The 56592-nt window shown below is 67.9% G+C and carries 50 protein-coding genes (1 of these 50 running past the window's edge); 19 read left to right on the top strand and 31 right to left on the bottom strand.

Annotated features, from left to right (window positions below; all coding sequences use genetic code 11):
• The first annotated feature begins 37 nt into the window (after positions 1–37).
• From MF270_RS06395 to MF270_RS06370, 6 genes are all read left to right on the top strand, one after another.
• Positions 38–1603: an ABC transporter substrate-binding protein gene (locus tag MF270_RS06395; protein ID WP_238365041.1), complete on the top strand. Its 1566-nt coding sequence runs from the start codon at positions 38–40 to the stop codon at positions 1601–1603.
• 72 nt (positions 1604–1675) lie between these two features.
• Positions 1676–2653 (top strand): ABC transporter permease, encoded by a 978-nt coding sequence (locus tag MF270_RS06390; RefSeq protein ID WP_238365040.1) that lies wholly within the window; start codon positions 1676–1678, stop codon positions 2651–2653.
• Positions 2650–3531, top strand: a complete 882-nt coding sequence (locus MF270_RS06385) for an ABC transporter permease (RefSeq protein ID WP_238365039.1) — start codon at positions 2650–2652, stop codon at positions 3529–3531. Before MF270_RS06390 ends, MF270_RS06385 begins: the two co-directional genes overlap by 4 nt.
• Positions 3531–4517 (top strand): ABC transporter ATP-binding protein, encoded by a 987-nt coding sequence (locus tag MF270_RS06380; RefSeq protein WP_238365038.1) that lies wholly within the window; start codon positions 3531–3533, stop codon positions 4515–4517. Before MF270_RS06385 ends, MF270_RS06380 begins: the two co-directional genes overlap by 1 nt.
• Positions 4517–5536 carry an ABC transporter ATP-binding protein gene (locus tag MF270_RS06375; RefSeq protein ID WP_238365037.1) on the top strand — a complete coding sequence of 340 codons (1020 nt, stop codon included), beginning with the start codon at positions 4517–4519 and terminating at the stop codon, positions 5534–5536. The genes MF270_RS06380 and MF270_RS06375 overlap by 1 nt, the downstream gene beginning before the upstream one ends.
• 35 nt (positions 5537–5571) lie before the next feature.
• A complete protein-coding gene (locus MF270_RS06370; protein WP_238365036.1) occupies positions 5572–6492 on the top strand; it encodes a DMT family transporter in 921 nt (306 codons plus the stop codon).
• 69 nt (positions 6493–6561) lie between these two features.
• Here the strand turns inward: MF270_RS06370 and MF270_RS06365 are convergent, their stop codons facing one another.
• On the bottom strand, positions 6562–7332 hold the full coding sequence (locus MF270_RS06365) for a sensor histidine kinase (protein WP_238365035.1): 771 nt from the start codon (positions 7330–7332) through the stop codon (positions 6562–6564).
• A 154-nt stretch (positions 7333–7486) separates the two neighbouring features.
• On the opposite strand from MF270_RS06365, the gene MF270_RS06360 reads away from it, so the two are divergent.
• The gene (locus MF270_RS06360) at positions 7487–8110 is read left to right on the top strand and encodes a response regulator (RefSeq protein WP_238365034.1); all 624 of its coding nucleotides are present in this window, start codon (positions 7487–7489) and stop codon (positions 8108–8110) included.
• Here MF270_RS06360 and MF270_RS06355 read toward each other — a convergent pair.
• The gene (locus MF270_RS06355) at positions 8086–9597 is read right to left on the bottom strand and encodes a malonate--CoA ligase (protein WP_238365033.1); all 1512 of its coding nucleotides are present in this window, start codon (positions 9595–9597) and stop codon (positions 8086–8088) included. The two genes, MF270_RS06360 and MF270_RS06355, sit on opposite strands and share 25 nt — an antisense overlap.
• 123 nt (positions 9598–9720) lie before the next feature.
• On the opposite strand from MF270_RS06355, the gene MF270_RS06350 reads away from it, so the two are divergent.
• Positions 9721–10629, top strand: a complete 909-nt coding sequence (locus MF270_RS06350) for a YihY/virulence factor BrkB family protein (RefSeq protein WP_238365032.1) — start codon at positions 9721–9723, stop codon at positions 10627–10629.
• Here the strand turns inward: MF270_RS06350 and MF270_RS06345 are convergent.
• Together MF270_RS06345 and MF270_RS06340 are read right to left on the bottom strand one after the other, a co-directional pair.
• The gene (locus MF270_RS06345; RefSeq protein WP_238365031.1) at positions 10605–11837 is read right to left on the bottom strand and encodes a glycerate kinase type-2 family protein; all 1233 of its coding nucleotides are present in this window, start codon (positions 11835–11837) and stop codon (positions 10605–10607) included. The two genes, MF270_RS06350 and MF270_RS06345, sit on opposite strands and share 25 nt — an antisense overlap.
• Positions 11834–12244: an acyl-CoA thioesterase gene (locus MF270_RS06340; RefSeq protein WP_238365030.1), complete on the bottom strand. Its 411-nt coding sequence runs from the start codon at positions 12242–12244 to the stop codon at positions 11834–11836. Before MF270_RS06340 ends, MF270_RS06345 begins: the two co-directional genes overlap by 4 nt.
• Before the next feature lie 166 nt (positions 12245–12410).
• Here MF270_RS06340 and MF270_RS06335 point away from each other — a divergent pair, with 166 nt between their 5' ends.
• Positions 12411–12659, top strand: a complete 249-nt coding sequence (locus MF270_RS06335) for a TFIIB-type zinc ribbon-containing protein (RefSeq protein WP_238365029.1) — start codon at positions 12411–12413, stop codon at positions 12657–12659.
• A gap of 62 nt (positions 12660–12721) precedes the next feature.
• Here MF270_RS06335 and MF270_RS06330 read toward each other — a convergent pair whose 3' ends face one another.
• Entirely contained in the window at positions 12722–13633 is a 912-nt protein-coding gene (locus tag MF270_RS06330; RefSeq protein WP_238365184.1) for a tyrosine recombinase XerC, read from the bottom strand.
• 17 nt (positions 13634–13650) lie between these two features.
• Positions 13651–14358 carry a DUF484 family protein gene (locus MF270_RS06325; protein WP_238365028.1) on the bottom strand — a complete coding sequence of 236 codons (708 nt, stop codon included), beginning with the start codon at positions 14356–14358 and terminating at the stop codon, positions 13651–13653.
• A 190-nt stretch (positions 14359–14548) separates the two neighbouring features.
• Here MF270_RS06325 and MF270_RS06320 point away from each other — a divergent pair, with 190 nt between their 5' ends.
• Positions 14549–16738: a primosomal protein N' gene (locus MF270_RS06320; protein ID WP_238365027.1), complete on the top strand. Its 2190-nt coding sequence runs from the start codon at positions 14549–14551 to the stop codon at positions 16736–16738.
• An 81-nt stretch (positions 16739–16819) separates the two neighbouring features.
• Here MF270_RS06320 and MF270_RS06315 read toward each other — a convergent pair whose 3' ends face one another.
• Both MF270_RS06315 and MF270_RS06310 read right to left on the bottom strand, forming a co-directional pair.
• Positions 16820–18259: a D-alanyl-D-alanine carboxypeptidase family protein gene (locus MF270_RS06315; protein ID WP_238365026.1), complete on the bottom strand. Its 1440-nt coding sequence runs from the start codon at positions 18257–18259 to the stop codon at positions 16820–16822.
• A gap of 359 nt (positions 18260–18618) precedes the next feature.
• Positions 18619–19314, bottom strand: coding sequence for an HAD family hydrolase (locus tag MF270_RS06310; RefSeq protein WP_238365025.1), 696 nt, complete (start codon positions 19312–19314; stop codon positions 18619–18621).
• Positions 19315–19430: 116 nt separating this feature from the next.
• Here MF270_RS06310 and clpS point away from each other — a divergent pair, with 116 nt between their 5' ends.
• The 4 genes from clpS (at position 19431) to MF270_RS06290 (ending at position 24503) form a co-directional block, all read left to right on the top strand.
• Entirely contained in the window at positions 19431–19739 is a 309-nt protein-coding gene (gene clpS / locus MF270_RS06305) for an ATP-dependent Clp protease adapter ClpS (RefSeq protein ID WP_418887864.1), read from the top strand.
• Between the two features lie 9 nt (positions 19740–19748).
• Positions 19749–20738: a class I SAM-dependent methyltransferase gene (locus MF270_RS06300; protein WP_238365023.1), complete on the top strand. Its 990-nt coding sequence runs from the start codon at positions 19749–19751 to the stop codon at positions 20736–20738.
• Positions 20739–20783: 45 nt separating this feature from the next.
• Entirely contained in the window at positions 20784–21581 is a 798-nt protein-coding gene (locus tag MF270_RS06295; protein ID WP_238365022.1) for an SDR family NAD(P)-dependent oxidoreductase, read from the top strand.
• A 66-nt stretch (positions 21582–21647) separates the two neighbouring features.
• A complete protein-coding gene (locus tag MF270_RS06290) occupies positions 21648–24503 on the top strand; it encodes a calcium-binding protein (RefSeq protein WP_238365021.1) in 2856 nt (951 codons plus the stop codon).
• A gap of 54 nt (positions 24504–24557) precedes the next feature.
• Here MF270_RS06290 and MF270_RS06285 read toward each other — a convergent pair whose 3' ends face one another.
• Positions 24558–26450 (bottom strand): PhoX family protein, encoded by a 1893-nt coding sequence (locus MF270_RS06285; protein ID WP_238365020.1) that lies wholly within the window; start codon positions 26448–26450, stop codon positions 24558–24560.
• An 80-nt stretch (positions 26451–26530) separates the two neighbouring features.
• Positions 26531–27751 (bottom strand): exopolysaccharide biosynthesis GT4 family glycosyltransferase EpsE, encoded by a 1221-nt coding sequence (epsE, locus tag MF270_RS06280; RefSeq protein ID WP_238365019.1) that lies wholly within the window; start codon positions 27749–27751, stop codon positions 26531–26533.
• A gap of 115 nt (positions 27752–27866) precedes the next feature.
• On the opposite strand from epsE, the gene MF270_RS06275 reads away from it, so the two are divergent.
• On the top strand, positions 27867–28748 hold the full coding sequence (locus MF270_RS06275) for a glycosyltransferase (protein WP_238365018.1): 882 nt from the start codon (positions 27867–27869) through the stop codon (positions 28746–28748).
• Between the two features lie 43 nt (positions 28749–28791).
• Here the strand turns inward: MF270_RS06275 and MF270_RS06270 are convergent, their stop codons facing one another.
• The 7 genes from MF270_RS06270 to hmgA form a co-directional block, all read right to left on the bottom strand.
• Positions 28792–28989: a DUF2783 domain-containing protein gene (locus MF270_RS06270; protein WP_238365017.1), complete on the bottom strand. Its 198-nt coding sequence runs from the start codon at positions 28987–28989 to the stop codon at positions 28792–28794.
• Positions 28986–30611 (bottom strand): FAD-dependent oxidoreductase, encoded by a 1626-nt coding sequence (locus MF270_RS06265; RefSeq protein ID WP_238365016.1) that lies wholly within the window; start codon positions 30609–30611, stop codon positions 28986–28988. The genes MF270_RS06270 and MF270_RS06265 overlap by 4 nt, the downstream gene beginning before the upstream one ends.
• A 69-nt stretch (positions 30612–30680) precedes the next feature.
• The gene (locus MF270_RS06260) at positions 30681–31202 is read right to left on the bottom strand and encodes a DinB family protein (RefSeq protein WP_238365015.1); all 522 of its coding nucleotides are present in this window, start codon (positions 31200–31202) and stop codon (positions 30681–30683) included.
• A gap of 2 nt (positions 31203–31204) precedes the next feature.
• On the bottom strand, positions 31205–32155 hold the full coding sequence (locus MF270_RS06255; RefSeq protein WP_238365014.1) for an MBL fold metallo-hydrolase: 951 nt from the start codon (positions 32153–32155) through the stop codon (positions 31205–31207).
• A gap of 147 nt (positions 32156–32302) precedes the next feature.
• The gene (fahA, locus tag MF270_RS06250; protein ID WP_238365013.1) at positions 32303–33556 is read right to left on the bottom strand and encodes a fumarylacetoacetase; all 1254 of its coding nucleotides are present in this window, start codon (positions 33554–33556) and stop codon (positions 32303–32305) included.
• A gap of 36 nt (positions 33557–33592) precedes the next feature.
• Positions 33593–34225, bottom strand: a complete 633-nt coding sequence (gene maiA, locus MF270_RS06245; protein ID WP_238365012.1) for a maleylacetoacetate isomerase — start codon at positions 34223–34225, stop codon at positions 33593–33595.
• A gap of 35 nt (positions 34226–34260) precedes the next feature.
• Complete coding sequence (gene hmgA, locus MF270_RS06240; RefSeq protein WP_238365011.1) at positions 34261–35616, bottom strand: homogentisate 1,2-dioxygenase; 1356 nt, start codon at positions 35614–35616, stop codon at positions 34261–34263.
• A 68-nt stretch (positions 35617–35684) separates the two neighbouring features.
• Here hmgA and MF270_RS06235 point away from each other — a divergent pair, with 68 nt between their 5' ends.
• Complete coding sequence (locus MF270_RS06235; RefSeq protein WP_238365010.1) at positions 35685–36122, top strand: MarR family winged helix-turn-helix transcriptional regulator; 438 nt, start codon at positions 35685–35687, stop codon at positions 36120–36122.
• Positions 36123–36326: 204 nt separating this feature from the next.
• On the opposite strand, the gene MF270_RS06230 is transcribed toward MF270_RS06235, so the two are convergent.
• The 8 genes from MF270_RS06230 to MF270_RS06195 all read right to left on the bottom strand — a co-directional run bounded on the left by MF270_RS06230 (position 36327) and on the right by MF270_RS06195 (position 45709).
• Entirely contained in the window at positions 36327–37136 is an 810-nt protein-coding gene (locus MF270_RS06230) for a division plane positioning ATPase MipZ (protein ID WP_238365009.1), read from the bottom strand.
• Between the two features lie 144 nt (positions 37137–37280).
• Entirely contained in the window at positions 37281–37934 is a 654-nt protein-coding gene (yihA, locus tag MF270_RS06225) for a ribosome biogenesis GTP-binding protein YihA/YsxC (protein WP_238365008.1), read from the bottom strand.
• Complete coding sequence (locus tag MF270_RS06220) at positions 37931–38671, bottom strand: MOSC domain-containing protein (protein ID WP_238365007.1); 741 nt, start codon at positions 38669–38671, stop codon at positions 37931–37933. Before MF270_RS06220 ends, yihA begins: the two co-directional genes overlap by 4 nt.
• Complete coding sequence (gene yidC / locus MF270_RS06215; RefSeq protein ID WP_238365006.1) at positions 38668–40491, bottom strand: membrane protein insertase YidC; 1824 nt, start codon at positions 40489–40491, stop codon at positions 38668–38670. The genes MF270_RS06220 and yidC overlap by 4 nt, the downstream gene beginning before the upstream one ends.
• 165 nt (positions 40492–40656) lie before the next feature.
• Positions 40657–42201 (bottom strand): putative bifunctional diguanylate cyclase/phosphodiesterase, encoded by a 1545-nt coding sequence (locus MF270_RS06210; protein ID WP_238365005.1) that lies wholly within the window; start codon positions 42199–42201, stop codon positions 40657–40659.
• Between the two features lie 65 nt (positions 42202–42266).
• Complete coding sequence (gene ttcA, locus MF270_RS06205) at positions 42267–43136, bottom strand: tRNA 2-thiocytidine(32) synthetase TtcA (protein WP_238365004.1); 870 nt, start codon at positions 43134–43136, stop codon at positions 42267–42269.
• A 10-nt stretch (positions 43137–43146) separates the two neighbouring features.
• Entirely contained in the window at positions 43147–43995 is an 849-nt protein-coding gene (locus MF270_RS06200) for a 4-(cytidine 5'-diphospho)-2-C-methyl-D-erythritol kinase (RefSeq protein WP_238365003.1), read from the bottom strand.
• Complete coding sequence (locus MF270_RS06195) at positions 43985–45709, bottom strand: tetratricopeptide repeat protein (protein ID WP_238365002.1); 1725 nt, start codon at positions 45707–45709, stop codon at positions 43985–43987. Before MF270_RS06195 ends, MF270_RS06200 begins: the two co-directional genes overlap by 11 nt.
• A gap of 285 nt (positions 45710–45994) precedes the next feature.
• Between MF270_RS06195 and MF270_RS06190 the strand changes: the two genes are divergently transcribed.
• Positions 45995–46801, top strand: coding sequence for a LytTR family DNA-binding domain-containing protein (locus MF270_RS06190; RefSeq protein WP_238365001.1), 807 nt, complete (start codon positions 45995–45997; stop codon positions 46799–46801).
• Between the two features lie 51 nt (positions 46802–46852).
• Here the strand turns inward: MF270_RS06190 and MF270_RS06185 are convergent, their stop codons facing one another.
• From MF270_RS06185 to MF270_RS06175, 3 genes are all read right to left on the bottom strand, one after another.
• The gene (locus MF270_RS06185) at positions 46853–48502 is read right to left on the bottom strand and encodes an electron transfer flavoprotein-ubiquinone oxidoreductase (protein WP_238365000.1); all 1650 of its coding nucleotides are present in this window, start codon (positions 48500–48502) and stop codon (positions 46853–46855) included.
• Positions 48503–48610: 108 nt separating this feature from the next.
• The gene (locus MF270_RS06180) at positions 48611–49126 is read right to left on the bottom strand and encodes an alkylphosphonate utilization protein (RefSeq protein WP_238364999.1); all 516 of its coding nucleotides are present in this window, start codon (positions 49124–49126) and stop codon (positions 48611–48613) included.
• Positions 49127–49154: 28 nt separating this feature from the next.
• A complete protein-coding gene (locus tag MF270_RS06175; protein ID WP_238364998.1) occupies positions 49155–50123 on the bottom strand; it encodes a phosphatase PAP2 family protein in 969 nt (322 codons plus the stop codon).
• Between the two features lie 134 nt (positions 50124–50257).
• Here MF270_RS06175 and greA point away from each other — a divergent pair, with 134 nt between their 5' ends.
• Positions 50258–50728 carry a transcription elongation factor GreA gene (gene greA, locus MF270_RS06170; protein WP_238364997.1) on the top strand — a complete coding sequence of 157 codons (471 nt, stop codon included), beginning with the start codon at positions 50258–50260 and terminating at the stop codon, positions 50726–50728.
• A 139-nt stretch (positions 50729–50867) separates the two neighbouring features.
• Positions 50868–51881, top strand: a complete 1014-nt coding sequence (locus MF270_RS06165; protein ID WP_238364996.1) for a hypothetical protein — start codon at positions 50868–50870, stop codon at positions 51879–51881.
• Positions 51882–52022: 141 nt separating this feature from the next.
• On the opposite strand, the gene murJ is transcribed toward MF270_RS06165, so the two are convergent.
• The 3 genes from murJ to MF270_RS06150 all read right to left on the bottom strand — a co-directional run.
• A complete protein-coding gene (gene murJ, locus MF270_RS06160; protein WP_238364995.1) occupies positions 52023–53567 on the bottom strand; it encodes a murein biosynthesis integral membrane protein MurJ in 1545 nt (514 codons plus the stop codon).
• Positions 53568–53723: 156 nt separating this feature from the next.
• Entirely contained in the window at positions 53724–56537 is a 2814-nt protein-coding gene (locus MF270_RS06155) for a [protein-PII] uridylyltransferase (protein ID WP_418887863.1), read from the bottom strand.
• Positions 56497–56592: the 3' portion of a penicillin-binding protein activator gene (locus MF270_RS06150; RefSeq protein WP_238364993.1), read on the bottom strand. Its footprint extends 1083 nt past the window's final position; only the last 96 of its 1179 coding nucleotides appear in the window; its start codon lies beyond the right edge, outside the window; it ends in the stop codon at positions 56497–56499. The genes MF270_RS06155 and MF270_RS06150 overlap by 41 nt, the downstream gene beginning before the upstream one ends.

Below are 56592 nucleotides of genomic sequence, written 5' to 3'. Positions count from 1 at the left end.
ACCTGAACCCACGGGGAGATTACAGATGATGAACGGGATGAAATCATTCCTCGCGGCGGCGGCGGTCTCGGCCCTGTCGCTGAGCGCGGCGACCGCGCAGGAGACGCCGCAGTCGGGTGGCACGCTGGTCGTGGTTGTGCCGGGCGGCACGCCGCGCGTGCTGAACCCGGCAGTGCAATCGGGCGTCGCGACCGGCCTGCCGGGCACGCAGCTATTCGCCTCGCCGCTGCGCTATGACGCGGACTGGACGCCGCAGCCCTACCTTGCCAAATCGTGGGAAGTGGCCGAGGACGGCCTTTCGGTCACCCTGCACCTGCAGGAAAACGCGACCTTCCACGATGGTGAACCCATCACCTCCGAAGATGTCGCCTTCAGCGTCGATGTGATCAAGGAATACCACCCCTTCAAGTCGATGTTCGCGCCTGTGACCAGCGTCGACACGCCGGATGAACACACCGCCGTGCTGAACCTCGCCCACCCGCACCCGGCGCTGATGCTGGCCATGTCCGGCCAGCTGATGGCGATCATCCCCAAGCATATCTACGGCGACGGCCAGGACCCCAAGAACCATCCCCGCAACAACGAGGACGTGGTGGGCTCGGGCCCGTTCAAGCTGGTCGAGTTCAAGCCGGGCGAGCACATCATCCTCGAGCGCTACGAGGGCTACTGGGAAGAGGGCCTGCCCTATCTCGACCGCATCGTCGGGCGCATCATCCTTGACAGTTCCGCCCGCGCCATCGCGCTGCAGAACGGCGAGGTGCACATGTCCACCTTCGAGAACGAGCCGACCGTGGTCAGCCGCCTGATGCAGGCCGAGGGCGTGAACGTGACGAGCCAGGGCTACGGCGGCATCGGCCCCATCGACTGGCTGGCGATGAACACGACACGCGGTCCCCTTCAGGACGTGAAGGTGCGCCAGGCGATCGCCTATGCGGTGGACAAGAACTTCATCCTCAAGGCCGTGATGCGCGGCACCGCGACCGAGGCCAAGACCGGCGTCCACCCGGACAGCCCGCTCTATAACCCCGACGTGCCGGCCTACGAGGTCGATCTGGACAAGGCCAACGCCCTGCTGGACGAGGCCGGCTACCCGATGGACGGCGGCAAGCGCTTTGCGCTGACGATGGAGCTGCCGGGCTTTCCGGGCTACAAGGCGCAGACCGAATACGTTCGCAACGCGCTGGGCAAGGTCGGGATCGAGGTGACGCTGCGCGCCCACCCGGATTTCCCGAGCTGGGCCAAGGCCATGGGCACGATGGATTTCGACATGTCCATGGACAGCGTCTACAACTGGGGTGACCCGGTGATCGGCGTGAACCGGACCTACATGTCCGACAACATCGGCAAGGGCGTCTGGTCGAACACCCAAGGCTACGCCAATGCCCGCGTGGACGCGCTGCTGGCCGAGGCCGCGCAGGAACAGGACGCCGACAAGCGCAAGGCGCTCTACGCCGAGTTCCAGGAGATCGTGGCCGAGGACGTCCCGATCTACTTCATTAACGCGGTGCCGATGCACACGATCTACTCGGACAAGGTGCAGAACCCGCCGATGGGCATCTGGGCGTCGTCCTCGCCGATGGACAAGGTCTGGCTCAAGGAATGAACCAGCCCGGGCCCGCGGCCGGACCGCCGCGGGCCCGACCACCAGTCACGACATAACGACGGGGACCCGACCTTGGACATCCTGCGCGTCACGGCGACCCGGATCTTCTACGCCATCCTGCTGCTGCTGGCGGTGCTGATCCTCAACTTCACGATGATGCACCTCGCCCCCGGCGACGTGGCCGACACCATCGCCCAGTCGATGGGCGGCGCGGACGAAGAGGTGCTGGCCCGCATCCGTGCCGATTACGGCCTCGACCAGCCCTTCCTGGTGCAACTCGGCACCTACATGGGCAAGATCCTGCGCTTCGACCTTGGCTATTCCTTCTACTATTCGCGCCCCGTGACGGACCTGATCCTGCAACGGCTGCCGGCGACGCTGCTGCTGGTCTTCACCGCGCAGATCCTCGCCATGATCGTCGGCGTCGTGCTGGGCGTCATCTCGGCCCGGCGTCCGAACGGCATCCTGTCGCATTTCGTGACCTTCTTCGCGCTCTTCGGCTACTCGGCCCCGGTGTTCTGGACGGGCATCCTGCTGCTCATCGCCTTCTCGCTCAAGATCCAGTGGTTCCCGGTCGCGGGCATGCGCGACGTGACCCTGACCGGCGGCTTCTGGGTGCAGGCGGTGGACATCGCGCGCCACATGGTGCTGCCCACGCTGACGCTGGCGTCGATCTTCCTTGCCCTCTACTCGCGCCTCTCCCGCGCCACGATGATGGAGGTGCTGGGCAGCGACTATGTCCGCACCGCCAAGGCCAAGGGGCTTTCCACGCGCGAGGTGGTCTACAAGCACGCGCTGAAGAACGCGCTCTCGCCGGTCATCACGCTGGCGGGCCTGCAATTTTCGGCCGTCGTGTCGGGTGCGGTGCTGGTCGAGACGGTCTTTGCCTGGCCCGGCCTTGGCACGCTGGCCTTCCAGTCGATCCTGGCCCGTGACACGCCGACCATCCTTGGCATCCTGTTCTTTTCGGCGCTCATGGTGATCGTCGGCAACCTGCTGACCGATTTCGTGCTGCGCCTTGTCGATCCGCGCATGAGGGGCCGCGCATGAGCGATCCATCCATCCCCCTGCCGCCTGTCGAAAAGGCCCGCTCGCCGCTTTCGGAAGCGTGGGAGATGTTCCGCCGCAACCACTCGGCCATGGCGGGCCTCGTCATCCTCACCTTCATCGTGCTGGGGGCGATCTTCGGCCCCATGCTCTACCCCACGGACCCGTTCGACATGGTCTGGGCACCGTTCTCGCCCCCGGGCGAGGAAGGCTACCTCTTGGGCACCGACTACCTGGGCCGGGACCTCATGGCGCAGATCATCCACGGCGCGCGCGTCACGCTGATCATCGGGCTTTCGGCCGCCATCGTGACCATCGTCATCGGCGTCACCATCGGCGCGCTGGCGGGCTTTTACCGCGGCTGGGTCGAAGAGGTTCTGATGCGCATCACCGAGTTCTTCCAGGTGCTGCCCACGCTGCTCTTCTCCATGGTCATCGTGGCGCTCTTCGGCGCGACCCTGCCGATGATCACCTTTGCCATCGGCATCGTCAGCTGGACCGCCGTCGCCCGCATCACCCGGGCCGAGTTCCTGCGCATCCGCGAGCTGGAATACGTGACCGCCAGCCGCGCGGCCGGGGCACCGTCGGGCAAGCTGATGTTCAAGGTCATCCTGCCCAACGCCGCCCCGCCGATCATCGTGCAATCGGCGCTCATGGTCGGCTCGGCGATCCTCTTCGAGGCGGGGCTCTCGTTCCTCGGCCTCACCGATCCGAACATCGTCAGCTGGGGGCAGATCATCGGCTCGAACCGTCAATACATCCTGGAATCGGGCTACACGGTCACGATCCCCGGCCTTGCGATCTTTGTCACCGTGCTCGCCATCTCGCTGGTCGGGGACGGGCTGAACGACGCGCTGAACCCCAAGCTGAGGCAACGCTGATGGCCCCGCTGCTCAAGGTCGAGAACCTGCGGATCGAGCTGACCACGCGCGCCGGCAAGGCCCCGGTGATCGACGACCTGTCGCTTGAGTTGAACGCGGGCGAGTCGATCTCGTTTGTCGGGGAATCGGGTTGCGGCAAGTCCATGACCGCCCTCGCCATCATGGGGCTCTTGCCCGAAGGGGTGGGCCGCGTGACCGGGGGCCGCATCCTCTTCGACGGCGAAGATCTGACCAAGGCCAGCGATTCCCGGCTGCGCCAGATCCGCGGCAACGAGATCTCGATGATCTTCCAGGAGCCGATGACCTCGCTCAACCCGGTCTACACGGTGGGCGAACAGATCGCCGAGGTGCTGCGCGCCCACCAGGGCCTCAGCCGCACTGCCGCCCATGGCATGGCGGTCGAGCTGCTGGACGCCGTGCGAATCCCCAACCCCAAGGGTCGGGTGAACGACTACCCGTTCCAGATGTCCGGCGGGCAGCGGCAGCGGGTGATGATCGCCATTGCGCTCGCCTGCAAGCCCAAGATCCTGATCGCGGATGAACCCACCACGGCGCTCGACGTGACCGTGCAGGCGCAGATCTTCGACCTCTTGCGCGACCTGCGGCGCCAGACCGGCACCTCGATCATCATGATCACGCACGACATGGGCGCCGTGGCCGAGATGGCCGAGCGGATGATCGTCATGTACGCCGGCCGCAAGGCCGAGGAAGGGCCGGTCGCCCAGGTGATCGAACGCGCGCGCCATCCCTATACCTCGGGCCTCATCTCCTGCGTGCCGCATATCATGGCCGAAATCACCGAAGAGCGGCACGAGCTGACCGAGATTCCCGGCATCGTGCCGGGGCTGGCTGAGTTCGGCCAGGACCTCTGCCTCTTCGCCTCGCGCTGCCCGCGCCGGACCGAACGCTGCGTGTCCAAACGCCCGCCCGAGGTGCCCTTCCCGAACGCCCAGTCCAGCGCCTGCTGGCACGCGGAGGAGATGTGATGTCCGACGCCCTGCTCGAGGCCCGCAACCTGTCCGTCCGGTTCCCCGTCCGCGCCAGGGGTTGGGGGAAGAAGGCTTACCTGACGGCCGTGGACGATGTGTCCTTCACCGTGAAAAAGGGTCAGACCCTCGCCATCGTCGGGGAATCCGGCTCGGGCAAGACCACCGCCGCCCTCGCCATCGCGCGGCTGGTGGCGGGCGAAACGACGGGCGAAGTGCTGCTGGACGGGCGCGACATCGTCCCGCTCACGGGCGAGCAACTCAAGGACATGCGCCGCCGGGTGCAGGTGATCTTCCAGGACCCCTATTCCTCGCTCAACCCCCGCGCCCGGGTCGAGGACATCGTGCGCGAACCGCTCGACAACCTGACCGACAAGCCCGAGGCCGAGAAGCGCCAGATCGTCGATCAGCTGTTCGAGGCGGTGGGTCTGCGCCCCGAGCAGAAGCGCCTGTTTCCACACCAGTTCTCGGGCGGGCAGCGGCAGCGCATCGGCATCGCGCGGGCCCTGTCCACGCGCCCCGAGGTGATCATCTGCGACGAGGCGGTCAGCGCGCTCGACGTCGCCGTGCAGGCACAGATCCTGAACCTGCTGCGGCGGCTGCAAAAGGACTTCGGGCTGACGTACCTGTTCATCAGCCACGACCTGGGCGTGGTGCAGCACATGTGTGACAGCGTGGCGGTCATGTACATGGGCAAGGTGGTCGAACACGCGGACCGGATGGACCTGTTCAACAATCCGCTGCACCCCTACACCACGGCGCTGCTGTCGGCCGTCCCCTCGGTCGATCCGACGCTGCGGGAAAACGCGCGCCGCATCTTGATCCCCGGCGACCCGCCGGACCCGTTCAACCTGCCGAAAGGGTGCCGTTTCGTGTCGCGCTGCCCGGTGGCGCAGGCCGGCTGCCACGACGCGGCGCCTCCGCTCGAGGACAAGGGCGGGCCGCACCGCGTCGCCTGCCACCTCGTCGGTGCAGAGGCGCAGAGCCCCCTTGGCGTTGACGCGGCCGCCCGGGCGTGATCCTAGAAGGGCGTCCCAGCTAGTCGAGGCCCCCCATGCAACCGATGCGCGGCATCCTTCTCAAGCTGATCGCGGTGCTCTGCTTCATCGTGATGAGCGCGCTGATCAAGTCCGTGTCGGACAGCGTGCCGCCGGGCGAGGCGGTGTTCTTCCGCTCGGCCTTCGCCTTCCCGGTGCTCTTTGCCTGGCTGGCCCTGCGGGGCGAGCTTTCCAGCGGCCTGCGCGTCGCGGATCCCATGAGCCACGTCTGGCGCGGCTTCATCGGGACCACGGCCATGGGCTGCGGCTTTGCCGCGGTCATGCTGCTGCCGCTGCCCGAGGTCACGGCCATCGGCTATGCCATGCCGATCCTGCTCACCATCTTCGCGGCCATGTTCCTGAATGAAAAGGTCGGCATCTTCCGCCTCTCGGCCATCGGCATCGGCCTGGTCGGGGTGCTGATCATCATCGCGCCGCGGCTCACCACGTTTTCCGGCCCCGAGATGCACACGGCCGAGGCCATCGGCGTCGTGCTCATGCTGGTCTCGGCCACCGCCGCCGCGCTGGCGCAGGTCTACATCCGCAAGATGGTCGCGACCGAGCGGACCTCGGCCATTGTCTTCTATTTCACGCTGACCTCGATGCTTCTGTCCCTGCTGACGCTGCCCTTCGGCTGGGTCATCCCCGACCTTGGGGCGGGGCTGCGGCTGGTGCTGGCCGGGTTGATCGGCGGGGTGGGGCAGATCGTCCTGACCTCCTGCTACCGCTACGCGCCGGCCTCGGTCGTGGCGCCGTTCGAATACGCCTCGATGATCTTCGCCATCGCCATCGGCTATGTCTGGTTCGCCGAGATCCCCACGCGGCAGACACTGGTGGGGGCCGCCATCGTCATCGCGGCCGGCGTGCTGATCATCTGGCGCGAGCGGCGGCTGGGCATCCAGCGCGAGAAATCCAAGCGGGCCCGGTCGCTGATCTGAGACGGGCCAGCTGAGCCCGTCCGCGTCCCGGCGATCGCCCCGGCGCCTGCGCCGGCCCTTCGTGCCCCGTCAGCCGTTCGGCAAGGTGCGCATGCGTTGGCCGGCAGCCGGGGCGAGGGGCAGGCGCAGTTCGACGCAGGTGCCGCGGCCCTTGAGGCCGTCGTCCAGCCGGATGCTGCCCCCGTAACGCCGCGCGATCTTGGCGGCATGTGCCAGGCCCATGCCGTTGCTGCGTCCGGGCTGGCGCGGGCCGAGCGTGGTCAGCGGGTCCAGCACCTTGCCGCGGAATTCCTCGGGGATGCCGGGGCCGTCGTCGAGCACCTGCAACACGGCCATGTCCGCGTCGCGATGGCAGCGGATGAACACGTTTCCGCTGGTCTTGTCATGGTGCTGGGCCGCGTTGCGCAACAGGGCCGCCAGCAGGACCATCAGGTCCCGTTCGCCGATGTCGATCCACGACTGGCGCAGGTCGTGGCGCAGCCGGAAGCCGCGCGGCAGCACGCCATCGGCCAGCACGTCGTCGATCGCGGTCTTCAGGTTCATCCGCCGCAGGGTCTGCATCCGCCCGATCCGCGAATGGATGATCACGTCGTTCATCAGCCGGTCAAGGCGCGCACCGTGGTCGGTCATCAACTGCAGGTGCTGGGCGACCGGCCCCATCGGCCGTTGCCCCAGCCGGGCCAGGTCATCCGCGATGATCAGCGGCAGTTCGACCAGGGCCCGCACCGATTCGCGGATCTCGTGGCTGACGAGGTGCAGCATCGTGTCGCCATCGCTGGCGTCGGCGCCGACCGTGTCCGGACGGTCGTCCAGGTCCATCCGTTTTGCCAGGTTCTCCATGGCTTTCCTCCGTTCTGGGTCGGGGGCATAGGGACACAGTTCCGCTAACAATCCGTGAATCTTTGACAATCCCCTCAACCCTCGGCGGTACACCACATCTTAAGCCTTTTGGCCGTTCTGTAGCCGCGCAGAATGCAACGGCAAGGAGTGCGACATGAAACATCTCGCCAGGGACAGGTCCGACAGGGGGGCCGGCGTACCGGCCGGGCTGGGGACCGCGACGGTGCTGATCCTCGACGGGTCAGAGCTGCGCCGTAGGCGCCTGACGCGGCTGTGCATGGCCACCGGCCTCAGCCTTCGGCTGCTGGAATGCCGATCGGCCCTCGAACTGGGTCAGATGATCGACGAGCGGCGGGGCTTCGATATCGCGCTGATCGGCGAAACGCGTGACCCGGAATGGCTCGGGGCGCTGCAATTGATGCGCGCGGAGCCCGCGCATGAACACACGCCGGCGCTGATGATCTGGCCCGAGGCAGACGACAGCGCGCGGATGACGGCCATGAGCTTTGGCGTTTCGCGCTACGTCAGCCAGGCCGACCTGACGGCCGCCGACCTGCACGACGCGATCTCCCACGCCCTGTCCGAGGCCGCGACCGCGCGCCTGAAAGAGGCGATCGGCCAGCGCGCCGGCGACGCGGAGCCCCGGTTCGGCGGCCATCTGCTGCTCGCACGCCTGCGGGCCAAGGGGATGATTCGCCGCCTCTCCACCCCCGCGCCCGCGGCCGAGGCGGGCCCGGCCGGGCCCGATGCGGGTCAGGCCGAAAAGCGGTCCCTGTAGGCGTCGCGCAGGGCGGCTTTCTGCACCTTGCCCATGGTGTTGCGCGGCAGGGCGTCGATCATCAGCAGCTCGCGCGGGTGCTTGAACCGGGCGAGCCTGGCGCGCAGGTCCTCCATGATCGTGTCCAGATCGGGTGCCGCGCCCGGCGTCGCCACGATCAGCCCCAGCGGCGTCTCGCCGAAATCGGGGTGCGGCACGCCGATTACCGCGCTTTCCAGCACGCCCGGCTGGTCGTCGAGCAGCAGCTCCAGCTCTTTCGGGTAGATGTTGAACCCGCCCGAGATGATCAGGTCCTTGCCGCGACCGACGATGGTGACATAGCCATCGGCATCCATGAAGGCGAGATCGCCGGTGATGAAGAACCCGTCGGCCCGCAGCTCTTTGGCTGTCTTCTCGGGCATTTGCCAATAGCCCTGGAAGACATTCGGCCCGCGCACCTCGAGCGTGCCGATCTCGCCCGCCGGCAGCTCGGCGCCCTCCGCGTCGCAGACCTTCACCTCGACTCCCGGCAGCGGAACGCCGACCGTCCCGGCGCGCCGGTCGCCGTCATAGGGGTTCGAGGTGTTCATGTTCGTCTCGGTCATCCCGTAGCGCTCGAGGATGCGGTGGCCGGTGCGGTCCTCGAACTGCCGATGCGTCTCGGCCAGCAGCGGGGCCGACCCCGACACGAACAGACGCATGCCCGCGACCAGATCGCGGTCAAAGCGCGGATCGTCCAGCAGGCGCGTGTAGAAGGTCGGCACGCCCATCATCGTCGTGGCCTGCGGCATCAGCCGAATCATCTCGGCCGCGTCGAACTTAGGGACAAAGATCATGGCCGCGCCGGTCAGCAGGATGACGTTGGTCGCCACGAACAGGCCATGGGTGTGGAAGATCGGCAGAGCGTGCAGCAGAACGTCATCCGCCGTGAAGCGCCAGTAGTCGGCCAGCACCTCGGCATTCGACAACAGGTTGTCATGGCTCAGCATCGCGCCCTTGGACCGCCCGGTGGTACCCGAGGTGTAGAGGAAGGCGGCGAGGTCATCGGCGCCGCGATCCACGGTCTCGAAGACCGCGGGCTGCCTTTCGGCCAGGTCGGCGAAACTGCCCTGACCATCACTGCCCAGCGTCACCAGCTGCGCCTCGCAGGCGGCCGCCACGGCGGTCAGCTTGTCCGCATCGCCCGGATCGCAGACCAGCACCCGGGCGCCGGAATTCTCGACGAAGTAGTGCACCTCGGCCGCGGTATAGGCCGTGTTCAGCGGCAGAAAGACCACGCCCGCCTGGATCGACGCCGCCACCAGAGCCAGCATTTCGGGCGATTTCGCCAGTTGCAGCGCGATGCGGTCGCCGGTCTCCAGCCCCAGCCCCTTCAGCGCATGGGCGTAGCGGGCCGTCAGGCCGAGGAAATCGGCATAGCTGATCCGCGCGCCGTCCGGCAGCACCAGGAAGGTGCGGTCGCTGCCCGCATGGGGGGCGAACAGGCGGTCGTAAAGGTGGTTCGGCATCGGCTTTCTCCCTGCTTGGGCCGGTTTTGCGCCATCGGGCCGGGCCCGTAAAGGCCCGCGTTGCTGGAACCTTCCGCCCATGCGCCCTAGGTTGCTGGGGCAAGGAACATGGGACGGACCGACATGAAAGCCATCTACGCGCGGATCATCGCCTTTCCGCCCGTGCGAGAGCTCCTCGCGCTGCTCGACCTGATCGACCGGGCCAACCTGGGCCTGATTGCCGCCGGGATCGGCTTTTTTGCCACGCTCGCGGTCTTTCCCGCGCTGGCGGTGCTGGTGCTGACCTGGAGCATCTTCTTCGACCCCGAACAGATCCAGACCACGCTCGAGCTGTCGCAGGAGGTGGTCCCGCCCGAGGTCTTCAAGGTCATCGCCGACACGCTGGGCCGGCTGATCACGGCCGGGTCCTACGAGACGCTGACCTATGCGACCATCGTCAGCTTCCTCTTCGCGCTCTGGTCGGCGCGGGCCGGGGTGTCGGCGCTGATCCGGGGGCTCAACGCGGCGCATTCGCTGCCGCACCGGGCCAACACGTTCATGCGCTACCTGCAGGCGATCCTGCTGACCCTGTCGATCTGCGGTACGGCCGTGGTCGCCATCGCGGCCATCATCGTGGTGCCGATCTTCCAGGCCTTCCTGCCGCAGGGCGCGGTGTCGTCCTGGCTGGTCGAGGCGCTGCGCTGGGGCGCGGCGCTGGGGTCGATCATCATGGCGCTGGGGCTGACCTACCGGCTCGGGCCGAACTTCGGCGACCGCGAGCGGCCGGGCTGGATCTCGCCCGGGGCGATCCTGGCGGCGGTCCTGTGGCTGGGGGTTTCGCTGCTGTTCAGCATCTACCTGCAGAACTTCGCCAATTACAACGAGGTCTACGGCTCGCTCGGGGCCGCCGTCGCCCTGCTGATGTGGTTCTACCTGTCGGCCTACGTGGTGCTGATCGGCGGGGCGCTGAACGCCCGCATCTTCCGCCGTCACCGGGACGAGGCGCGGGCCGCGCGCGCCGCCCGCCATCAGGCGCGGATGAGCAGGGCCTGAACATCCGCCACGTTGGTGCCCGTCGCGGGCACGCGCAAGAGGTCGCCTGCGGCCTCGAGCGCGGCGTGGCTGTCGTTGTTCGCCAGCAGCGCCTGCGGGTCCTGGCCCGCGTCCCTGATGCGCTGGAGGGTGCCCGCATCGACGATCCCGCCGGCCGCATCGGTCGGCCCGTCGCGCCCATCGGTGCCGCCCGAGAGGAACGTCCACGTGCCCGGCAGGTCCTCGAAGGCGATCCGCAGCGCCAGCTCCTGGTTGCGCCCGCCCGTGCCGGTGCCGGCGATCCGCACAGTGGTCTCGCCACCGAAGATCAGCAGGCAGGGGAGGGGGGCCGTTTTCGCGGCCGCCACGATCTCGGCGCAGGCCTCCGCGACGTCGCCGACCAGGTGATCCGAGACGATGCGGGTCTCGATCCCCTCCGGCGCGGCCTCGACCATGGCGGCCAGCGACTGGCGGTTGGAGCCGACGAGGATGTTGTCGGCCTCGGGCATCTCCACGGTCTCGTCGGGCGCCGACAGCAGGTCGCGCACGCGGGCGGGCAGCTTGTCCCAGGCGTCCGCGACTTCCAGCAGCGCCTTGGCCTCGGCGCGCGTCCCAAGGGGCGAGGCGGTCGGCCCCGAGGCGATGGCGCGCAGGTCGTCGCCGATCACGTCCGACAGGATGTAGGCATGGACCGAGGCGGGCGCGGCATGGCGCAGAAGGCCCCCGCCTTTCAGCTCCGAGAGCTGCTGGCGCACGAGGTTCATCGCCGTGATGTCCAGCCCCGCCTCGAGCAGGGCGCGGTTCACGGCCTGCTTGTCGGCAAGGCTCAAGCCCCCCGCTGGCGCCGGCACCAGTGCAGAGCCGCCGCCCGAGACCAGCACGACCACCCGGTCCCCCGGGCCGGTCTCGGCCAGCAGTTCCATGATCCGCTGGCCCGCGCGCAGCCCGTGTTCGTCGGGCACCGGGTGGCCCGCGCGGATGGTCTCGACGCCGGGCAGGGTCGTGCTGTTCTCATGATGCGTGACGACCAGCGCGGCGCGGGGCGTGGGCAGGCAAGCGAGGGCCGCGCGCATCATCGCCGGCGCGGCCTTGCCGAAGGCGATCACGGTCAGCGCGCCCGCCGTCTCGGGCACGGGGTGGTCGCGCATCGCGGATTTCACCGCCCGGTCCGGGTCCGCGGCTTCGACCGCGGCGGCGTACAGCCGTTCGAGGAGCGCGCGGTCACTCATGCCGTGTAGGGCGCGAGCATCTCGCGGATGGGCTCGGGCGCGCGGGCCGAGGCGATGCCGCCGTCCTTTTCCTTGACGAAGATCCGCAGCTCGTGCCCCGTCGCCACCAGCCGCTCGCCGATCGACAGCCGGTATGCGACCTTGAGAGACGACCGGGTGAATTCCGCGATCTCGGCCGAGATGGTCAATGTGTCGCCGGCCCTGGCCGGGCTGTGGAATTCCGCGCCCACGTCGCGCAGGGGCGTGCCCTTGATGCCATGCGCCGGCAGGTCGGTCTGCGAGAACCCGGCGGCCGCGCACATCATGTGGAAGGTGTTGTCCATCCAGCGGAAGTAGTTCGGGTAGAAGACGATCCCGAAGGGGTCGCAATCGCCGAACATGATCGGCATGTCGTGCTGAAAGGGCATGGGCTCTCCTGGTCTTTGGGCGGAGTGTGCGGCTTTCGCGCGGGGATGAAAAGCCCCGGCAGGCAAGGTCCGCGGCCCGGGCTGCAGGGATGCGCATCGGGGCGGCAGCTTGATCGCGGGCCGGGCCGTCCCCACATCGGTGGGGCACAAGCAACGGAGACGACGCATGAAATGCCCGCTGGACGGAAGCAACCTGGTGATGACCGAACGCGCGGGGGTCGAGATCGACTATTGCCCGACCTGTCGCGGCGTCTGGCTGGACCGGGGCGAGCTGGACAAGATCATCGAGCGCAGCGCGGCGCCCGTGCAGCCGGTGGCCCCGCCGTCTCAGGAGTACCGTGAGGAGTATCGCGATGAATACCGCAAGCCGAAAAAGAAGCGGGGATCGTTCCTTGAGGACCTGTTCGACTTCTGACGCAGGGGCCGCGCCCGTGGTGCTGACGGAATGAGTATTTGGAGAATAATGAAAGGGTGGGCTCAGGCCTTGGGGTGGGCCGCCTGGTAGACCTCGAGCAGGCGGGCGGTGTCGACCGCCGTGTAGGCCTGCGTGGTCGAGAGCGAGGCGTGGCCCAGCAGCTCCTGGATGGCGCGCAGGTCGCCGCCCTTGTTCAGCAAGTGGGTGGCAAAGCTGTGGCGCATGGCGTGGGGCGTGGCCGTGGCCGGCAGGCCCAGCTGCATCCGCGATTGCGCCACGACCTTCTGGATCAGCCGCGCGTTCAGCGCGCCGCCGCGGGCGCCGCGGAACAGCGGCGCGTCGGCTTCGGCCGGGTAGGGGCAAAGCTGCACGTAGTCCGCGACAGCGTCGCGGGCGGCGGCGATGACGGGCACGATCCGCTCTTTGCCGCCCTTGCCGGTGATGCGCAGCGGCTGGGGTAGCGGATAGTCGGCGCCGGTCAGCGACAGCGCCTCCGAGATCCGCAGCCCGCAGCCGTAAAGCAGCGTCACCACCGCCACGTCGCGCGCGGCGATCCAGCCGTCGCGGGCCTGCAGCTCGACCGTGTCGATCATCGCGCGGGCGGCGTCCTCGGCCAGGGGGCGGGGCAGCTTGCGGGTGTACTTGGGGCTGCGGGTCGACAGCACGGCCGTGGGTTCGAACCCCTCGCGCCGACTGAGCCAGCGGTAGAAGGTCTTGACCGCCGAGAGCTTGCGCGCGAGCGACCGGGCGCCGACCCCCGCGCCGCGCTCATGCGCCATCCAGGACCGCATGTCGGTCACCGAAATGCGCGCGATGGGGGCGAGGCCCAGCGTATCGCCCTGGTGCGTGGTCATGAACGACAGGAACCCGGCCACGTCGGCCCGGTAGGCGGTGATCGTGTTCTCGGCCGCGCCCTTCAGCGCGCGTTCGGTATCCAGCCAGTCGGCAAGCGCGGCGCTCAGCGCCGGGGACATGACGACGGCCGCGCCGCTCACGACAGCCAGCGCCGCATGGCGCGTTCGAAGACGCCGGCGAAGAAGGTCAAGAGGTCCGTGCCCTGCTGCGGGGTGAACTGGTGCGGGTCCTCGGCGCCAAGCACCAGCATGCCCGGCAGGCGGCCCGCGCCGAAATCGAGCCGCAGGCAGGCTTCGGAGCGGATGTAATCGGTGGCCTCGCCAAAGATCGCCGGGTCGCCATGCGCCAGCTGGCGCAGCACCACGGGGCGCGCCGGGGCATTGCGCCCGCCGGTGATGTAGCGGTCGATGAAACCCGGCTCGGCCACCGACAGCACGTCGCCCAGGCGGGTGACGGCGGGGTCGGTGTCGTTCTGCGTCGATTCCAGCACCAGCCGCACGGTATCGACGCGCAGGATCTCGGCCACTTCGCCGCCAAGGTCGCGCAGGAAGGGTTCGAACTCGGTCGGGTCGAGCATGCGCAGCACGGCGCGGTGGATCTGGTTGGTCCCGGCGAGGTTCTCGTAGGCCGCCGCGATGACCGAGCGGTGCGTGTCCTCGAGCCGGTCCAGCCGGGCCTCGAGCCGCTCCATCGCGATGCCGCGCAGGTCGACGATATTGCCGCCCATCGACTTTTCATTGGCCGCGATCAGCGCCCGCATCAGGTCCTGGTCGTCGAGTATCGACTCAGGCTTTGCGATGATCTTCTCGCGCAGGGTTTCGTCGATCATGGGGCTGCTGCTCATCCCGGGCCTCTTGGTGTCTTTTTTGTAAACCTTGTAGCAAGGCCGGGGGCGATTTGCCCACCTTAAAAGGCGGCCGGTGCCCGGAAACCCGGATCGGGTGTGACCCATCGGCCCGGGCTTCCCCGAAAAGCGGTTCCAATGGGCGCCCCGGGGCACTAGGTCTGGGGCGATCAAGCAAGGACCGGCGGCGGTGAAAAGCTACTTCGACGAAGGCGACCTGGTGGGCGTTCTGACCGCCCAGCCCCTCGACCGCGTGCTGGATTACCGCGCGCCCGAGGGCGGCTGTCACCTGGGCGCCTATGTCGAGGTGCCGCTGGGCCCGCGCAAGGTGCTGGGCGTCGTCTGGGGCGAGGGGCGCGGCGATTGGGATTACGCCAAGGTCCGGTCGGTCATCCGGGTGCTGGATGCCGCGCCGATGCGGGACGAGATGCGGTCGTTCCTGGAAAAGATGGGCGCGTACACGCTCACGCCCATGTCCGCGATGCTGCGGCTGGCGACCCGCGCGCCGGGCCTTGGCGATCCGCCGTCGATGCGCAAGGTCTACCGGCTGGGCGGGGTGGAGCCCGACCGCATGACCTCGGCCCGTGAACAGGTGTTGGGGGTGCTGCGCGACTACGGCGGGCTGTCCTTCACCCTGACAGAGCTGGCCGAACTGGCCGGGGTCACGACCGGCGTGGTCAAGGGCCTCGTCAAGCAGGGCGCCGTCAGCGAGGAAGACGCGCCGCGCGACCTGCCGTTCCCTCGGCTCGATCCCGACTACGGCGGCAAGGACCTGACCGAAGACCAGTCCGCCGCCGCCTCCCGCCTGCGCGCGGGCGTGGACGCGGGGGGCTACGGCACGGTGCTGCTCAAGGGCGTGACCGGGTCCGGCAAGACCGAGGTATATCTCGAAGCTGTCGCCGAGGCCCTGCGCCATGGCCAGCAGGCGCTGGTGCTGCTGCCCGAGATCGCCCTGTCGGGCGAGTTCCTGACCCGGGTCGAGGCACGGTTCGGCGCCAAGCCTGCCGAGTGGCATTCGGGCGTGACCATGACCGAGCGCCGCCGCGTCTGGCGCATGGTGGGGCAGGGGGATGCGCAGCTGGTGGTCGGTGCCCGCTCGGCGCTCTTCTTGCCCTACCAGAACCTTGGCCTGATCGTCGTCGACGAGGAACACGACACCTCCTACAAGCAGGAGGAGGGCGTCTTTTACAATGCCCGCGACATGGCCGTGCTGCGGGCGTCGCTCTGCGGGGCGCGGGTGGTTCTGGCCTCGGCCACGCCTTGCCTCGAGACCTGGGCCAATGCCGAAAGCGGCAAGTACGAGCGGGTCGAACTGATCTCGCGTTTTGGCGAATCCGTCCTGCCCGAGATGCGCACGATCGACATGCGGCGCGAGGATGTGCCGGCGGGCGAATGGATCTCGCCCGCGCTCAGGCGGGCCGTGGACAAGCGGATGGAGGCGGGCGAACAGAGCCTGCTGTTCCTCAACCGCCGCGGCTATGCGCCGGTGACGATCTGCCGGGCCTGCGGCCACCAGATCGGTTGCGACCAGTGCGACGCGAAGATGGTCGAGCACCGCTTTCTCAAGCGGCTCATGTGCCACCAATGCGGCGAGACGAAGCCGATCCCGGAAACTTGCCCCTCCTGCGCGGCCGAGGGCAAGCTCGCCCCCGTGGGCCCCGGGGTCGAGCGGCTGGCCGAAGAGGCGGCACGGCACTGGCCCGATGCGCGGGTCGTGGTGCTCAGCTCGGACCTTTTCGGCTCGGCGCGCGCGCTGAAGGAGCGGATCGAAGAGATCGCCAAGGGCGACGCCGACATCATCATCGGCACACAGCTGGTGGCCAAGGGGCACAATTTTCCCCTGCTGACGCTGGTGGGCGTGATCGACGCCGACCTCGGGCTGCAAGGCTCGGACCTGCGCGCGGCCGAACGCACCTTCCAGCTGATGCGCCAGGTGGCGGGCCGGGCGGGCCGCGCCGAGCGGCCGGGCGAGGCGGTGATGCAGACCTACCAGCCCGAACACCCGGTGATCCGCGCCATCCTCGGCGGGGACGAGGAAGCCTTCTGGCGGGCCGAGGCCGCAGGGCGCGAGGCCGCCGGCGTGCCGCCCTATGGCCGGATGGCGGGGATCATCCTGTCGGGCCCGGACGTGCAGGAGGTGTTCGACCTGGGCAATTTCCTGGCCCGCAATACCGCCCCCCTGGCCCGGGTCGGCGCGCAGGTCTACGGCCCGGCACCTGCGCCCATCGCCCGGGTCCGTGGCCGTCACCGCGTGCGGCTGCTGGTCAAGGCCGGCAAGGGCGTGGCCCTGCAATCGGCCCTGTCGCAATGGGTCTCACAGGCGAAACTCAAGGGCCAGCTGCGCCTTGCCGTCGACATCGACCCGCAAAGCTTCTTTTGACTCCCTGCTTTCATTATTCCAAAAAATACTCCTGCCGGAGGCATCCGACGGGAGCAAGACGCACCAGCGCTCAGGCGGGTCTCAACCCGGCCCGACCATGAAACAGGTCACGTTCCTGGCCTGCAGCCGGCGGCAGGCCAGGTCCGCGCTTTCCCGCGTCATGCCCAGGAAATTCGCGTCGAACCCGGCGCGCCGCTGCACCACCTTGCGCAGCGACCCGTCCAGCGTGTCCATTTCGGCCAGCGCGGTCTTCAGCAGCACCTTCTCGGCGGCATAGCGCGACGGGTAGCTGCCGATGTTGATGCCCCAATGCCGCCCGCCCGAGGTCGAGACCCGCTCGACCACGCGTGGCGCTTCCTCCTCGCCGGGCGCATGGGCTGCGGCGGTTGTTATGGCGGTGGCGATGGGCGCGGCGGCGGCGACGCTGACCAGCGCCAGCCCCTCGGGCCGCAGCGGAGGCTTCTTGCCCGGCATCACGCTGGCCACCTGAACGGGTGCCGGTTCGGGCGCGGCGGCCTCGACGGTCTCGGCAACCGTCAGGCTCACGTCCTTGGCCTCGGCCACGGCCTCTTTCAGCACGTCGCTCTGGGCCATCAGCATCGGCGCGGGCACCTCGGTGGTGCCGGGGCGCGCCTGCGGCCGCAGCGACACCTTGACCAGCCCGTTCACCCGCACCGTCTTGCCGACGCCGCCGGGCGTGTTGCCGGTGGCGCTGGCCATGGCCTCGGGATCGGCCTGGAACGAGGTCACGTCGGGCTTGTCGGGCCGCTTGACCCGCGCCGTGCTGGGCGCGCGCTTGAACCCGAGATCCAGCAGCTCGGCCACCTCGGCATTGCGCTGCGCCGAGGAGCGCCCACCGAAGACGGTGGCGATGATCCGCTCCTGCCCGCGTTCGGCCGAGGCGACAAGGTTGAAGCCCGCCGCGCGGGTGTAGCCGGTCTTGATCCCGTCCGCGCCCTTGTAGCTGCTCAGGAACCGCCGGTTGGTGTTCGGCACGGTCTTGATGCCGGCATCCGCGGTCATGCGCGAGAAGAGGTTGTAATACTGCGGGTAATCATAAAGCAGGTGCCGCCCGAGGATGGTCATGTCGCGGGCCGTCGACATGTGCCCGGTCTCGGTCAGGCCGTGCGCGTTCTTGAAGGTGGTGCGGGTCATCCCCAGCGCCTTGGCCGTGCGGTTCATGCGCCGGGCAAAGGCCGCCTCCGAGCCGGCGACCGCTTCGCCCAGTGCCGTCGCCGCGTCATTGGCCGATTTCACGGCCGCGGCGCGGATCAGGTAGCGCAGCTTGATCTTCTGGCCCGATTGCAGCCCCAGCTTGGACGGCGGTTCAGCCGCCGCGTTGGGCGAGATGCGGATGTACTGGTCAAGGTCCAGCTCGCCCGCCTCGACCGCCTGGAAGGTGATGTAGAGCGTCATCATCTTGGTCAGCGAGGCCGGGTGCAGCCGGGTGTCGGCATTGCGCGCATGCAGCACCTCGCCGGTCCGCGCATCCATCACCAATGCCGCGTAGGGCGCCGCCATGACCGAGATGGGAATCGCCAGAAGGAACCAAAGTGCCGTGAATGCCAATAGCCCCAGCCGGGCCGGACGTCTGCCCCGTACCGCCACGATAAACCTGCCTTTTCTGCCTCTCGTCCCACCGTCGTTGCGGCAGGCTCATGTGCTTTTTGATTGCAGAAAGGCTAGCACAGCTCTCCCTTTGAATAAAGTGTTCATCTTAAAAGGTTAATTAACCATTTCCCGCCTAGCGTGGTCCACATGTAGGGGTGCCCCGTGGGGCCACCTACCAGACCGGCGAATGGGGCGGGATCGTGGCAATTGTGGCAAGAATGGGGCGACTCGGATTCGCGTCTGCGGCACCGGTGTCGCGGCGCTGCGGATCAGCCGATCCGCGCGACAAGCGGGCCAAGCTGCGACAGGTCCGCCAATTCCACGAACCGCTCCGCCCCCTCCGGCTGTTCGGCATGTTCCAGCGCCCAGGCCAGGTCATGCGGGACATGCACCCCCCAGGCCCCGACCTCGAGCGCCGGGCGCACGTCGCTTTTCATCGAATTGCCGACCATCATCGCCCGCTCGGGCCCGTCGAACCCGCCAAAGATCCGGGCATAGGTCTCGGGCCGCTTGTCCGACACGATCTCGACCGCGTCGAACAGCGCGCCCAGACCCGATTGCGCCAGCTTGCGCTCCTGGTCCAGCAGGTCGCCCTTGGTGATCAGCACCAGCCGGTGGCTGCCCGCCACCGCCTCGACCGCCTCCCGCGCATGGGGCAGCAGGTCGACCGGGTGGCGCAGCATCTCGCGCCCGGCGGCCATGATCTCGGCGATGACGCTGGCGGGCACGCGGGCGTCGGTCACCTCGATCGCCGTCTCGATCATCGACAGGGTAAAGCCCTTGATGCCGAATCCGTAATGCCCGATGTTGCGCCGCTCGGCCGCGAGCAGGCGGTCATCCAGGTGCTCGGGGTCGGCGTGATCGGACAGCAGCTCGGCGAACCGCGCCTGGGTCAGCTTGAAGAAGCGTTCGTTGTGCCAAAGCGTATCGTCCGCGTCGAAACCGATTGTCGTCAAGGCCTGCATGGTTCTGCCCCCTTCCATCGCCCGGCAAATGGTCTATATAACCGCCTCGATCCGCAAGATATACAGACCCGCAACCAGCGAGAGCCGCAAGCGTAATGACCACCCCCATCCATCTCATGGCCGGTGAAGACGACGAGTCCGGCGTTATCCTGGAAACCCGCACCCGCACGCGCCGCCCCCCTCTCTACAAGGTCCTGCTGCTGAACGACGATTACACGCCGATGGAATTCGTCGTGCATGTGCTGGAGCGATTCTTCGGCATGTCCCACGCCCAGGCGTTCGAGATCATGCTGACCGTGCACAAGAAAGGCGTGGCCGTGGTCGGAGTCTTCAGCCACGAGATCGCCGAGACCAAGGTCGCCCAGGTGATGGATTTCGCGCGGCGGCACCAGCACCCGCTGCAATGCACCATGGAAAAGGAATAAGGGGCGCGCATGTCGCTCTCCGACCGCCTGCCGCTCGCCCTTTCGGGCGGGCTCGTGCTGCCGGAAGGGCGCATTGCCGTCCTGGGCGCCCGTGCGGGCGATGACCTGTCGGACCTGCCGCAGGACGCGCTGGTGATCGAGAGCACAAATGCCCCCGATCATGCCGCGCTGACCGCCGCCGGGCGCGAGACGGTCGTGTCGGCGACCGGCGCCTTCGCCGCCGCGATCGTCGTCCTGCCGCGCGCCAAGGCTCTGGCTCGTGCGCGCCTCGCCCATGCCGCCACGCTCGCCCCGCTGGTGATCGTTGACGGGCAGAAGACCGACGGCGTCGATTCGCTGCTGAAGGACCTGCGCCAGCGCGGGACCGTCGACGGCGTCCTCTCCAAGGCCCATGGCAAGATCTTCTGGGGTGCGCCCGGCGACCTCTCGGACTGGGCCGCGCCCGAAGCACAGAAGGTCGAGGGCGGCTGGATCACCGCGCCCGGCGTCTTCTCGGCGGACGGGATCGACCCCGGCTCGGCGATGCTGGCCGAGGCGCTGCCGCAAAAGCTGGGCGCCCATGTCGCCGACCTTGGTTCGGGCTGGGGGTACCTGGCGCATCACGTGCTCGCCCGCCAGGGCGTCGCGCGGGTGGACCTGGTCGAGGCCGACCATGCCGCGCATCTCTGCGCGCAAGCCAACCTGGCGGATGCTGGCGACCGGGCCCGGTTCCACTGGGCCGATGCCACGACCTGGGGCACCCCGCGCAGCGTCGATGCCGTCGTCATGAATCCGCCCTTCCACACCGGCCGCGCGGCCGAGCCGGCGCTGGGCCAGGCCTTCATCCGCAATGCCGCGCGCATTCTGCGGCCCTCGGGCACGCTCTGGCTGGTCGCGAACCGTCATCTGCCCTATGAAATGGACCTGCGGGACCATTTCGCGCTGGTCGACGAGGTCGCGGGCGACACCCGCTACAAGGTGGTCCAGGCCCGCAAGCCGCGCACGCAGCGGCGCGGCTGAGGCAATGACAAGGGCCCCGCAGAGGCGGGCAACCGGAGGCGAAAGATGAGCTTTTCGATCGAGGGCAAGACCGCCATCGTCACCGGCGCCGCGAACGGCATCGGCCTTGCCATCGGGCGGCATTTCGCCAACCAGGGCGCCAATGTCATGTTCGTCGACATGGATGATGAGCGGCTCGAGCGCGAGGTCGGCAATTCCGAGGACGACAATGTCCGATGGTTCGCCGGAGACCTGCGCGAACGGCTGACCATCGCCAACCTGCTGTCCGCCACGCTCGATTCCTTCGACAAGGTGGACATCCTCGTCAACGCCTCGCGGCAGGTGGTCTGGACCGACCCGCTCGAGGACGAGGACGATTCCGTCAACCTGATGCTGCAGCAGAACCTGATGGCGCCGCTGGCGCTGAGCCGTCTGGTGGCGCAGCGCATGATCCGCCAGGGCAAGGACCAGGAGGACGGTGCGCTGGGCGCCATCATCAACCTCAGCTCGGTCGCCGCGCGCCGCACCCGGCCGGAATTGTTGGGCTATTCCATCGCCACCGCCGCGCTGGACCAGATGACGCGCTCGCTGGCCGTGGCGCTGGCGCCGCACCGGATCCGGGTGAACAGCGTGGCCATCGGATCGCTCATGTCCGCGAGCCTCAAGTCCGTGCTCAAGGAAAACGACGGCTATCGCAAGGTGATCGAGGACAACACGCCCATGTCCCGCATCGCCGGCCCCGGCGAGATGGTCGAGGCGGTGCAATACCTCGCCTCGGACGCCTCCAAGTTCATGACCGGGCAGATCCTCACCGTGGACGGCGGGCGCACGCTGCTTGACCCGGTGCCGGCCCCCGCGCACTAGCCCCCTCGACCCGAGGCGCCCGCGCCCCCATATTCCCCGGACAGCAGGGAAAATCACGGGGTACGCATGGTTCGCACGGCTTTCATCCTGGCAACGCTCGCTGCCAGCCTCGCGCTGGGCGCGGCCCGCGCCGACAGCGCGCGGGTCTTCGTCTACGGCAACAGCCTTGTCTACTGGAACGGGGCCGAGCGGTCGAACGTGCTGCAACCCCTGTCCGACATGGCCCGCGCCGCCGGGCATGACCTGGCGGTGGACGGGACCTGGGGCTTCCTGCGCAATTTTGCCGAAGCGCGGGCAGAGCCGCAATGGGACCTGCCCGGCGTGACCCGCGCCTGGACCGCCCGGCGCGGCGGGATGGAGAGCGCGGGGTTCGACACGATCATCCTGACCCCGGCCAATTTCATCCAGTACCAGGGCGCGGACCGGCCCTATGACGGCCCGAACGAGACCGGCGCCTCGCCCCTCTCGGCCGCACTTCAGGTCCTCGACGACGCGCTCGCCGCCGCCCCCGGCGCGCGGGTGCTGGTCTACGAGGGCTGGCCGGACATGGGCCGCTACGGCTATCCGCCCTCGGCCCGGCAATACCGCCGCTACCACCGCGCCGCGCTGGACGATTACCACGACTGGTTCCAGGACTTCACCGCCGCCCTGCAGGCCGAACGCCCCGGCGCCGACATCGCCCTGCTGCCCGTCTCGAGCACCCTGTCGCGCTGGCTGACCGGGCCGCTGGAGGATCTCTCGCCAGAACAGCTCTATGTCGACGACGCCCCCCACGGCACGCCGACGCTCTATTTCCTGGCCGCAATCCCGGTCTACCGCGCGCTGTTCGGTGAGGCCCCGCCGGCGGACATGCCCCTGCCCGAAGGGATCGACCCCGCCGTGCGCACCGCGCTGCAGGCCGCGCACGAGGAAGGGCGCGCGCCCACTGACATCCGCCACGTCGCCAGCGACAGCGCCGCCGACGCCATGGGCCACCCGAACCCCGCGCTCGCCATGGGCCTCAACGGCGTGACGGACTGGAGCACCGAGGTGCCGTTTCTCGACCTGATGAAGACCGCCCGGCCCTGGGTCGGCCACCTGCCCGGCCAATGGGGCGGCTATGACGCCGCGCAGATGGCGGCCGAAGGGTACCTCGACGCCGATGGCTGGCTCACACGCGTGCCCGAGGCCGTCACCAAGGTCGAAACCTACGTGCTGACCGACATGCCCACGGGCGCCACCGGCCTTGCGGGCCGCTACGTGCTGCGCTTCGACGGCACGGGCGATCTGCGCGTCACGGGCCGCGCCGACAACACGCGCTATGCCTATTCGCAGGGCGAGGTGCGGTTCGACTACACGCCCGGCGAGGGGCCGGTGGTGATCGGCTTCAAGCGCTCGGATCCCGCCGATCCGATCCGCAACATCCGCATCGTGCGCGAGGATCTTTTCCCGCTTTACGAGGCCGGGGCGATCTTCAACCCGGCGTTCGTGGGCAAGGTGGCGGACCTGCGCATGGTCCGCTTCATGGACTGGATGCTGACCAACGGCTCGACGCTGACCAGCTGGGACGACCGGCCCCGGACGACCGACTACACCTTTGCCCGCCGTGGCGTGCCAGTCGAGGTGATGCTGGCGCTCGCCAACCAGATCGGCGCCGATCCGTGGTTCACCATACCGCACCTGGCCGATGACACCTATGTCAGCCGCTTTGCCGAAGCGGTCGAGGCCGGGCTGGACCCGCGCCTCAAGGCCCATGTCGAATATTCGAACGAGCTCTGGAACTGGATGTTCCCGCAGGCGCATCATGCGGCCGAACAGGCCGCCGCCCGCTGGCCGAACGCGCCCGATGACGCCTGGCTGCAATGGGCCGGCCTGCGCGCGGCCGAGGTGATGGATGTCTGGGCCGAGGTCTTTGCCGAGACCCCCGACCGGCTGGTCCGCGTCGTCGCCACCCATACCGGCTGGCCGGGGCTCGAGACTGCGCTGCTCGATGCGCCGCTGGGGCAGGCCGAAGGCGCGCCGCCGCCCGTCACCTCCTTCGACGCCTACGCGGTCACGGGGTACTTCGGCCATCATCTGGGCACGGCCGAGGGGGCCGCCGAGGTGCGCGCCTGGATCGCCGCCAGCCGCGCCGTGGCGCTGGCCCGAGCGCAGGAACAGGGGCTGACCGGGCCCGCGTCAGAGGACTACGTCGCGGCCCATGGCTACGACCTGGCCTATACCCTGGCCGCCGAGGCCATCGCGGGCGGAGAAATGCAGGATCTGACCGGAGAGCTGTGGCCGCACCATGCCGCCGTCGCCGCCGAGCGGGGGTTGAACCTGCTGATGTACGAGGGCGGCACCCATGTCACCGGGTTGGGCGAGGTGGTCGAAGACTCCGAACTGACCGATTTCTACACACGCTTCAGCTACACGCCGCAGATGGTCGGGCTCTATGACCAGCTTCTGACCGCCTGGGCCGCGCAGGGCGGGCAGGCGTTCAACGCCTTCGTCGATGTGAGCAAGGCGACGCGCTGGGGCAGCTGGGGCGCGCTGCGGCATCTCGATGACCGGAACCCGCGCTGGGACCGGCTGATGGCCTGGAACGGGGACGGCGCGCATTGGGACGCGGACCGCGCGCCCGGGACCTTCCTGCATGGCGTCACGGCTCTGGGCAGCGACGGAACCGACCGGCTGACCGGCACGGAGGAGGAAGACTTCCTGTCCGGCGGCCCCGGCGATGACCTGTTGATCCCGCAGGCGGGCAACGATCACCTGCATGGCGGCGACGGTACCGACACCGCCGAACTGCCCGCCATCCGTGACGCGCTGCGTTTCGCCCGCGACGGCGAGGCGATCATTGCCAGGCATCCCGGCGGGCGGATCACCCTGGTCGCGATCGAAGCCGTCACCTTCGCGGGTGCGCCCGACCAACCGGTGCCGCTGGCCGACCTCGTGCCATAGAAAACCCCGCGCGACGTCTCTGTCGCGCGGGGTCCTGTCCACAATGATCAGCCGTCAGCCGACCGGCGCGTCGTCCTCGCGGCGCACCTGGATGATGGCCGAGCGGGGCGTGCCGCCATCCGGCCAGCCGCTGCCGGGGTGCTGGATGCCCACGAACATGGTGCGGCGGTCGATCGACCAGCAGAGGCCCGTGACCTCGCTGCCCTTCGGCCCGGTCAGGAAGCGCGCGATCTCGCCCGTCACCGGGTCGCCCACCAGCATCTGGTTGTTGCCCATGCCGGCAAATTCGCCCTCGTTGCTGTCGTCGCCGTCGGTCTGGATCCAGACCAGCCCGGCGCTGTCGATCGCCATGCCGTCGGGCGAGTTGAAGAGGTTGCCCGAGGTCACGTTCTCGGACCCCTTGTAGGCGCCCTCCTGCGTGTCCGGATTGCCCGCCATGACATAGAGGTCCCAGTCGAACCCGTCCGCTGCGGCATCCTCGCCATGGGGGCGCCAGCGCACGATCTGGCCGAAATTGTTGGCATCGCGCGGGTTCGGGCCGTTGGCGGCGGTGTCGTCGCCGCCGGCGTTCGGCTTCTTGCCGCGGTTCTTGTTGTTGGTCAGGGCGCAATAGGCCTCGGCCGTGACGGGCGACGAGGCGACCCATTCCGGGCGGTCCATCGTGGTCGCGCCCACGGCCGAGGCAGCCATGCGGGTAAAGATCGCGATCTCGGCCGGCTCCATGCCCGTGGTCTCGGGCGTCAGGGCCAGCCATTCGCCGGTGCCGTCATCGTTGAACTTGGCGGCAAAAAGCGTGCCGTCGTCCAGCAGCCCCTCGGTCGAGGCGCCGGGGAAGTAGGTGCCGGTCGACACGAAGCGATAAAGGTACTCGCCGCGCTCGTCGTCGCCCATGTAGACGACGACCTTGCCTTCGGGGTTCAAGACCACCTCGGCATTCTCGTGCTTGATGCGGCCAAGGCCGGTGTGCTTGACCGGTGTGCTTTCCGGGTTCGTCGGGTCAATTTCCACGACCCAGCCGGCGCGGTGCGGCTCGTTCGGGGTCTTCGACGTGTCGAAGCGCGCGTCCCACTTGTGGTAATCGTAGCCCCAGCCCTCGACCGGCACGCCGTAGCGGTCGTAGCCCGCCTTGACCTTGTCGTCGTAGCTGGCGGCCTCGTCGGTCGAGCCGAAGTAGCCGTTGAAGTTCTCTTCGCAGGTCAGGTAGGTGCCCCACGGGGTCTTGCCCGAGCCGCAGTTGTTGAAGGTGCCCAGGCTTTCCGTCCCGGTCGGGTCGGCCTCGGTCTTCATCAGGTCATGGCCGGCGGCGGGGCCGACGATCTTCATCGGCGTGTTGTGGTCGATGCGGCGGTTGAAGGGGCTGTCCACGACCACTTCGAACCCGTCCTCGCCCTGCGCGATCTCGAACACCGTGACGCCCTGCAGGTTCTGCAGCTTGCGCACGTCGTCCGCGCTGGCGGGCTTGCCCTCCTGCGCGGCGGGCAGGTTGATGTCGAGGTTCACGTATTCATGGTTCACGGCGATCAGCTGGTGCCCTTCAAAGGCAAAGCTTTCCATCCCGTCCGTGTTCTCGCCGAAGATCCGGTCCGAGCCGTCCAGCGGCCCGCCATCGGTCACGTCGTAGCCTGCGGCGTCCGAGAACAGCGCATCGCCCCAGCCGCCCAGCAACTTCCAGCGGTAGCCCTCGGGCACGTGCACGGTGCCGTCGGTCTGTGCGGCGATCGGGGCAAAGGGGAAGCGTCCCGCGCCCATCGCCTGCGCCGAGCTGCTGGTCATCAGGCCGCTGCCCATGACCGCCGCGCCCGAGCCGAAGGCGACGAGGCCCGACAGGAACCCGCGGCGCGACAGCGCGCGCTCGACCACGCGGTCGAAATCGTTCTCTTCGGGGCGGGGGAAGTGCAGCTCGTCCCAGTCGTCGGCGGACAGGTGTGCGGGATGCTTGGTGGTCATGGGTGACTCCTCAGGTGTCGTTCGCGCGGGACGCTAGGGGGGCTGCGTGACACTGGGGTGACAGTTCCATGACGCCTGAGTCACGGCCAGTGGGCGATCAGCGTCTCGGCCCCTGTGGCGGCGCTGAAGTGATCAACGATGCGCTGACGGCCACCTTGCGACAGGCGGTGTGCAAGGTCCGGGTCGCCGCGCAGGCGCAGCAGCGCCTCGGCCAGCGCCTCGGGGTCCTTCGGCGGGACCAGCAGGCCATCCACGCCGTCGCGGATCAGCTCGGGCACGCCGCCGGCATCGGTGCCGATGGTGGGGGTGCCGCAGGCCATCGCCTCCATGTAGGCGACGCCCAGCGGTTCGTGCCAGCTGGCCAGGACAAAGGCATGGGCATCGAGGATGCCCGCCTTGACCCGCTCGGCACTGACCGCGCCCAGCAGCCGGGCGTGGCCTTGCAGGTTCAGGCGGCCCAGCACCGCCTGCAACTCCCCATGGTAGCCCGAGCCGCCATGGTCATCCTCGCCCGCGATCTCGAGCTGCACGTCCACACCGCGGTCGAGCAGCAGCCGCACGGCCTGCATCAGGTCCTGGTGGCCCTTGACCACATGCAGCCGCCCGCAGGCGAAGATGCGCAGCGGCTCGTTGGCGCTGGCTGGCCGGTAGGGGCCATCGGGGGCGAAGGTCTCCACATCGACGCCCATCGCCTGCACCGGCAGGGCGAGCGGCAGGTCTCCGGCCAGGTCGCGTGTCACCTCGGCCAGAAGCTTTTCGGTGATGATCGTGGCGAACCGCGCCCCCCGCCACTTGAAGCGTTGCCCCGGCCCGTAATCCGACATCGGCCCGTGCAGGGTCAGCGAATAGCTGGGCCCGCCCATGCGCTGCGCCAGCGCGGCGATCAGCGCGGCACGGCCGCAGGAATGGGCGTGAACATGCCCGATCCCCTGCGCCCGGCAGGCGCGGATCAGCCGACGCGCGGCAGGCAGGCAGATCAGCACGTCGCGGGCAAAGGCGCGCCCCTCGGCGCGGATTTCGCGCGCGATTTCGGCCCAGGGCGCGCGGGGCAGGGACCACGTCAGGGCGAGTAAGTCGGCGCGGCCCAGGTACTCGGTCCGGGCCATGGCCTCTTCGGACCAGGCGTGCGAAATCAATCCCTTGGGCGGCGGCGTGGTGGAGAAGAGAACCGGCTGCACCCCGCGCCTTTCCAGCTCGATGATCTCGCGCCAGAAGAAGATATGTGTCTGCCCGGGGAACTGCGGCACGAGGTAGCCGATTTTCCGAGCGGGGGGCCCGGCACCATCGAAATTCTCAACCATGCGCCAACCGGTCCCTTGGAAATACCTGTCTCACCGCATACCATGCCGTTGAATTGAACACGAGATTTGACACGACGGTTTTCCAATTCCGGCCGTGCCAGGCGGAACCGGCGCCATGCAAGACAGCACACCAGGGACAGACGCGATGCGCCCCGCGCTCAGCGTCATCCTGCCCGCGCATGACGAAGAGGGTCTGATCGGCCCCTGTCTTGACGCGGTCATCGCCTCGGACTGGCCGCGCGGAAACCGCAACGCCGGGCTCGAGGTGATCGTCGTGGCCAATGGCTGCAGCGACGGCACCGTGGCCGAGGCTGAAAGCCGCGCGCCCGCCGCCGCCGCCGCCGGGATCGCGCTGCGCGTGCTGGACCTGCCCGAGGGCGGCAAGCTGGGCGCGCTGAACGCCGGGGACGCGGCGGCGCGGGCGGGCAACCGGGTCTACCTCGACGCGGACGTGACCGTGTCGCACCGGCTCTTGCTGCAGTTGCATGGCGCGCTCAGCCGGGACGGGCCGGTCTATGCCTCGGGGCAGGTGCTGATTCCCAAGGGGCAAAGCGCGCTGACCCGGGCCTATCGGCGGATCTACCGGCAGGTGCCCTTCATGACCCATGGCGTGCCGGGCTGCGGCGTCTTCGGCGTCAATGCCGCCGGGCGCAAGCGGTGGGGGGACTGGCCGGATGTCATCTCGGACGACACCTTCGCGCGGCTGAACTTTGCCCCGCATGAACGGATCGGCGTCTCGGCCACCTATCACTGGCCCCTGGTCGAGGGGCTGGGCCCGCTGATCCGCGTGCGTCGGCGCCAGAATGCCGGGGTGGACGAGCTGCGCCGCCGCTTCCCCGATCTTTTCGCCAACGAGGACAAGCCGGGCCTATCGACGGCGGACAAGCTGACCATGTTCAGCCGCGATCCCTTCGGGTTTCTCGTCTACGCGGGCGTTCTGCTTTACGTGAAGCTGCGCCCGCACCGCGAGGCGGATGGCTGGTCGCGGGGGCGCTGACCCCCGCCCGATGCCGTAGGGTGGGGTTTTACCCCACCGCGCCTCACCCTCGCGGCAACTTTGCCGCAGCGATCGCCGCGCGCAGCATCTGCGGATCGCCCAGCTGGTTGGCCAGCACCAGGATCAGCCGCGCGTTCAGCGCGTCGCTTTCGGCCTTACTCAGCCCCTCGTGCGCCTCGAGCAGGTCGGCATAGAAATCGTCGGCCGTGCCGATGTTGGGTGTCAGGACCAGTTCGGTCATGCTTCGTCTCCTCCCAAGGCCAGGGCGCGCCGCAGGGCGCTGCGCATGAAGCGTTCGTTCCAGCCTGCGCGCCGGGCGGCAACGTGCTGGTCGGGCCGGACCAGGTAGACCGCGCAGGCCTCGTCGCCCAGGTACCGGCGCCGCAGCTCTCCGGTCACGTCGTCGGCCGCGCTGAGGCGCAGCACCTCGACCGTCACGCCCGCCTCTTCGAACCCGTCCTCGGGCACCTCGGCATCGATCGCCAGCAGCACGAAGCGGTCGCCAAGCCTGTCCAGCAGGTAGCCGCCCTCCAGCGGAGCATCGGGGCATGGCGCCCCGGGCCGCGTCCGCGCCGGCCCGTGCAGCGCATCGGCGCTGTTCAGCGGCGAGCCGTCGTAGACGCAGGGCACCGACAGCCGGCCGGAATTCACCAGCGGACGCGCGAATTCGTAATGCTCGGAAAGATCCAGCACCGCATCGCGGAAGATCCGGCTCATGTCCGATTTCGGCGTGATGAAATCGGTCGAGCGGGACGAGTTGAGGATGTTCTCGTCCGCCCCGTGCACCCGCTCGACATCGTAGCTGTCCAGCAGCGCCTCGGGCGCGATGCCCTCGATCACCGCCCGCAGCTTCCAGCCGAGGTTGTCGGTATCCTGCACCCCGCTGTTGGCGCCCCGCGCGCCGAAGGGGCTGACCTGGTGCGCGCTGTCGCCGGCAAAGATCACGTGGCCATGGCGGAATTTCTCCATCCGCCGGCACTGGAAGGTGTAGATGCTGACCCATTCCAGCTCGAACTTCACGTCCTCGCCCAGCATGGCCTTGAGGCGGGGGATCACCTTTTCGGGCTTCTTTTCCTCGTCCTTGTCGATGTCCCAGCCCAGTTGCAGGTCGATCCGCCAGACGCCATCGGGCTGCTTGTGCAGCAACGCCGACTGGCCCTTGTTGAAGGGCGGGTCGAACCAGAACCAGCGCTCGGTCGGGAAATCGGCCTCCATCACCACGTCGGCGATCAAGAAGTTGTCCTCGAACACCCGGCCCACGAAATCCAGCCCCATCATAGACCGGATGGGCGACCCGGCGCCGTCGCAGGCGATCAGCCAGTCGGCCTCGAGCTGGTAGGGCCCCTCGGGCGTCTCGACGGTCAGCGCGACATGGTCGCCCTTGTCCACCACCTCGGCCACGCGGTTCTTGCCGCGCAGGCCCAGCGGTGCGCCGCCCGCTTCCAGCTCGCGCGCGCGGGCGACGAGGAAATCCTCGAAGTAATATTGCTGCAGGTTGATGAAGGCCGGCCGGCGGTGCCCCGTCTCGGGCAACAGGTCGAATTCATAGACCTTGCGGTCGCCGAAGAACACCTTGCCCTTGTTCCAGATGACGCCCTTGTCGACCATCTCCTGCCCGCAGCCAAGCCGGTCGAGAATCTCCAGCGGCCGCTTGGCGAAACAGATCGCGCGGCTTCCGAAGCTGACCTTGTCATTGTCGTCCAGCACCACCACCTCGACGCCCTGGCGGCCGAGGTCGATGGCGGCGGCCAGCCCCACCGGGCCGGCGCCGACGATCACCACCTTGCGCCGCACCGGCGCTGCGGCATCCTGGTCGGCATGGCGCTTGTAGGGATAGAGCTCGCGCTCGAAAATCGCCGTCATCTCCCGATCCTCCCTTTCATTATTCCACAAATACTCCCGCCGGAGGCATCAACGGCCCCGCCAGCGGCGTCACCCGAAATACTGGCGCGCGATCTCCGCCCGCTCGTATTCGAGGAAGAACTCGTCCAGTTGCGGTGGCGCCACCCCGGCGTGGGCCAGCTGCACATGGGCCTGGCCCCGGTGATGCACCTGGTGCTGGAAGAGATGGGGCAGGATCGCCCCGATCTCCTCGGTCACCGTCTGGTCCCGCCGCTCGGTCGCCACGCGCCGGGTCATGTCCTCGGCCGTCAGTTTCTGGCAGAACATGGCCAGTTGCAGGTCGGCCTCGGCCTGCAGCCGGGCCAGCGCCTGCCAGTCCCGCACGAGGCCCCGGTCATAGACCGCCCGGCCCCGCCCGCCCTCGGTCAGCGCATCAAGGTAGTAGAGGTCCACCTCGTAGACATGGTTCAGCGTCGCGCAGAGCGACGGAAAGGCGCCGGGCCGCACCGCGCAGAACTCTGCCTCGGCCATGCCATCCAGCGCGCCGTAGAGCACCCGGTTGGCATAGGCGTTGTTCAGCGCCCAGGGGATATGCGGATTGGTCCAGCCCATGGTCAGCCCTGCAGCTGGGTCCACATGTCCTTGTCGCGCGCGGCGGTCCAGACACGGGGTGTGTCGATGCCGCGGGCCTCGTCATATGCGCGGGCGACGTTGAAGGGCAGGCAATGCTCGTAGATCGCGTAGTCCGAGAACTTCGGATCGCATTCCGACCGGCAGGCGTCCCAGGCTTCCTTGAGCGTGCCGCCGCGGGCCACGACCCGGGCGATGGGCTTGTAGGTCGAGTTGACGAAGTCGGCGGTGTTCTCGAGCGCCTTGGCGACCATCTCTTCGCCGACCAGCGCATCGCCACGGCCCGGCGCGATGGCCTTGGGCTCGTAGGCGGCGATGTTCATCAGCGTGTCTTCCCAGTCCTGGTAATGCCCGTCGCCGCAGTAGCAGGCCGAGTGGTATTCCACGATGTCGCCGGTGAACATGACCTCCTGGTCGGGCACCCAGACCACCGCGTCGCCGGCGGTATGGGCGCGGCCCAGGTGCATGATGTCGACCCGGCGCTTGCCGAGGTAGACGGTCATCCGGTCGGAGAAGGTGGTCGTGGGGCGGGTCAGGCCGGGGATCTCTTCATGGCCCTGGAACAGGCGGGGGAAGCGGTCGAATTCGCTGTCCCAGTCTTCCTGCCCGCGCTCTTCGACCATGGCGGCGGCGACATCGGACATGATGATCTCGCGCGCGCCGTAGGCCGATGCGCCCAGCACGCGGACGGCGTGGTAATGGGTCAGCACGAGGTGGCTGATCGGCTTGTCGGTCACGGACCGGACGCAGTCGATGACCTTCCGCGCGAGGCGTGGGGTGGCCTGCGCCTCGACGATCATCACGCTGTCGTCGCCGATGATCACGCCGGTGTTGGGGTCGCCCTCGGCGGTGAAGGCGTAAAGCCCCTCTCCAACCTCGGTGAAGCTGATCTTTTTCTCTGCCATGTCGCCGGCGGATGCGAATGCCTTGGCCATGTGGCGCGTCCTTTCTGGTGTCGGGGCCGGTGGCGGTGTCGGAGCCTCCGGCGGGAGTTTATTGGCAAGATGAAGGGCGGATCGGGCGCCCTTCATGGCGTGTCGTCTGCGATGAGGGGGAGGGTGGGGTTTCATCCCACCGCCGCCTCACCGGGCGTAGGGGTCTTCCAGCGCGGGCAGGACTTTGCCGGTGCAGGGGCCGAAGCCGATGCGGTAGCCGTCGCCCAAGGCCGCGCCCGTGAGGGTCAGCGTGTCGCCATCCTCGAGGAAGGTGCGGGTCTCGCCACTGTCGAGCGTCAGCGGCTCCTTGCCGCCCCAGCTGAGTTCCAGCAGCGAGCCGCGTTCGTGCTTTTCCGCGCCCGAGATGGTCCCGGACCCCAAGAGGTCGCCGGGGGTCATCGGGCAGCCCGACGTGGTGTGATGCGCCAGTTGCTGGGCCGAGGAATAGTACATCTCTCGGTAGTTGGTATGCGCGATCTCGGTGGCCGGCTTGCCCTCGGGCGCCAGGGTCACGCGCAGGTCGATGTCGTAGAGCATCGGGCCTGCGTCCTTGAGGTGGTCCAGCAGCTCGAACTCGCGCTCGGGCGTGTCGCATTTGAACGGCTCGAGCGCGGCGCGGGTGACGATCCAGGGGCTGATCGTGGTCGCCGTCGCCTTGGCCTGGAACGGCCCCAGCGGCTGGTATTCCCAGGCCTGGATGTCGCGCGCCGACCAGTCGTTCAGCAGCACGTAGCCAAAGATCATCTCGTTCGCCTCGGTCACGGTCACCGGCCCTTCTGAGGCGGTGCCGACAATGGCGCCCATCTCGAGCTCGAGGTCGAAGCGGCGGCAGGGAAGGAAGGCGGGCAGGTCATGGTCGGGCGATTTCAGCTGGCCCCAGGGGCGGCGCACATCGGTGCCCGACACGACGACCGAAGACGCCCGGCCGTTGTAGCCGATCGGGATGTGCAGCCAGTTCGGCGGCAGCGCGTTCTCGGCCCCACGGAACATGGTGCCCACGTTGGTCGCATGGTGACGGCCGGCGTAGAAATCGGTGTATTCCGAGACCAGCATAGGCATGTGCAGCACCGCCTCGGCCATCGGCACGAGCAGCGGCGCGACCGCGTCGCGGTTGGCCTCGTCGCCCAGTAGTTCGACCAGGCGGGCGCGCAGGGCGGCCCAGACCTCGGGGCCGGCCTCCATCACCTCGTTCCAGAACGGCACGTCGAAGAGCGGCGAATCCGAGAGGGCGATCAGCCCTTCTTCCTCGGCGCGGGCGCAGTCGAAGATCATGTCGCCGATGGCCACGCCGCAGCGTTCGTCCATCTCGTCGGTCGAGAAGACGCCATAGGGCAGGTTGTTCAGCGGGAAGTCGGTGTCGGGGCTGTTCGCGCCCGGGACCCAGCTTGTCATCAGTGGCATTCGCGTTTCCTTGTCTTTCGGGGCCGGTGGCCCGCTCTAGTCTGCGTCCGGCTGCGCCTCTGGCAGGCCCTGGCGGACCGCATCCAGTTCGCGCGCACGGGCGTCGATTTCGACCAGCCGGCCGAAGGGCGCGAGGTCGAGACCCCAGCGCCGCGCATTCACCATCTGCCCGACCAGGCAGATGTCGGCCAGCCCCAGCGTGTCGCCGAAGGCGAAGGGGGTATCATCCTCGATCATCGTCTGGAAGGCGGTGAAGCCTTCGGTCATCCAGTGCTGCATCCAGGCGACGGCTTCGTCCTGGCTGTGGCCCAGCGTGCCCTTGAGGTAGCCGAGGATCTTGAGGTTGTTGACCGGGTGGATGTCGACCGCGATCACCTCGGAGGCCGCCTCGACCCGCGCGCGCAGGTAGGGATCGGCGGGCAGCACGGGCGGTTCGGGATAGGTCGCCTCGAGATACCGGATGATCGCCATCGACTGGGTCAGCACGCGGCCGTCGTCCAGCACCAGCGCGGGGACGCCCTTGGCGGGGTTCAGGGCCATGTAGTCCGCCCCGGCCTGTTCGCCCCTGGTCAGCGCGATCGGCACGTAATCGTAGCTGACCCCCTTGAGGGCCAGCACGATCCGCACGCGGACCGACGTGGTCGACCGCCAGTAGTTGTAAAGCTTCACCTCGGTCTCCTCCCCGCGTGGCTGACTGCCGGAGCTTACTTCTTGCCCGGCGTGCCGTCGAACTTCTTCTCGAGGCTGTCCCAGCAGTCGATGTAATCGTCCTGCAACGGCGCTTCCTTTCCGGCGAATTCGGTCAGGTGCTGCGGGAAGCGGGTCTCGAACATGAAGGACATGGTGTTGTCCAGCTTGTCCGGGCCGAGGTTGGCGTTCGATGCGCCCTCGAAGGCATTCTTGTCCGGCCCGTGCGGCAGCATCATGTTGTGCAGGCTGACCCCGCCGGGGATGAACCCCTGCGGCTTGGCATCGTACTGGCCGTAGATGTTGCCCATCAGCTCGGACATGATGTTCTTGTGATACCACGGAGGGCGGAAGGTATCCTCGGCCACCAGCCAGCGCTCGCGGAAGAGGACAAAGTCGATATTGGCCGTGCCCGGCACGCCCGAGGGGGCGGTCAGCACGGTAAAGATCGACGGGTCCGGGTGGTCGAAGAGGATCGCGCCGACCGGGCAATAGGTGCGCAGGTCGTACTTGTAGGGCGCGTAATTGCCGTGCCAGGCGACCACGTCCAGCGGGCTTTGCGGGATCCGGGTTTCGTGGAACTGGCCGCACCACTTGATGGTGAGGGTCGAGGGCACCTCGCGGTCCTCGAAGGCCGCCACCGGCGCCTTGAAGTCGCGCGGGTTGGCGAGGCAGTTGGCGCCGATCGGGCCACGGCCCGGCAGTTCGAACTTCTGGCCGTAGTTTTCGCAGACGAAGCCACGGCAGGGGCCATCCAGCACCTCGACCCGGTAGACGAGGCCACGGGGGATGATGGCGATTTCCTTGGGCTCGAGGTCGATGATGCCAAGCTCGGTGGCAAAGCGCAGCCGGCCCTCTTGCGGGACGACCAGCAGCTCGCTGTCGGCGCTGAAGAAATATGCATCCTTCATCGAGGTGTTCACGAGGTAGACGTGGCTGGCCATGCCGACCTGCGTGTTCACGTCACCGGCCGTGGTCATCGTGCGCATGCCGGTGATCCAGGTGAGCGGTTCGTCCGAATGCGGCACCGGGTCCCAGCGGTACTGGCCCAGGCTCGTGACATCCTGCGGCACATGCGGCGCCGACTTCCAGTAGGGCACGTCGATCCGCGTGTAGCGGGCCGAATGCTTGACGCTGGGACGGATGCGGTAGGTCCAGGTCCGCTCGGGCGGGTTGGCGGTGAAGGCGGTGCCCGACAGCTGCTCTCCGTAGAGGCCGTAGTTGCACTTCTGGGGCGAGTTCATGCCCTGCGGCAGGGCGCCGGGCAGCGCCTCGGTCTCGAAATCGTTGGCCCAGCCGGGCATGTAGCCCTCGTGCGGGCCGGGAAGGGACGGCGCCTGGACCAGGCTCGTCGGATCAACTTGGCGATTCATGGCGTTTCCTCCTATTGGTTGCGTTTGTAATGGTTGATTTTGTAACTAACAAGGGGCAGAGTGGGGCCATGAGCGATATTGATGACTTCGACCTGCAGGATTTCCTGCCCTACCTGCTGAACCAGGCCGCCGAGGCGTCGAGCCTCGCGTTCCACCAGATCTACCGCGAGCGCTATGGCATGCTGCGGACGGAATGGCGGGTGCTGTTCCACCTGGGCCGCTACGGCGACATGACGGCGAGCGACATCGCGACGCGGGCCAAGATGCACAAGACCAAGATCAGCCGGGCCGTGTCTGCGCTGGAGGATCGGCGGTTCCTGACCCGGTCGCGCCGGGCCGAGGATCGGCGGCAGGAGATGCTGTCGCTGACCGCGGCGGGCCGCGTGGCCTACCAGGACCTGCGCGGCGAGGCGCAGCGCTACAACGCCGAGATGACGCAGGCGCTGGGCGTCACGGATGCCCGGATGCTGCAGGCCGTGCTGCGGCGGCTGGGCGGGATCGGCTAGGCGCCGTTTTCCGGGTTGCAGGGTCCTTGGGTGCGGGAGAGGTCGTTCTCCGGCACTTCTCGGGGGGGCGCGGTCGGTCAGCCTCGGTGACTTGGGCGTTCCCCGGAAGCCGGGCATCCGCGCCCGCTCCGCCTTGGTCCGCGCGACCAGGCCCGGCAGGACCACCGCCGACGGCGATCGCGCCCGCCGTGCCAGCCGTGCACGTCAGAAATCGACCGTGACGCCGGGCAGGTTCAGCGCCTTGACGAGGTCGCGCAGCTCTTGCCGGGCGGCCACGTTCGAGATGTTCAGCTGCTTGACGCCGACGTCCTTGAGGTCGAGCAGCGTCAGCCCGCGCGGGAACAGCTCGCGGAAGATCACCCGCTCGTGGAACCCCGGCGCCACGCGGAAGCCGATCCGCTTGGAGAGGTTCGCGACGGCCTTTTCCATCTTCTGCTTGTTGACCATGGCCTGCGCGCCCAGACGGTTGCGCAGCACGATCCAGTCGATGGGCTTGAGGCCAGCCTGCGCGCGCAGCTGACGCGCGCTCCAGACCATCTCGGAATAGACCGAGGGGCCAAGGATCTTGACCCCGTCGCCGTCGATCCGCGCCAGCAGGTCAAAGTCGATGAAACTGTCGTTCAGCGGCGTGATCAGGGTGTCGGCCAGCGAATGCGCCACCTGGCTCAGCCGGGTGTGCGAGCCGGGGCAGTCGATCAGGATGTAATCGCAATGCTCTTCCAGCCCGGCCACGGCGGCCGACAGGCGGTGGTCGTAGATGTTTTCGCCCGGCTTGAGCGATTGCGGGTCGATCTCGGGCAGCTCGACATACTCCGCCCCGGGCAGGTGCAGCCCGGACTTGGACAGGAACTTGGCCCGGTTGTCGGCATAGCGCCCCAGCGTCTTTTGCCGCAGGTCGAGGTCCAGTGCGCCGACCTTGTGGCCCATCCGGGCCAGCGCCGTGGCCACGTGCATCGACACGGTGGACTTGCCGGCCCCGCCCTTCTCGTTTCCGACGACGATGATATGCGCCATTCTGGTCCCTTTGCCTCGCGCCCGTGAGATGAGCGAATTTCTGCGCAGGTTAGCCGTGCGGCCGGGGGGATGGAAGGGGATGGGCCCCTTGCCGGTCGCGGCGATTCGCGAACGTTGCCGCCCTGCCGCAATCGGGCAGGGCGCCTATTCGAGCCCGGCAATCACCGCGCGCAGGGTGGGGATGCCCCAGCCTTTTTCCGACGAGGTCACTATCAGCTCGGGGAAGGCGGCCGGATGCTTGGACAGCGCCCCGCGCACCTGCGCGAGCACGGCCTCACGGTCCTTGTCCTTGACCTTGTCGGCCTTGGTCAGCACCACCTGGAAGGTCACGGCGGACATGTCGAGCAGGGACAGGATCTCTTCGTCCACGGATTTGACGCCATGGCGGCTGTCGATCAGCACGAAGGCGCGGCGCAGCGATTGCCGGCCCGACAGGTACTGCTTGAGCAGCCGCTGCCATTTCGCGACCACGTCGACGGGGGCATTGGCAAAGCCGTAGCCCGGCAGGTCGACGAGGTAGCGGCTGTCGCCGAGGGTGAAGAAGTTGATCTCCTGCGTGCGGCCGGGCGTGTTCGACGCGCGCGCAAGCCCCTTGCGGCCGGTCAGGGCGTTGATCAGGCTCGACTTGCCGACGTTCGAACGACCGGCAAAGCAGATCTCGATCCGGTCGTCGGGCGGCAAGCCGTCCATGGCGACCACGCCCTTGAGGAAATCGGTCCCGCCGGCAAAGAGCTTGCGGGCGGCCTCGATCGTGGCGTCGTCCGGGGTCTCGACCTCGGGGAAGGGCAGGGTGGTCATGGCAGGGTTACCTCGTCTCCGATCGCGACGCGACCGGTTTTCACGACCTGCGCCGTGACCGAAAAGTCACGGTGGCCGAAGGTGTCAAGCGTGCCCAGCACGTCGGCATCCCGTTGGCCGGTTTCGGGATTGGCATGGGTGGTCATGCAGCGGTCGGTGCGTTCCAGGACGCGCAAGGTGGCGGATCCGATGCGGATCTCGCGGCCCAGCCAGTCGAACTCGGCCCAGGGCGGCAGCCCGTCCAGCCAGATGTTGCCCCGCCAGCGGGCGGGCGACAGGGGCTGGCCCAGCCGCTCTTCGACGGCGCGGTGCGAGGCCATGTTGCAGATCGTGACGTGGCCGCTTTCGATGTCGGTGTAGCCGGTGCCCGTCGCGCGCATCAGGCGTGCGGGCTGGGGCCGGTTTGCGGGGGTCATGCCGGCCACCCAGGCGACCAGCTTGTCGCCTTCCGTCTCGGGGTCGAAGTCGAGCGGCGCGCGCTCGGGGTGGGTCAGGGTGATCCGGCCCGCCTCTTCGTCCACCTTTGCGGTGATCGCGGCCATCGCGGGCGATCCGGCAACGCGGGTGAATTCGATGCAGCGCGCCCAGCCGGTGCCGGCGCGGCTGGCGTCATGGGCCATGGCATAGGCCCGGTCCCAGGGCAGGGTTTTCCCCGCCTCCAGAGTGACCGAAGCCACGGACTCGCGTCCGTGGCTCTTGATCGGGTACCGGCAGATGTCGGTGACCGTCACGGTCATTTCTTGGCGGCCTCCGCCTCGGTCTTGGCCTTCCGTTTGCGGAAGATGTTGCCGAAGAGATCAGGCCGTTTCCCGTGCAGCGTCATGATCGTGTACTGCTGGGTGAAGGTGATCGTGTTGTTCGCGATCCAGTAGAGCACGAGGCCCGAGGCGAAGCTGCCGAGCATGAACATGAACACCCAGGGCATCCAGGCAAAGATCATCTGCTGGGTCGGGTCCGTGGGCGCCGGGTTCAGTTTCTGCTGCAACCACATCGAGATGCCCAGCAGGATCGGCAGCACGCCAAGGCTGATGATCGCGAGGAAGCTTTGCGGATCGGGCGCCGCGAAGGGCAGGAGGCCGAAGAGGTTCAGGATCGACGACGGGTCGGGGGCCGACAGGTCGCGGATCCAGCCGACCCAGGGCTGGTGGCGCAGTTCGAGCGTGACGAAGATCACCTTGTAGAGCGAGAAGAAGATCGGGATCTGCAGCAGGATCGGCAGACAGCCCGAGGCGGGGTTCACCTTTTCCTTCTTGTAGAGCTCCATCATCTCTTGCTGGAGCTTGCTGCGGTCGTCGCCGGCGCGCTCCTTGATCTTCTCCATCTCGGGCTGGAGTTCCTTCATCTTGGCCATCGAGACGTAGGATTTGTAGGCCAGCGGGAACAGGATCATCTTGATGATGATGGTCAGCGCGATGATCGCCCAGCCCATGTTGCCGATCAGGTTGTGCAGGTTGTGCAGCAGCCAGAACATCGGCTTGGTGATGAAGAAGAACCAGCCCCAGTCGATGGAATCGAGGAAGCCCGCGATCCCGCCCTGTTCGTAATTGCGGATGGTTTCCCATTCCTTGGCGCCGGCAAACAGCTGCGTGGTGACCTCGGCCGAGGCGCCCTGGGCCACGGTCATGGTCGGCAGCACGGCCTCGGTTTGGAAGATGTTGCGGCGGTCGTCGTACTTGGCCGCGGCCTTGAAGGCGGTGCCGGGCTGCGGGATCAGCGTGGCCATCCAGTAATGGTCGGTGAACCCGATCCAGCCGTCTTCCTGCACCTGGGTGACCTCGGCGCGGGCGCCTTCGGACGGGACGATCTCGAGGTCCTCCATGTCCTTGTAATCGGTCTCGGTCAGCTCGCCGTCGGTCATCGAGATCAGGCCTTCATGCAGGATGAAGAACTTCTTGATGTCCGAGGGGATGCCGTGACGGGCGAGGATGCCGTAGGGCGCCAGCGCGGCGGTGCCGGCGCCGGTGTTCTCGACCCGCTGGGTCACGGTGAACATGTAGTCCTGGTCGATGGCGATGGTGCGGGTGAACTTCAGCCCTGCGCCGTTGTCCCAGCTGAGGGTCACGGGCGTGTCCGGCGTCAGCGTGGCATTGGCGGGCGCGGTCCACAGCGTGTTGGGGCCGGGTACGGCCTCGGCCGTCAGGCCGGCGCCGGGGGCCCAGCCGTACAGGGCGTAATAGGCGTCGTCCCCGCCGGCGGGCGAGAAATATGTGACGATGTCCGATCCGTCGTCCAGCGTCTCGCGGTAATCCTTGAGCTTGAGGTCGTCGATCCGCCCGCCGCGCAGCGAGATCGAGCCGGCGACGCGCGGCGTCTCGATCGTGACGCGGGGCGCGTCGGCGGCCAGCGGCTGCACGGCGGCCTCTCCGGTCGCGGCTGGCGCGCCTGTCGTCGTCGCGCCGGGCACGGCAGCGGTCGGCGCGGTCGTCGTCTCGGTCACGGCCTCGGTCGCGGTCGGATCGGCCGGCGGCTCGGGCGGCGGGAACATGACGAACCAGCCGATGAGCACGACCATGCTCAGGACCGTTGCGAGAATGAGGTTCTTGTTCTGATCGTCCATGAGGGACCGCCACCTGTCCTTTGCGTATCTGCGGCCGCGTTCAACAGAGTGCCCCCCGAAAGGTCAAGGGGAGATGCGCCCGATGGGGGCGCCTGCGTCCATCGGCTGCGCCCCAGATATGGGCCGCGGCACCGGGAATCAACGTGTTTCGGGAAAGTCGCGGGATTAGCTGGCCTGGCCGCCGATCCGCGGCGCCTGGGCCAGCGAGGCGTTGTGCGTGGTGATCCAGTCGAAGGTGCGTTCCAGTGACATCGGCCGCGCGATGCCGAAGCCCTGCACGTGGCCGCATCCCAGCTGCGACAGGATCGCGTGTTCGCCCGCGGTCTCGACCCCTTCGGCGAGGGTGTCGAGGCCCAGCCGCTCGGCCATGGTGAGGATGGCGGTGATGATGCGGCGCTGTTCGAGGTCCTTGTCGGCATTCTTGACAAAGCTGCGGTCGATCTTGAGCCGCGAGACGGAGAACCGCCGCAGGGCCGAGATCGAGGCATTGCCGGTGCCGAAATCGTCAAGGTCGATATGGCAGCCCATCTCGGCCAAGGCATTGACATTCTTGACCGTCCGCTCGTCGTCCGAGGTGGTCACGACGGTTTCCAGCACCTCGATCACCAGCCGCTCGGGCGGGATGTCGACGCGGTCCAGTTCCCACTTGATGCGGTCGATCAGGCGGGGGTTGCGCAGCTCGGGCCCGGCGAAGTTGACCGAAACGGTGGGGATGTCCAGCCCGGCCCGGTCCCAGGCGGCCAATGCCTGCAGGGCCTGGGTCAGCATCATCTCGCCCAGCCGTTCCAGCGCGCCAAGTTCCTCGACCACGGGCAGGAAATCGGCCGGGCCGACCACGCCGCGTTCGGGATGAACCCAGCGGGCCAGCGCCTCGAACCCCGTGATCTCTCCGGTGTCGGTCGAGATCTGCGGCTGGAACCAGGGGGTAAAGGTCTCTTCCTCGAGGGCGGCGCGGACCTGCTTGCCGAAGACTTGCCGCTCGACCGCCTGCATCCCCATCTCGCGGGTGAAACCGCGGGCACATCCGTTTCCGGCAGCCTGCGCTTCGGTCAGGGCGGTCGAGGCGTGGTCGAAGAGGCCCGGCGCGGTCTCGTCCGGGTCGCGGGTCGAGATGCAGTAACCGATGGAGCAGCTGAGGTAGATCTTGGTCGATTCGACGGAAAACGGATCCTCGAGCCGGGTTTGCAGCCGCGACGAGATGTCCGCCGCGCTGTTCATGTCGAACTGCTTGACCGGCCCCATGATGATGCCGAACAGGTCGTCGTCGAGCCGCCGCACCGAATCGATTTCGCGCAGGTTGTCCACCATCCGCTCACCCGCGCGGCGCAGCACCGTGTCGGCGGCATTGGGGCCGAAGCGCACGGTCAGCTCGTCGAAATCGTCGATGCGGACCAGCAGGCAGGCCACCCGGCGGCCGCGCTGCGCGGCCTGCTGCAGCTTGGATTCCAGCATCTGCTCGAACGCGTCGCGGGGCAGCAGGGTATAGGGGTCGGTCGCAGTGAAGCGCGACTTCAGCCGTGTGTCGACCCCGCCGACAAACAGGAACAGCACCGGCAGGAACAGCGCAACGAGGGTCAGCGCCCCCTCACCGCCCAGCCAGAAAGACCCGAGCGACACGGCGGGAATGAAGGCCAGCAGGTGGGGCCCCGAAAGCGCCAGGCGCAGCCGGGACCTGAAAGCGGACAGCGAAGTCGTCCGGCGTCGCGCCATGGGCGGTGTTCCCCAGTCATCAGGTCATGCAAGGCTGACCGTAGGGACGGGGGCTGAGCAGAGGCTTAACGCAGCCGGGGCGCTTTGGCGGAATCTTCGTCGAATTTTACCGAGTCGCGCGCAAGACCAACGAAATCAAAGAGTTTCGGGTCCAGCATATGGCTGGGGCGCACATTGGTCAGCGCCCGGAACATGACCTGGCGGCGGCCGGGGCTGTTGCGCTCCCACTGGTCGAGGATCTGCTTGACCTGCTGGCGCTGCAACCCGTCCTGCGACCCGCAAAGGTCACAGGGGATGATCGGATACTTCATGTCGCGGGCGAATTTCTCGCAATCCGCCTCGGCCACGTGGGCGAGGGGGCGGTAGACGAAAAGATCGCCTTCCTCGTTGACCAGCTTGGGCGGCATGGTGGCCAGACGCCCGCCGTGGAACAAGTTCATGAAGAAGGTCTCGAGGATGTCGTCGCGGTGATGTCCGAGGACCACGGCCGAGCAGCCTTCCTCGCGCGCGATGCGGTAGAGGTTGCCGCGCCGCAGCCGCGAACAGAGCGCGCAATAGGTCCGCCCGGCGGGGACCTTCTCCTTGACGATGGAATAGGTGTCCTCGTACTCGATCCGGTGCGGAACCCCCATCTTTTCAAGGAATTCCGGCAGAACGGTCGCCGGAAACCCCGGCTGTCCCTGGTCGAGGTTGCAGGCCAGCAGCTCGACCGGCAGCAGGCCGCGCCATTTCAGCTCGTGCAGGATGGCGAGCAGCGTGTAGCTGTCCTTTCCGCCCGAGAGGCAGACGAGCCAGCGCGCGCCCTCCTCGATCATGCCGTAGTGGTCGATGGCCTCGCGCACGTTCTGCACCAGCCGCTTCCGCAGCTTGCGGAACTCGGTGGTCTTGGGGGCGCCGTGGAACAGCGGGTGGATATCGTCGCAATCGTCGAGCATGAAGCGCCCCTTACGGTGTGGCGGGGCCGCTGGCAAGCGCGCTGGCCTGCACCCACCAGCCGGGACGGGTCAGCGCCTGCGCGGCGCGGTCGGCGGTTTCGGGCGTGTCGTAGAGGCCGAAGCAGGTGGCGCCCGAGCCCGACATGCGGGAGAGCAGCGCGCCGGTGCCGGCGATGGCCTCCAGCACTTCGGCGATGACGGGCTGGGCGGTGCAGGCGGGCGGTTGCAGGTCGTTGCGCTGGTCCGCGAGCCAGTCGCACAGCGCGGCGGGGCCGGCCCAATGGTCCGGGAAGTCCGCCATGGGCGGGTTTTCTACCTCGTGCAGGGCCTGGAAGACCGCGCCGGTGGGCACGGCGACGCCGGGGTTGACCAGCACGCACCAGAGCGGCGGCAGGGCGGGGGCGGGGGAGAGGTCTTCGCCGATCCCGCGCATGCGGCTTGGCAGACCCGAAAGGCAGACGGGCACGTCGGCGCCAAGGGTCAGCACGGCCTCGGGCCCCGGCATCTGCCCGGTCGCCTGCCAAAGGAGCGCGATCACCGCCGCCGCATCGGCCGAGCCGCCGCCGATCCCGGCCGCGGCGGGCAGGTGCTTGTCGAGCGTGATGGCGACACCGGGCAGGTCGAACAGCCGCGCCGCGCGCAAACAGAGGTTGCCGCCATCCGTCGGCACGCCCTCGGCCCGTGGGCCGGTGACGGTCAGGGACAGGCCGGTCGCAGGCGCGATGGCAACCCTGTCGCCATAATCGGTGAAGGCGACGAAGGAATCGAGCAGGTGGTAGCCGTCGCCGCGCCGCCCCGTCACGTGCAACGACAGGTTGACCTTGGCCCGGGCGGTCAGCGCGGCCGGGTCAAATGTCATCAGCCATCTGCAGGGGCGGGGCGCCTTCTTCTTCCAGCACAACGTCCAGCCCGACCTCGAGCTTGCGGCGGATGCGCAGCGGGTCGACCTCTTCGAGGTTGGTGCTGTCGGTGATGAAGCTCAGCGCGCGGCGCCACTGGAACTCGGCCTCGCGCTGGCGGCCCACGGCCCAGAGCACGTCGCCGAGGTGGTCGTTGACCACCGGGTCCACCGGCATCAGCTCGGCCGCGCGCTCCATGTGCACGATCGCCTCGTCGTAGCGGCCCAGGCGGTAGTTCACCCAGCCCAGGCTGTCGACGATGTAGCCGCTGTCGGGCCGCGCGATCACGGCGCGTTCGATCAGGCCAAGCGCGCGGTCGAGATCCTCGTGCTTTTCCACCATGGAATAGCCGAGGTAGTTCAGCACCTGCGGCTGCTCGGGATTGAGCGTCAGGGCCCGTTCGAACCCGGCCTTGGCCTTGTCCCAGTCGCCGACCCGCTCGAGGCAGATCGACCGGGCGTAATAGGCGAACCACTGCGGCGCATCCATCTCTTCGTAGAGCGCGATGGCGCGGTCGTAGGGAGCGATGGCGGCCTGGAAATCCTCCCGCTGGCGCATCACGTCGCCAAGGGTCGAATGCACGAAGGGCTGGTCGGGATAGTCGCGCGCCAGCTGTTCCAGCACCTCGATCGCCGCCTCGTCCTTGCCGGCATCGCGCAGCGACTCGGCGCGCCCCAGCTCGGCCACGTGGAAGCTGGGGTCATCGCGCGGCACCTTGCGGTAGGTGGCGACGGCGAGGTCGTACTGGCCCATTTCGTCCAGCAGGCCCGCGTTCATCAGGATGGCGTCCACGTGATCGGGGCGCAGGTATTCCGTCACCCGGCTGTAAAGCAGGGTGTAGCTGCTCTCGGCCTCCTGGTTGAGGGCGCCGGCGATGGTAAAGAACACCTCGGCCATGCCGTCGCGGGCCGACCGGATGTGGCTGAAGGGCAGCGCCTCTCCGGCCTCGAGGTCGGCGGCGATCTGTTTCAGCGAGGGGTCCAGTTCGCTGCGGAAGCTGCTGTCCATCAGGGCCCGCGCCTCGTCGACGCGGCCCAGCTGGCTGAGGATCTCGATCCGGGCCAGCGCACCGCGGCGGCTGCCCGAGAGCGAGCCCGAGGCATCGGCGGCAAAGATCGCCTCTGCCCCTTCGAAATCGCCGACCGATGCCATGGCCAGCGCCTTGTGATACATGGCAAATCCGGCAAGACCGTTGGTCTGCGCCACGGTGTCAAGCTCGGTCAGCGCGTCGCTCATCTTGCCCTGGCCGACCAGCGTCCAGGCGCGCAGGAGGCCGTCGACCAGCGGGCCGATGCCGCCGTCCTCGTTGAGACGGGCGAGCAGTGCATCGTAATCCTCGGCCTTGGCCAGCGCCGAGACCGAGGCGAGATGGGCGATCTGGCTTTGCGCGCCGGTCGCCTCGAGCTTGTCGGCGATCTGGGCGGCGCGGTCGAAATTGCCCAGCGAGACCTCGGCGATGATGGCGTTTTCCATCAGCGCGGGATTGCCCGGGTCCTCGATCATGGCGCGGGAAAAGTAGCGCGAGGCGCTTTCGAAATCGCCCGATGCGCTGGCGGCCCGTGCCGACAGGTAGGCCCCCGCCAGCCCCTGCGCCGCCACCGGGACGGAAGACAGGGCGAGGCAGGCCGCGACGGCCGCCGAGATCAGCAGGGATGGTTTCGATTTGCGCGTCACGTGCAGACTCCTCGGGTCGTGTCCGGTCAGGATAACAAGGTAACCTTGATGAAACCTAGACGCAGCCCGGCCATCACGCAATGAGGGGAGGCCTTTCGGCTCCCCCTCATCCCGGAAACGAATTCGTGATCGAAAAGTTTTTCAGCCAACCGGCAGCCGGCTCGGATCCCCATCCTCTCAGACCGCCGATTTGAAAGAACGTTAAAAAATCTGCGGTAAGAGACGCTACGGAAGTTACGTCAAGCTGTTGATTTCTTCGTGAAGTCGCCAAGATGAAATTTGACGATGCGTGAAGTTGCGATTGATCTGGACTGGGGACGGCGCCTGTCGCTTTACGGCGGCTTTTTTCTTGCGCTGGTCGTCCTGGCTCCGTTCGAGACCCGCGACCTGGCTTTCTGGGAGCGAGTCGTCTTCTGGGCGGCCGACATCTCGGTTGTCGGGTTCTTCATGCACGTGTTCATCCGCACGACCGTGCACGCGCCCCGCCTGCGCCGGTTGCCGCACCCGCTGCGCATGGTGCTGGGCAGCATGGCGGCGGCGGTGCCGGCGGGGGCGGGAATCATCTACCTTTTCCTGACCATCGGCCGGCACGAGACCTTTCCGGTGCATTTCGCCGTCCTTTGGGCCGAGACCAGCGCACTGGGCTTCCTGCTGTTCGCGATCGAGTATTACATCTGGCCGCGCCGGACGGCCCCTGCGCCGGGGCCTGCGGACAAGGACGCGCCCGCTGTGCTGGAGCCGGGGCCGGAGCCCCTGTCGCCCGTCGAGCCGCCCGCGATCCCGCGCCTGGCCGAGCGGCTGCCGCCCGAGCTGCGCGAGGCCCCGATCCTGTCGCTGTCGATGCAGGACCATTACGTCGAGGTGACGACCCAGGATGGCGCGCACCTGGTGCTGATGCGCCTGTCGGACGCGGTGGACCTGCTGGACGGGGTGCCGGGCGCGCGGGTGCATCGCTCGCACTGGGTCTCGGCCGGCGCGCTCGCGGCGCTGGAACGCGAGGGGCGGCGCCACGCGGCCGTGCTGCGGGACGGGCGCCGGCTGCCGGTCAGCCAATCCTACCTGGCCGATGCGCAGGCCCTGCTGAACGCATAGGGGCGGCAGACCTGCCGGTCGCCGCCCCTTTTTGCGCTGGATCTCGCGGGATCACATATTGGGATAGTTCGGCCCGTCCCCGCCCTGCGGCGTGGTCCAGTTGATGTTCTGGCTGGGGTCCTTGATGTCGCAGGTCTTGCAATGGACGCAGTTCTGAAAGTTGATCTGGAACTTCGGCCCGTTGTCGCCTTCGATCACCTCGTAGACGCCGGCCGGGCAGTAGCGCTGTGCGGGTTCGGCGTATTTCGGCAGGTTCACGTCGATCGGGATCGACGGGTCGGCCAGCCGCAGGTGGCAGGGCTGGCTTTCCTCGTGGTTGGTCATGGCAAAGCTGACGTTGGTCAGCCGGTCGAACGACAGCTTGCCATCGGGCTTGGGATAGTCGATGGGCTTGTGCTTGTCCGCCGGTTCGGTCGATTGCGCGTCGGTCTTGCCATGGCTCAGCGTGCCGAAGGGCGAGAATTTCAGCAGCGTCTGGCACCACATGTCGGCGCCGCCCAGCAGCAGCCCGCCCAGCAGGCCATAGCGCGCGTTCAGCGGCGCAACGTTGCGCACCCGGTGCAGGTCCTTGCCCACGACGCCGGTCTTCAGCGCGGCGGTGTAGTCCTCGAGCGTGTCGCCAGAGCGGCCCGCCTTGATCGCGGCATAAGCCGCCTCGGCGGCCTCGATGCCCGAATGCATGGCGTTGTGGTTGCCCTTGATGCGCGGCAGGTTCACGAGGCCGACCGAGCAGCCCAGCAGTGCCCCGCCGGGAAAGGCCGCCTCGGGGATCGACTGGAACCCGCCCTTGGTCACGGCGCGGCTGCCGTAGGCCACGCGCTTGCCGCCCGTCAGCAGCTCGGCGATCTTGGGGTGATGCTTGAACCGCTGGAATTCCATGTAGGGGAAGAGGTAGGGGTTTTTGTAGTTCAGATCGACGATCATGCCGACATAGACCTGGTTGTTGTCCAGGTGGTAGACGAAGGTCCCGCCGGTGTTCTTGGTGCCCAGCGGCCAACCCATGGTGTGGGTGACCTCACCCTCGTTGTGCTTGGCCGGGTCGACTTCCCAGATTTCCTTGATGCCGATGCCGAATTTCGGCACGTCAGAATCCTTGGCCAGGTTGTAGCGCGCCAGCACTTCCTTGCTGAGCGATCCGCGCACGCCTTCCGACAGGAACACGTACTTGCCGTGCAGCTCCATCCCCGGCTCGTAGCCCGGCCCCGGCGTGCCATCGGCGTTCTTGCCGAACTCGCCGGCGATCACGCCCTTGACCGACCCGTCCTCGCGGTAGACCAGTTCCGAACAGGACATGCCGGGGAAGATCTCGATCCCCATGCCTTCGGCCTGCTCGGCCATCCAGCGGCAGACATTGCCCATCGAGACGATGTAATTGCCGTGGTTGTTCATCAGCGGCGGCATGATGAAGTTGGGCAGGCGGATCTCTCCGGCCTCGCCCATGAAGTAGAAGTTGTCTTCCTTGACCGGCACGTTCAGCGGCGCGCCCTTGGCCTTCCAGTCCGGGATCAGCCGGTCGAGGCCCGACGGGTCCAGCACGGCACCCGACAGGATATGCGCGCCCACTTCGGAGCCTTTCTCGAGCACCACGACCTCGAGATCGGAATCGAGTTGCTTGAGGCGGATCGCGGCCGACAGGCCCGCCGGGCCAGCCCCCACGATGACCACGTCATATTCCATCGCTTCGCGTTCGATCTCGGACATTTCCTACTCCCCATTCGGTTTGGCGACTTCGATAGCTGCACTGCGGCATCAGGTCAATTGTGACACCACGTTGAAAGGTTGGACCTTACGGGCAGATAGGGCGCCCGATCAGGATTTCTTGACGAATTCCGTGAGGATCACGATGCGCTGACCCTCGACCCGGCCCTCGATATGGCCCGCGTTGTCCGGCACCAGCGAGATGCCCCGCACCGCCGTGCCGCGCTTGGCGGTAAAGCCCGCGCCCTTGACCGGCAGGTCCTTGATCAGCACCACCGTGTCGCCCTGCGCCAGCACCGCGCCGTTGGTGTCGCGGTGGATCACGGCGTTTTCGTCGGGCAGGTCCGCCTCGGCCCAGGCCTGCACGTCCGGTTCCAGGTAGGCGATGTCCAGCAGGTCGCGCGCCCAGGGCGCCCCGGGCAGCGCCTTGAGCAGCCGCCAGGCGGTGACCTGGACCGCCGGCTCGGGGCTCCAGATCGCGTCGTGCAGGCAGTGCCAGTGCGCGCCGTCGGTGGGGCCGTCGGTCACGCCCGCGAGGCAGGTGTCGCAAAGCGCGATGGTCTCGATCCCGGGAGCGACGGTGGAGGTCTGGCTCGCGTCGGCGGAGCAGAGGGCGCAGGCGGTCATGGGCTGTCCTTTGGCTGTTGGCCCTGCCCTACACGGGCACGGCCGCCTCGGCCAACCGGGCAGAGCGCCGCAGGACCAGCCACAGCGCCACCACCGCGGCGATCGAGGCATAGCCATCCACTGCGTAGTGCCAGCCCAGGTAGACCGACAGGAACTGGTAAAGCAGCACGATGGCGAGGCTCAGCGGCCAGATGTTGCGCCTGAGCTCGAAGAGGTAGAGCGCGATCACCGTCGCCATGGCGACATGGACGGACGGGAAGGCGGAAATCCCGCTGCCCGCGTCCTGCGCGCCGGATGTGTAGAGCTGCCACAGGTGGTCGTGGTAATAGCCGACGCGGCCCTCTGTGATACCGGCCGATTGCAGCGCGGCGGTCAGCCCGGCAAAGGTGTCGCCCCCCAGCAGCCGGTCATAGTAGACCGGCCCGGCCGACATGAAGCCCCAGGCGAGGATATTGCCGAGGATCACCCAGCTGAGCACGTAGAGCGTGATGAACCGGCGCTGCCGCGCCACGTCGCGATCGAGCAGCACGACGAAGACCGGCAACCACATGGAGGGCAGCAGCCAGAGCGACAGGTAGATCTTGTGCGCCGCCTCGGGCGGTATGGCAAAGGGCAGGGCATGGGTCAGCGCCCAGGGATCATGGCCGAGATGCAGCGCCCGGTCGATATCGGCCATCAGCGGGTCGGCCCAGAACGGCATGGCCTGCGGCAGGGTCGCCTTGACCATGGTGAAACACAGCGTGAAGACCCCCACCGCCACCAGCGTGATCCCGGCTGCCGGGATGCGCCGCACCAGCGCGCCCCGGTCGGGCGCCACGGCAATCAGCGCGACGAAAGGCAGCAGGAACGTCCAGCCGTTCGACAGGAAGAACCCCAGCTGGCCGGGCAGCGACGCGACCACGGCGGAAAGCCGGGCCACCGGGTCGGCATCATGGACCCAGATGAAAAAGCTGGCCGCCGCGACGTAGCCCAGCACGAATGTCACGAACAAACGCATTGCAAACTGCCCGAATTCCGTTTTGTTTTGGGGCAAGCTTAGCGCCAAAGTCGAAACGCGGCCATTGCAAATCCCGGCGCCTGCCGATAGGCCCGGGCAACTTCGAGTAACCCGAAGATGCGGGGAATGACCACATGGAAAAGATTCTGATGACGCGGGGCGGCTATGCCGCGCTGGAAGCCGAGTTGAAGACGCTCAAGACCGTCGAGCGTCCGGCCATCATCCGGGCCATCGCCGAGGCGCGCGAGCATGGCGACCTGTCGGAGAATGCCGAGTACCATTCGGCCAAGGAAAAGCAGAGCTTTATCGAGGGCCGCATCAAGGAGCTCGAGGGCGCGATTTCCCTGTCGGACGTGGTGGACCCGTCCAAGCTGTCGGGCTCGATCAAGTTCGGCGCCACCGTCAAGCTGGTGGACGAGGACACGGACGAGGAAAAGACCTACCAGATCGTCGGCGAATACGAGGCCGACATCGAAAAGGGCAAGCTAAACATCAAGTCGCCCATCGCCCGTGCCCTGATCGGCAAGGATGAAGGCGACAGCGTCGAGGTCCGCACCCCGGGCGGAGAGAAGTCCTACGAGGTGCTCGAGGTGCGCTACGTCTGAGCTGAAGGCGCGGGCAGCGGATCGCTGACCCGCCCGGTCCGGGCGTGTGACCCCTTGCCGTGCGCGCCGCGGCGGGACAGATTGCATGAGGCAGGGGCGGCGCGTCGCCCCGCACGCGGGCGAAATCGCGGACGAGACCATGACCGAGACCACGACGGAAACGCGCCCGACGCCGCTCGGGATCTATGACAGCCAGCGTCCGGCGCAGGTGACGATCATCGAGGTCGCCGCACTGGGGTTGTCGGCCGTCTGGCTGCTGGGCGCCTCGGTGGTGCTCTTGTCGCTCGACGACAGTGCCGAGCAGGCGCTGGCCTCGATTAGCTTCCTGATGAAGGCGATGACGATCTTCCTGCCGGTCGCGATGATCTGGGTGGCCGCCATGGCCGCGCGGTCGAGCCGCATCATGCGCGAGGAATCGGCGCGGCTGCAGACCGCGGTGGATGCGCTGCGGCAGGCCTATATCTCGCAGGCGCAGCGCGGGTCCTCCAAGGCCGACACGACCATCGCCCGCAAGCTGGACGAGATCGCGGCGGCCCAGAAGAAGACCGAGACAGCGCTGGCGACCTTTTCGACCACGCGCGAGATCCGCACGCCGGTGCCGGGCGTGGCGCCTGCGCCGGTGGCGCAGCCCGCGGACCAGGCCAGCCTCGCGCTGGGCACGCCGGCCGAGGTCATGGCCCCGCCGCTCGAGGTCGGCGACGTGATCCGGGCGCTGAACTTCCCCGAGACGGTGGACGACGAGGCGGGCTTTTCCGCGCTGCGCCGCGCGCTGAAGGACCGGCAGGTGAGTCAGCTGGTGCAGTCTGCGCAAGACGTGCTGACCCTTCTGAGCCAGGAGGGCATCTACATGGACGACCTGCGGCCCGACTATGCCCGCCCCGAGATCTGGCGCCGCTTTGCCGCCGGCGAGCGCGGCCGCACCATCGCCGCGCTGGGCGGCATCCGCGACCGGTCCTCGCTTGCGCTGACCTCGGCGCGTATGAAGCAGGACATGATCTTTCGCGACGCGGTGCACCATTTCCTGCGGCTTTTCGACAAGGGCTTTGTCAGCCTCGAGGCGCGGGCCAGCGACAGCGACATCCAGGCCTTTGCCGAAACCCGCACCGCCCGCGCCTTCATGCTGCTGGGCCGCGTCGCCGGCACCTTCGACTGACCCCGCACGGGGCGCGATCAAATTGTGCGCTTCCGCGCGCTCTTTTGCGGCCCGTTGCGAGGTGACGCTCCGCGCGGGCCGTCGGCAGAGGGGAGGGGGCAGACGCCTCCGGCGGGAGTTTATCGGCACAATGAAGGCGGATCAGCGCCCGCGGCGGGTGGCCTCGCGGAACTCGGACAGGTGGAAGGCGCCGATGGCCTGGCCGATCACCGCGTAGGTGAGCGCGCCGAGGGCGATCAGGACGAGCAGAGCGATGTAGCGCAGGCCGGGGATGGCGAAGAAGCTGGCGAAGCTGACGAAGAGCCCCCAGAGCACCGCGCCCATGATCAGCGAGGCGATGACGATCCGCCAGGCGCGGCGGCGCAGCCGGGCGTCGAAGCGCACGACCTCTCCCATCCGGCGGGTGCCGGCGTAGAGCATGGCGACCATGGCCCAGCCCGCGAGCGTGGTGGCGATGGCCGGGGCAATCCAGCCGAGCACTGGGGCGAGGCCGATGGCGACGGCGGCGTTGATGGCCATGGTCCAGGCCGCGTAGCGGAAGGGGGTCCGGGTGTCTTCGCGGGCGAAGAACAGCGGCTGCATGGTCTTCTGCAGCACGAAGGCCGGCAGGCCGAGCCCGTAGATCGCCACGGCGACCGCGATGGCGGCGGCATCGTCCGGCCCGGTGCGGCCGCGCTCGAACAGGACCGAGACCATGGGCAGCGGCACGATGACCAGCGCCACGGCGCAGGGCACGGTCAGCGCCAGGGCGATCTCCGACGCGCGGGAGAAGGCGGCGCGCGAGCCGGCCTCGTCCTGCGCCTTGAGGCGGCGCGACAGGTCCGGCAGCAGCACGATGCCGACGGCGATGCCGACCACGCCCAGCGGCAGCTGGTAGAGCCGGTCGGCGGCGTAGAGCCAGCCCACGGCCTTGTCGAACTGCGACGCGACCTGCTGGCCGACCAGCAGGTTGATCTGCATGACCCCGCCGGCGAGGGCCGCGGGCACGGCCACGGCCACGAGGTGCTTCATCTCGGGCGTCAGGCGCGGGCGGCCGGGGCGCAGCCGGATCCCGGCCCGATCGGCCGCGATCCAGACCAGCGCCAGCTGGGCGACGCCGGCGACGGGCACGGCCCAGACCAGCGCGTCGATGATCGGCCAGTCCAGCGCCCAGGCGAGCGTCATGGCACTGAGCACGAAGATGTTCAGCAGCACCGGCGCCGCCGCCGCGGCGGCAAAGCGACCGGTGGCGTTCAGAGCGCCGGAAAAGAGCGCGGCTAGCGAGATGAAGAGGATGTAGGGAAAGACCACCCGACCATAATCCACCGTCAGCCCGAAGCGGGCATCGCCCGTGAACCCCTCGGCCGTGGCCCAGACCAGCGCGGGCATGAAGACCATCGCCAGCCCTGTCAGGCACAGGACGACAAAGGCCAGCCCGTTCATCGCATCGGTCGCGAACCCTTCCGGGTCGTCGCCCGATTCCAGCCGCTTGGAGAACATCGGCACGAAGGCCGCGTTGAACGCACCCTCGGCAAAGAACCGGCGGAACATGTTCGGAAGGCGGAAGGCCGCGACAAAGGCGTCCATCACCGGCCCCGGCCCGATCAGCGCCAGGATCATGATCTCGCGCGCGACACCCAGCACCCGGCTGGCGAGGGTCCAGAAGCCGACGGTCAGGACACCGGAAAACAGGCGAATGGGCTTCATGGCTGCGACTTCCTCGTCAGGCTCCGGCCCGATCTACCGCATCGCCGCAGCGACCAGAAGCCCCCTGCCTTCATTGTTTTCCAAATACCTCGGAGAGCGCGAGAGGCAGCGCCTCTCGCACGGGTCGGACGCCCTGGCGTCCGAAACCGTTCCGGCTCAGGCCCGTGCCTGTTGCGCGCCCTTGGCGATGGCCTCGCGCAGCCGCTTCTCGAGCGTGCGCTGCTTGCCCTCGCTAAAGAACTTCAGCCCGAACATGTCCTTGACGTAGAAGGTGTCGACCACCTGCTCGCCATAGGTCGCGATCACCGCGCTGGCGATGTAGACGTTGGAATTGGCCAGCGTCCGCGTCAGGTCGAACAGCAGGCCGGGCCGGTCGCGGGTATCGACCTCGATGATCGTGTAGATCTCGGACCCCTCGTTGTCGAAACTGATCGTGGTCGGCACGGTGAAGGCCTGCTCGCGCTTTTTCAGCTTGTCGCGGTCCTTCATCGCGTCACGGGCGACGATCTGGCCTTTCAGCGTCTTCTCGATCATCTGCTTGAGGCGGGGCAGGCGGCTGGCCTCGTAGGGCGAGCCCTCGGCGTCCTGGATCCAGAAGACGGCCGTGGCATAGCCGTCGTTCGACGTGTAGGTCCGCGCGTCGACCACGTTGGCCCCGACCAGCGCCAGGGCGCCTGCGAGGCGCGAGAAGATGCCGGGGTGATCCACCAGCGCGAAACAGACCCGGGTGGCGTCGCGGTCCTCGTCCGGGTGCAGGTCCATGCGGATCTCGTCATCGCCGATCCCGCGCAGCAGGCGGGCAAAGATCACGTGGGCGGTGACATGCAGCCCCTGCCAATAGGTGTCGTAATGGCGGGCCGTCTCGGTGCGCAGGTCCTTGGGTTCCCAGTTGGCCAGCGCCTCGCGCAGGTTGCGCTTGGCCTCGGCGCCGCGGGTCTCGCGGCTGAGCGCCTCGATCCCGTCCTCGAGCGCGCGGCGGGTCTGGCGGTAGAGCGCGCGGATCAGCGCGGCCTTCCAGTTGTTCCAGGTCCCCGGCCCCACGCCCGAGATGTCGCAGACCGTCAGCAGGGTCAGCAGGTTCAGCCGCTTGACGCTGCCCACCGCCTTGGCGAAGTCGCGCACCGTGCGCGGGTCGGCGATGTCGCGTTTCTGCGCCATGTCGGACATCAAGAGGTGATGGCGCACCAGCCATTCGACCGTTTCGCAATCGGCCTTCTTCAGCCCCAGCCGCGGCGCGACCGAGCGGGCGATCTGCGCGCCGAGGATCGAATGGTCGATCTCGCGCCCCTTGCCGATGTCATGCAGCAAGAGCGCGGCGTAGAGCACCTTGCGGTCATACTTGGAGTTCACGATCTTGGAAGAGATCGGCAGCTCTTCCTCCAGCTCGTGGCGTTCGATCTTGGCCAGGTGGCTGATCACCTGGATCGTGTGTTCGTCCACCGTGTAATGGTGGTACATGTTGAACTGCATCATCGCCACGATGGGCTCGAACTCGGGGATGAAGGCGGCCAGGACGCCCAGCTCGTTCATCCGGCGCAGGGCGCGTTCGGGGTTCCCGTGCTTGATCAGCAGGTCCATGAAGATGTGCTGCGCTTCGGGATCGGTGCGCATCCCGTCGTCGATCAGCTTGAGGTTCGCCTTGATCAGCCGCATCGCGTCCGGGTGGATCAGCAGGCCCGTGCGCAGCGCCTCTTCGTAGATCCGCAGGATGTTCAGCTTGTCCGCCAGGAATTCCGCGTCATCGGTGATGGCCAGGCGGTTGTGGACCACCTTGTAGCCGGGCTTGAGCCGCGGCTTGCGCTTGAAGAGCCGTTCCAGCAGCGGTTCGGACTTCAGCTGCTGCGCCTCGAGCGAGGTCAGCAGGATGCGCGTCAGGTCGCCGACGGCCGTGGCGTGGCGGAAGTAGTCCTGCATGAAATGCTCGACCGCGCGGCGTCCGCCCTTGTCGGCATAGCCCATGGCCTCGGCCACCTCGACCTGCAGGTCGAAGCTCAGCTGTTCGACGGGGCGGTCCCGCAGCAGGTGCATGTGGCAGCGCACGGCCCAGAGGAAACTCTCGGCCTTGGCGAAAAGCGCGTATTCGTCGGGCTGGAAGACCCCGATGTCGACCAGCGCGCGGGCGGTGTCGACATGGTGCACGTACTTGGCGATCCAGAACAGCGATTGCAGGTCGCGCAACCCGCCCTTGCCCTCCTTCACGTTGGGCTCGACCATGTAGCGCTGGTTGCCCTGCTTGCGGTGCCGGGTGTCGCGTTCGTCGAGCTTGGCGGTGACGAACTCCTTTTCCGACCCGGCAAAGAGATCGTCGCGCAGCCGCTTGCCCAGCCGGTCGGCCAGGTCGCGCTGGCCGCAGATGTAGCGGTGTTCCAGCAGGGCGGTGCGAATGGTGAAATCCTCGCCGCCAAGGCGGATGCAATCCTTGATCGTGCGCGAGCTGTGGCCGACCTTGAGCCGCAGGTCCCACAGGATGTAAAGCATGCTCTCGATCACGCTCTCGGCCCAGGGGGTGATCTTGTAGGGCGTCAGGAACAGCAGGTCGACGTCGGAATGGGGCGCCATCTCGCCCCGGCCGTAGCCGCCGACGGCCAGGACCGACAGGCGTTCGCCCTCGGTCGGGTTGGCCAGCGGGTGCAGCGTGGTGGTGGCGAATTCGAACACCGTGGTAACGATGCAATCCATCAGCCAGGCATAGGCGCGGGTGACCGGGGTGGCGTTGCGCGGGGTCTTGGCAAGGCCGGCCTCGATCGCCGCGTTGCCGCGCTTGCGCGCCTCGCGCAGCGCCGCCACGACAAAGGCGCGCAGATCGGCCGGGGGCATGTCGCTGGCGGCTTTCTCGGCGATGGCGGCACGCATCGCGGGCATGTCGAAGATGTCGGGCGCCGGACAGGCCAAGTCGTCCGGCGCCCGGAAGGCAGGCGCGTCCTTGGGATCAGAAACCGGCAGTTCCGAAGGCTTTGGGTGCTGGGTCAATGATCGTGACTCTCTGGTTCTGGATGGTGGCGACCGCGAGGCCTTTTTCATTGGT

Source organism: Mesobacterium pallidum (assembly GCF_019966535.1).
Classification (GTDB): domain Bacteria; phylum Pseudomonadota; class Alphaproteobacteria; order Rhodobacterales; family Rhodobacteraceae; genus Mesobacterium; species Mesobacterium pallidum.
This window is presented reverse-complemented; position numbering and strand designations above follow the sequence as displayed.

Bases quoted from the DNA above. Each gene is read 5' to 3' on its own strand.
- yidC (WP_238365006.1), bottom strand. From the start codon at position 40,491: ATGGACGATCAGAACAAGAACCTCATTCTCGCAACGGTCCTGAGCATG.
- MF270_RS06395 (WP_238365041.1), top strand. From the start codon at position 38: ATGAAATCATTCCTCGCGGCGGCGGCGGTCTCGGCCCTGTCGCTGAGC.
- MF270_RS06375 (WP_238365037.1), top strand. From the start codon at position 4,517: ATGTCCGACGCCCTGCTCGAGGCCCGCAACCTGTCCGTCCGGTTCCCC.
- MF270_RS06310 (WP_238365025.1), bottom strand. From the start codon at position 19,314: ATGCAGGCCTTGACGACAATCGGTTTCGACGCGGACGATACGCTTTGG.
- MF270_RS06335 (WP_238365029.1), top strand. From the start codon at position 12,411: ATGAAATGCCCGCTGGACGGAAGCAACCTGGTGATGACCGAACGCGCG.
- MF270_RS06345 (WP_238365031.1), bottom strand. From the start codon at position 11,837: ATGAGTGACCGCGCGCTCCTCGAACGGCTGTACGCCGCCGCGGTCGAA.
- MF270_RS06165 (WP_238364996.1), top strand. From the start codon at position 50,868: ATGACCGAGACCACGACGGAAACGCGCCCGACGCCGCTCGGGATCTAT.
- MF270_RS06300 (WP_238365023.1), top strand. From the start codon at position 19,749: ATGTCGCTCTCCGACCGCCTGCCGCTCGCCCTTTCGGGCGGGCTCGTG.
- MF270_RS06360 (WP_238365034.1), top strand. From the start codon at position 7,487: ATGAAACATCTCGCCAGGGACAGGTCCGACAGGGGGGCCGGCGTACCG.
- MF270_RS06185 (WP_238365000.1), bottom strand. From the start codon at position 48,502: ATGTCCGAGATCGAACGCGAAGCGATGGAATATGACGTGGTCATCGTG.
- MF270_RS06295 (WP_238365022.1), top strand. From the start codon at position 20,784: ATGAGCTTTTCGATCGAGGGCAAGACCGCCATCGTCACCGGCGCCGCG.
- MF270_RS06315 (WP_238365026.1), bottom strand. From the start codon at position 18,259: ATGGCGGCGCCCTACGCGGCATTGGTGATGGATGCGCGGACCGGCGAG.
- epsE (WP_238365019.1), bottom strand. From the start codon at position 27,751: ATGGTTGAGAATTTCGATGGTGCCGGGCCCCCCGCTCGGAAAATCGGC.
- MF270_RS06230 (WP_238365009.1), bottom strand. From the start codon at position 37,136: ATGGCGCATATCATCGTCGTCGGAAACGAGAAGGGCGGGGCCGGCAAG.
- murJ (WP_238364995.1), bottom strand. From the start codon at position 53,567: ATGAAGCCCATTCGCCTGTTTTCCGGTGTCCTGACCGTCGGCTTCTGG.
- fahA (WP_238365013.1), bottom strand. From the start codon at position 33,556: ATGCCACTGATGACAAGCTGGGTCCCGGGCGCGAACAGCCCCGACACC.
- MF270_RS06285 (WP_238365020.1), bottom strand. From the start codon at position 26,450: ATGACCACCAAGCATCCCGCACACCTGTCCGCCGACGACTGGGACGAG.
- MF270_RS06270 (WP_238365017.1), bottom strand. From the start codon at position 28,989: ATGACCGAACTGGTCCTGACACCCAACATCGGCACGGCCGACGATTTC.
- MF270_RS06180 (WP_238364999.1), bottom strand. From the start codon at position 49,126: ATGACCGCCTGCGCCCTCTGCTCCGCCGACGCGAGCCAGACCTCCACC.
- MF270_RS06340 (WP_238365030.1), bottom strand. From the start codon at position 12,244: ATGCCCTTTCAGCACGACATGCCGATCATGTTCGGCGATTGCGACCCC.
- MF270_RS06385 (WP_238365039.1), top strand. From the start codon at position 2,650: ATGAGCGATCCATCCATCCCCCTGCCGCCTGTCGAAAAGGCCCGCTCG.
- MF270_RS06380 (WP_238365038.1), top strand. From the start codon at position 3,531: ATGGCCCCGCTGCTCAAGGTCGAGAACCTGCGGATCGAGCTGACCACG.
- MF270_RS06370 (WP_238365036.1), top strand. From the start codon at position 5,572: ATGCAACCGATGCGCGGCATCCTTCTCAAGCTGATCGCGGTGCTCTGC.
- MF270_RS06200 (WP_238365003.1), bottom strand. From the start codon at position 43,995: ATGACATTTGACCCGGCCGCGCTGACCGCCCGGGCCAAGGTCAACCTG.
- MF270_RS06190 (WP_238365001.1), top strand. From the start codon at position 45,995: ATGCGTGAAGTTGCGATTGATCTGGACTGGGGACGGCGCCTGTCGCTT.
- MF270_RS06175 (WP_238364998.1), bottom strand. From the start codon at position 50,123: ATGCGTTTGTTCGTGACATTCGTGCTGGGCTACGTCGCGGCGGCCAGC.
- MF270_RS06350 (WP_238365032.1), top strand. From the start codon at position 9,721: ATGAAAGCCATCTACGCGCGGATCATCGCCTTTCCGCCCGTGCGAGAG.
- yihA (WP_238365008.1), bottom strand. From the start codon at position 37,934: ATGACCACCCTGCCCTTCCCCGAGGTCGAGACCCCGGACGACGCCACG.
- MF270_RS06330 (WP_238365184.1), bottom strand. From the start codon at position 13,633: ATGTCCCCGGCGCTGAGCGCCGCGCTTGCCGACTGGCTGGATACCGAA.
- MF270_RS06235 (WP_238365010.1), top strand. From the start codon at position 35,685: ATGAGCGATATTGATGACTTCGACCTGCAGGATTTCCTGCCCTACCTG.
- MF270_RS06290 (WP_238365021.1), top strand. From the start codon at position 21,648: ATGGTTCGCACGGCTTTCATCCTGGCAACGCTCGCTGCCAGCCTCGCG.
- clpS (WP_418887864.1), top strand. From the start codon at position 19,431: ATGGCCGGTGAAGACGACGAGTCCGGCGTTATCCTGGAAACCCGCACC.
- MF270_RS06210 (WP_238365005.1), bottom strand. From the start codon at position 42,201: ATGGCGCGACGCCGGACGACTTCGCTGTCCGCTTTCAGGTCCCGGCTG.
- ttcA (WP_238365004.1), bottom strand. From the start codon at position 43,136: ATGCTCGACGATTGCGACGATATCCACCCGCTGTTCCACGGCGCCCCC.
- MF270_RS06365 (WP_238365035.1), bottom strand. From the start codon at position 7,332: ATGGAGAACCTGGCAAAACGGATGGACCTGGACGACCGTCCGGACACG.
- MF270_RS06260 (WP_238365015.1), bottom strand. From the start codon at position 31,202: ATGGGCTGGACCAATCCGCATATCCCCTGGGCGCTGAACAACGCCTAT.
- MF270_RS06255 (WP_238365014.1), bottom strand. From the start codon at position 32,155: ATGGCCAAGGCATTCGCATCCGCCGGCGACATGGCAGAGAAAAAGATC.
- MF270_RS06220 (WP_238365007.1), bottom strand. From the start codon at position 38,671: ATGACCGTGACGGTCACCGACATCTGCCGGTACCCGATCAAGAGCCAC.
- hmgA (WP_238365011.1), bottom strand. From the start codon at position 35,616: ATGAATCGCCAAGTTGATCCGACGAGCCTGGTCCAGGCGCCGTCCCTT.
- MF270_RS06325 (WP_238365028.1), bottom strand. From the start codon at position 14,358: ATGAGCAGCAGCCCCATGATCGACGAAACCCTGCGCGAGAAGATCATC.
- MF270_RS06275 (WP_238365018.1), top strand. From the start codon at position 27,867: ATGCAAGACAGCACACCAGGGACAGACGCGATGCGCCCCGCGCTCAGC.
- greA (WP_238364997.1), top strand. From the start codon at position 50,258: ATGGAAAAGATTCTGATGACGCGGGGCGGCTATGCCGCGCTGGAAGCC.
- MF270_RS06355 (WP_238365033.1), bottom strand. From the start codon at position 9,597: ATGCCGAACCACCTTTACGACCGCCTGTTCGCCCCCCATGCGGGCAGC.
- MF270_RS06265 (WP_238365016.1), bottom strand. From the start codon at position 30,611: ATGACGGCGATTTTCGAGCGCGAGCTCTATCCCTACAAGCGCCATGCC.